40 protein-coding genes and 2 CRISPR repeat arrays are annotated in these 49,750 nt (G+C 67.8%); of the genes, 12 read left to right on the forward strand and 28 right to left on the reverse strand.

Features of this window, described 5'->3' with window-relative positions; genetic code table 11:
- Position 1 precedes the first annotated feature (1 nt).
- A CRISPR array of direct repeats spans positions 2–972; the repeat unit is 29 nt; unit sequence CGGCTCACCCCCACGCGTGTGGGGACTTC.
- A gap of 314 nt (positions 973–1,286) precedes the next feature.
- The 10 genes from A3IC_RS0140505 to A3IC_RS0140550 all read right to left on the reverse strand — a co-directional run bounded on the left by A3IC_RS0140505 (position 1,287) and on the right by A3IC_RS0140550 (position 14,434).
- On the reverse strand, positions 1,287–2,198 hold the full coding sequence (locus tag A3IC_RS0140505; protein ID WP_020555775.1) for a site-specific integrase: 912 nt from the start codon (positions 2,196–2,198) through the stop codon (positions 1,287–1,289).
- Between the two features lie 765 nt (positions 2,199–2,963).
- Positions 2,964–3,908 (reverse strand): ParB/RepB/Spo0J family partition protein, encoded by a 945-nt coding sequence (locus tag A3IC_RS59425; protein WP_052174035.1) that lies wholly within the window; start codon positions 3,906–3,908, stop codon positions 2,964–2,966.
- The gene (locus A3IC_RS0140515; RefSeq protein WP_020555776.1) at positions 3,905–4,660 is read right to left on the reverse strand and encodes a ParA family protein; all 756 of its coding nucleotides are present in this window, start codon (positions 4,658–4,660) and stop codon (positions 3,905–3,907) included. The genes A3IC_RS59425 and A3IC_RS0140515 overlap by 4 nt, the downstream gene beginning before the upstream one ends.
- Positions 4,661–4,925: 265 nt before the next feature.
- Positions 4,926–6,140 carry an ArsR family transcriptional regulator gene (locus A3IC_RS0140520; RefSeq protein ID WP_158696303.1) on the reverse strand — a complete coding sequence of 405 codons (1,215 nt, stop codon included), beginning with the start codon at positions 6,138–6,140 and terminating at the stop codon, positions 4,926–4,928.
- A 1,527-nt stretch (positions 6,141–7,667) separates the two neighbouring features.
- Complete coding sequence (locus A3IC_RS0140525) at positions 7,668–8,135, reverse strand: DNA phosphorothioation-associated protein 4 (protein ID WP_020555778.1); 468 nt, start codon at positions 8,133–8,135, stop codon at positions 7,668–7,670.
- A complete protein-coding gene (locus A3IC_RS0140530; protein WP_020555779.1) occupies positions 8,135–10,195 on the reverse strand; it encodes an AAA family ATPase in 2,061 nt (686 codons plus the stop codon). The genes A3IC_RS0140525 and A3IC_RS0140530 overlap by 1 nt, the downstream gene beginning before the upstream one ends.
- Positions 10,192–10,317, reverse strand: coding sequence for a hypothetical protein (locus A3IC_RS72765; protein ID WP_281174570.1), 126 nt, complete (start codon positions 10,315–10,317; stop codon positions 10,192–10,194). Before A3IC_RS72765 ends, A3IC_RS0140530 begins: the two co-directional genes overlap by 4 nt.
- A 67-nt stretch (positions 10,318–10,384) precedes the next feature.
- Positions 10,385–12,538: a DEAD/DEAH box helicase family protein gene (locus A3IC_RS0140540; RefSeq protein ID WP_020555781.1), complete on the reverse strand. Its 2,154-nt coding sequence runs from the start codon at positions 12,536–12,538 to the stop codon at positions 10,385–10,387.
- Positions 12,535–13,257 carry a hypothetical protein gene (locus A3IC_RS0140545; protein ID WP_026219299.1) on the reverse strand — a complete coding sequence of 241 codons (723 nt, stop codon included), beginning with the start codon at positions 13,255–13,257 and terminating at the stop codon, positions 12,535–12,537. Before A3IC_RS0140545 ends, A3IC_RS0140540 begins: the two co-directional genes overlap by 4 nt.
- 187 nt (positions 13,258–13,444) lie before the next feature.
- Positions 13,445–14,434, reverse strand: coding sequence for a hypothetical protein (locus tag A3IC_RS0140550; RefSeq protein ID WP_020555783.1), 990 nt, complete (start codon positions 14,432–14,434; stop codon positions 13,445–13,447).
- 314 nt (positions 14,435–14,748) lie between these two features.
- On the opposite strand from A3IC_RS0140550, the gene A3IC_RS0140555 reads away from it, so the two are divergent.
- On the forward strand, positions 14,749–16,353 hold the full coding sequence (locus A3IC_RS0140555; protein WP_026219300.1) for a DGQHR domain-containing protein: 1,605 nt from the start codon (positions 14,749–14,751) through the stop codon (positions 16,351–16,353).
- A 129-nt stretch (positions 16,354–16,482) separates the two neighbouring features.
- Here the strand turns inward: A3IC_RS0140555 and A3IC_RS63325 are convergent, their stop codons facing one another.
- The 5 genes from A3IC_RS63325 to dndB form a co-directional block, all read right to left on the reverse strand.
- Complete coding sequence (locus tag A3IC_RS63325; protein WP_020555785.1) at positions 16,483–17,178, reverse strand: HNH endonuclease signature motif containing protein; 696 nt, start codon at positions 17,176–17,178, stop codon at positions 16,483–16,485.
- Between the two features lie 146 nt (positions 17,179–17,324).
- Complete coding sequence (gene dndE / locus A3IC_RS0140565; protein ID WP_020555786.1) at positions 17,325–17,702, reverse strand: DNA sulfur modification protein DndE; 378 nt, start codon at positions 17,700–17,702, stop codon at positions 17,325–17,327.
- On the reverse strand, positions 17,692–19,692 hold the full coding sequence (gene dndD, locus A3IC_RS0140570) for a DNA sulfur modification protein DndD (protein WP_020555787.1): 2,001 nt from the start codon (positions 19,690–19,692) through the stop codon (positions 17,692–17,694). The genes dndE and dndD overlap by 11 nt, the downstream gene beginning before the upstream one ends.
- Positions 19,679–21,244, reverse strand: coding sequence for a DNA phosphorothioation system sulfurtransferase DndC (gene dndC, locus A3IC_RS0140575; RefSeq protein WP_020555788.1), 1,566 nt, complete (start codon positions 21,242–21,244; stop codon positions 19,679–19,681). The genes dndD and dndC overlap by 14 nt, the downstream gene beginning before the upstream one ends.
- Positions 21,241–22,374, reverse strand: coding sequence for a DNA sulfur modification protein DndB (gene dndB / locus A3IC_RS0140580; RefSeq protein WP_020555789.1), 1,134 nt, complete (start codon positions 22,372–22,374; stop codon positions 21,241–21,243). The genes dndC and dndB overlap by 4 nt, the downstream gene beginning before the upstream one ends.
- Before the next feature lie 95 nt (positions 22,375–22,469).
- Between dndB and dndA the strand changes: the two genes are divergently transcribed.
- Positions 22,470–23,603 carry a cysteine desulfurase DndA gene (dndA, locus tag A3IC_RS0140585; protein ID WP_020555790.1) on the forward strand — a complete coding sequence of 378 codons (1,134 nt, stop codon included), beginning with the start codon at positions 22,470–22,472 and terminating at the stop codon, positions 23,601–23,603.
- Positions 23,604–23,610: 7 nt separating this feature from the next.
- Here the strand turns inward: dndA and A3IC_RS0140590 are convergent, their stop codons facing one another.
- From A3IC_RS0140590 to A3IC_RS0140610, 5 genes are all read right to left on the reverse strand, one after another.
- Positions 23,611–25,062, reverse strand: a complete 1,452-nt coding sequence (locus A3IC_RS0140590; RefSeq protein ID WP_020555791.1) for a DNA phosphorothioation-associated putative methyltransferase — start codon at positions 25,060–25,062, stop codon at positions 23,611–23,613.
- A 191-nt stretch (positions 25,063–25,253) separates the two neighbouring features.
- Positions 25,254–25,724: a hypothetical protein gene (locus A3IC_RS63330; RefSeq protein WP_020555792.1), complete on the reverse strand. Its 471-nt coding sequence runs from the start codon at positions 25,722–25,724 to the stop codon at positions 25,254–25,256.
- Positions 25,721–26,965 (reverse strand): DUF6973 domain-containing protein, encoded by a 1,245-nt coding sequence (locus tag A3IC_RS63335; protein WP_020555793.1) that lies wholly within the window; start codon positions 26,963–26,965, stop codon positions 25,721–25,723. Before A3IC_RS63335 ends, A3IC_RS63330 begins: the two co-directional genes overlap by 4 nt.
- Before the next feature lie 3 nt (positions 26,966–26,968).
- Entirely contained in the window at positions 26,969–27,439 is a 471-nt protein-coding gene (locus A3IC_RS69255) for a type VII secretion target (protein ID WP_158696304.1), read from the reverse strand.
- Positions 27,440–27,901: 462 nt separating this feature from the next.
- A complete protein-coding gene (locus tag A3IC_RS0140610; protein ID WP_040877996.1) occupies positions 27,902–28,354 on the reverse strand; it encodes a DUF5959 family protein in 453 nt (150 codons plus the stop codon).
- A 318-nt stretch (positions 28,355–28,672) separates the two neighbouring features.
- Here A3IC_RS0140610 and A3IC_RS59445 point away from each other — a divergent pair, with 318 nt between their 5' ends.
- Entirely contained in the window at positions 28,673–29,287 is a 615-nt protein-coding gene (locus A3IC_RS59445; protein ID WP_063744947.1) for a GNAT family N-acetyltransferase, read from the forward strand.
- A gap of 188 nt (positions 29,288–29,475) precedes the next feature.
- Here the strand turns inward: A3IC_RS59445 and A3IC_RS0140620 are convergent, their stop codons facing one another.
- Both A3IC_RS0140620 and A3IC_RS0140625 read right to left on the reverse strand, forming a co-directional pair.
- Complete coding sequence (locus tag A3IC_RS0140620; RefSeq protein ID WP_020555797.1) at positions 29,476–30,117, reverse strand: hypothetical protein; 642 nt, start codon at positions 30,115–30,117, stop codon at positions 29,476–29,478.
- Positions 30,118–30,365: 248 nt separating this feature from the next.
- Entirely contained in the window at positions 30,366–30,833 is a 468-nt protein-coding gene (locus A3IC_RS0140625; RefSeq protein WP_020555798.1) for a hypothetical protein, read from the reverse strand.
- 960 nt (positions 30,834–31,793) lie between these two features.
- On the opposite strand from A3IC_RS0140625, the gene A3IC_RS0140630 reads away from it, so the two are divergent.
- Genes A3IC_RS0140630 through A3IC_RS0140640 form a run of 3 tightly spaced genes read left to right on the forward strand, consistent with a single transcriptional unit; the run spans position 31,794 to position 34,779 of the window.
- Positions 31,794–32,873, forward strand: a complete 1,080-nt coding sequence (locus A3IC_RS0140630) for a bifunctional DNA primase/polymerase (RefSeq protein WP_020555799.1) — start codon at positions 31,794–31,796, stop codon at positions 32,871–32,873.
- Complete coding sequence (locus A3IC_RS0140635; RefSeq protein ID WP_020555800.1) at positions 32,870–34,378, forward strand: DNA primase family protein; 1,509 nt, start codon at positions 32,870–32,872, stop codon at positions 34,376–34,378. Before A3IC_RS0140630 ends, A3IC_RS0140635 begins: the two co-directional genes overlap by 4 nt.
- Complete coding sequence (locus A3IC_RS0140640; RefSeq protein ID WP_020555801.1) at positions 34,375–34,779, forward strand: DUF6009 family protein; 405 nt, start codon at positions 34,375–34,377, stop codon at positions 34,777–34,779. The genes A3IC_RS0140635 and A3IC_RS0140640 overlap by 4 nt, the downstream gene beginning before the upstream one ends.
- A 67-nt stretch (positions 34,780–34,846) precedes the next feature.
- On the opposite strand, the gene A3IC_RS0140645 is transcribed toward A3IC_RS0140640, so the two are convergent.
- A complete protein-coding gene (locus tag A3IC_RS0140645; protein ID WP_026219304.1) occupies positions 34,847–36,043 on the reverse strand; it encodes an IS110 family RNA-guided transposase in 1,197 nt (398 codons plus the stop codon).
- Positions 36,044–37,836: 1,793 nt separating this feature from the next.
- Here A3IC_RS0140645 and A3IC_RS0140650 point away from each other — a divergent pair.
- On the forward strand, positions 37,837–38,331 hold the full coding sequence (locus A3IC_RS0140650; protein ID WP_020555803.1) for a hypothetical protein: 495 nt from the start codon (positions 37,837–37,839) through the stop codon (positions 38,329–38,331).
- An 888-nt stretch (positions 38,332–39,219) separates the two neighbouring features.
- Positions 39,220–39,564: a hypothetical protein gene (locus A3IC_RS73220; RefSeq protein ID WP_020555804.1), complete on the forward strand. Its 345-nt coding sequence runs from the start codon at positions 39,220–39,222 to the stop codon at positions 39,562–39,564.
- Positions 39,565–39,627: 63 nt separating this feature from the next.
- On the opposite strand, the gene A3IC_RS0140660 is transcribed toward A3IC_RS73220, so the two are convergent.
- Positions 39,628–39,867: a hypothetical protein gene (locus A3IC_RS0140660; RefSeq protein WP_020555805.1), complete on the reverse strand. Its 240-nt coding sequence runs from the start codon at positions 39,865–39,867 to the stop codon at positions 39,628–39,630.
- A 31-nt stretch (positions 39,868–39,898) separates the two neighbouring features.
- On the reverse strand, positions 39,899–40,030 hold the full coding sequence (locus A3IC_RS71820; RefSeq protein WP_245599802.1) for a cupin-like domain-containing protein: 132 nt from the start codon (positions 40,028–40,030) through the stop codon (positions 39,899–39,901).
- Between the two features lie 368 nt (positions 40,031–40,398).
- On the opposite strand from A3IC_RS71820, the gene A3IC_RS69260 reads away from it, so the two are divergent.
- The 4 genes from A3IC_RS69260 (at position 40,399) to A3IC_RS63340 (ending at position 44,844) form a co-directional block, all read left to right on the forward strand.
- The gene (locus A3IC_RS69260; RefSeq protein WP_158696305.1) at positions 40,399–40,614 is read left to right on the forward strand and encodes a hypothetical protein; all 216 of its coding nucleotides are present in this window, start codon (positions 40,399–40,401) and stop codon (positions 40,612–40,614) included.
- A 192-nt stretch (positions 40,615–40,806) separates the two neighbouring features.
- The gene (locus A3IC_RS0140670; RefSeq protein ID WP_106669157.1) at positions 40,807–41,340 is read left to right on the forward strand and encodes a hypothetical protein; all 534 of its coding nucleotides are present in this window, start codon (positions 40,807–40,809) and stop codon (positions 41,338–41,340) included.
- Between the two features lie 158 nt (positions 41,341–41,498).
- The gene (locus A3IC_RS0140675) at positions 41,499–43,223 is read left to right on the forward strand and encodes an ATP-binding protein (protein WP_106669158.1); all 1,725 of its coding nucleotides are present in this window, start codon (positions 41,499–41,501) and stop codon (positions 43,221–43,223) included.
- Between the two features lie 445 nt (positions 43,224–43,668).
- Positions 43,669–44,844 (forward strand): restriction endonuclease, encoded by a 1,176-nt coding sequence (locus tag A3IC_RS63340; RefSeq protein ID WP_158696306.1) that lies wholly within the window; start codon positions 43,669–43,671, stop codon positions 44,842–44,844.
- A 649-nt stretch (positions 44,845–45,493) separates the two neighbouring features.
- On the opposite strand, the gene A3IC_RS0140690 is transcribed toward A3IC_RS63340, so the two are convergent.
- From A3IC_RS0140690 to A3IC_RS0140705, 3 genes are all read right to left on the reverse strand, one after another.
- Entirely contained in the window at positions 45,494–46,000 is a 507-nt protein-coding gene (locus A3IC_RS0140690) for a hypothetical protein (protein ID WP_020555811.1), read from the reverse strand.
- A 924-nt stretch (positions 46,001–46,924) separates the two neighbouring features.
- Positions 46,925–47,197, reverse strand: coding sequence for a hypothetical protein (locus A3IC_RS0140700; protein WP_158696307.1), 273 nt, complete (start codon positions 47,195–47,197; stop codon positions 46,925–46,927).
- A gap of 18 nt (positions 47,198–47,215) precedes the next feature.
- On the reverse strand, positions 47,216–47,446 hold the full coding sequence (locus A3IC_RS0140705; protein ID WP_020555814.1) for a hypothetical protein: 231 nt from the start codon (positions 47,444–47,446) through the stop codon (positions 47,216–47,218).
- Positions 47,447–47,708: 262 nt separating this feature from the next.
- A CRISPR array of direct repeats spans positions 47,709–49,750; the repeat unit is 29 nt; unit sequence GAAGTCCCCACGCAGGTGGGGGTGAGCCG.

Raw genomic sequence — 49,750 nt, forward strand, 5'->3', positions numbered from 1 at the left:
ACGGCTCACCCCCACGCGTGTGGGGACTTCCCGGGCCCGGCGTTCGGACGCGCGGAGGACGACGGCTCACCCCCACGCGTGTGGGGACTTCCCGGCCGCCGACGCAATGCGTCTCGTAGATACCGGCTCACCCCCACGCGTGTGGGGACTTCGTCGCGTGCGTACGTGTCGGCGGCGGTGGCGCCGGCTCACCCCCACGCGTGTGGGGACTTCGCCATCGCCACAACGAGGGCGGCGTGTCCGGCCGGCTCACCCCCACGCGTGTGGGGACTTCGGCGAACAGCAACTCGGGCTCACGCCGCGCGTCGGCTCACCCCCACGCGTGTGGGGACTTCGCCGGGGTGTCGCTGTCCGGGGCTGGCATCCGCGGCTCACCCCCACGCGTGTGGGGACTTCGCCGGGGAGGACGCCGGGACGGGCCCGGGTCCCGGCTCACCCCCACGCGTGTGGGGACTTCATGTTCTCCTGCGGCACGGGAGATACGGAATCGACGGCTCACCCCCACGCGTGTGGGGACTTCTCGATCGACGACATCTCGGAACCCACACACGCCGGCTCACCCCCACGCGTGTGGGGACTTCGGACGCAGACCGCTTCAGCGTCTCGATCATCACGGCTCACCCCCACGCGTGTGGGGACTTCCTCGGCGCCGACGACATCACCAACGACGTCGACGGCTCACCCCCACGCGTGTGGGGACTTCTCTTGTGCACCGGAGACCATCGCGCCCATGACCGGCTCACCCCCACGCGTGNGTCGACGGCTCACCCCCACGCGTGTGGGGACTTCTCTTGTGCACCGGAGACCATCGCGCCCATGACCGGCTCACCCCCACGCGTGTGGGGACTTCTTCGTTGTCGTCGCTCATGCGGTCTCTCCGGTCGGCTCACCCCCACGCGTGTGGGGACTTCCGGGCTGTCAGGGGGCCGAGGAGTTTGTCCTCCGGCTCACCCCCACGCGTGTGGGGACTTCCCTTTCCGACCTGCGCGTTCTCTGGAGCTTTGCCATGTCGTAATAAAAATTGGGCAATTGAGGCCAGAGGTCTTCCTGAATGGCATCTGACCAGGCTTTTCCTGTCGACGGGAGTCGTTGCAGGCGGTTCTGAGCTTCAACTGCGGTGGCGCTGTGGGGGCAGTGTTGCTTGTACTCCTCTCGTGGTTGAGTCGAAGTCCCGTCGAACGTCGCAGACGGTCTTGCGGGCTCCGGCCGCACTCTCCACTTCCCTCAACCGGTCGCGCGTCCGTTTAGATTGCGCACCCTATCTGCGCCGGGCCGTTGGCGGTGGCCTAGTTAGGCGGACTGGGGCGCCAGTCGGTGAGTAGGTCCGGGGGAGGGGATGGGTCCGGGTGGCCGGCTCGGGCTTCGGTCAGGGCGGCACGGAGGCGTTCCCAGGCGCCTTCGAGAGCTCGAGCACCGATGGGGAGTCCTGCCGGGCGCAGGGGACCACCGGCGCGGTGGGGGACGGTGGTGACCCACAGGGCGTGGACGGGTCCGCCTTCGAGGGCGGTCGTCAGGCGGGTGCGTTCACGGGTCCAGGCGCGGAGGGCGCGGGCGGTGCGGGCGTCCAGGGGTGTGGTGCGGGGTGGTTCGGGGGTGCCCGTGCCGGGGGGTCTGGGGGTGACGCGGGCTCGTGGTGGGTGGTCGGCGAGGTCGTGGACGGTCATGGCGGCGATCTCACCGACGCGGGCTCCGGTGTCGATGACGACGCGGACGAGGGCATGCGTTCGGATCCACAGGGCGGAGGTGACGCGGTGGGGGCGTGGGCCTTCGAACAGGTTCGTGCACCGGTGGTGCAGGTGGTTCGCGTCGAGGTGGGGACGGGCGGGTTGGCGGGGGTGGGGTGTCGTCTCCAGGGGGACGTTCGCCCATCCGGCCAGGGCGCGGAGGGACGCGGCGGCGGCCCGGATGGTGGCGGTGGATCCGTGGCGATTCCCGGAGGAGGTGGCACGTCGGCGGCGATGGCCCTGGGCGACGGCTTCGAGCCAGGCCTGGCACGTCGGGGGGTCGAAGAGCGCCGGGGCGGGGGCTGCGGTACTGGTGCCGCCGTCGTGGCCGTGGGCGTGTTCGACGTAGGCGAGGAGGTCTTCGAGGAAGGCGACGCGTTGCCGCAGGGTGGCCGCGCCGATAGTCCCGTCGTCGTGTCGGCCGCGCAGATCCGCGAGGAATCCGTCGACGATGTCGCGGGCGCGAGGGCTCATGTCACAGCACTTTATGCGGCGGACTCGGCCCTATGTGATGCTGCCGCGCTGGTTCTGTGGGATGTGCGGTGAGGTCCTATGACTAGTTGCGGGAGTGTGCCACTCCCCCGACTTGCCGCCTTCTGTTATCACGGATTCGTCATCGGACGATGATAGCCAGCCGGGCGCATGGTCTCTGTGCGGGGCTGTGGCCTGCGGTTTTACCCTTTACCCAGGGCTTGCCCAAGGCCGGCCCTGCCGTCATTACGGCGTAATGAACCGGTCCGTAATGGGCTCGCATCGTCCGACCCAGGGTTCATTACGCCGTAATGAAGTCGGGGTGCACGACCACCGTCGCATTGGTCGACCGGCTCGACCGGCCGCTCCGGGGGAGGGCCATTACGCCGTAATGAAGACTCGGCCCCGAGGGGAGCGAGGCCTCGTCTGAGAGGGCGACCACTCCCCCGGGGTCGGGTCTTCATTACGGCGTAATGAGCGATGGCGGTCCCGGGGGGACTCTTCATTACGGCGTAATGACCCCGCGCGGCGCGGGGAGGCAAGTCGCATGCCGTGATGCTTCGCGGCGGTCTGCGGGTCTGCCGATTCCGATGGCCATGCCGAGGCCGCCGGCGCGGGAGGGCTCGGGAGGCGGGTCCTCTCCCCCACTCCCCTGGCCGCCCGACTTCATTACGGCGTAATGAACGCGCCGACCGGCGACCTCCACCAAGCACGAACCGGGGCCTTCTCATTACGGCGTAATGAGAAGGCCCCGGCGAGGTGGTGCGGTCAGCGGGCGACGCGGGTGAGGAGGAGTTCCACGAGCTTCTCCAAGTCCTCCGCGGACAGGTGCTGTTGGAGGGACGCCGCCAGGTCGGCGGGCGGGCCGAGCCGGATGACCCTGGAGTGGTCCGTTCGGGCCTGCGGCGTGCTCGGGGTCGCCGGCGCGGTCTCGGTCCGTTCGGGTCGAACCGCCTTGGGTTTCATTACGGCGTAATGATCCTGGGCGGTGCGAGCGGCGCCGACTTGCTGCTCCGGTGCCATCCGTCCGATCTTGCGGGCGTCCTCCACCTTGAGTTCACCGTTGCGGAGCAGGTCTTGCAGCTCCGGCAGGAGGCCGAGGAGCGCCATGCGTTGCGAGACCCATCCCTGGGATTTGGACAGCCGTTTGGCGACCTTGTCCTGGGAGCCGTGGATGTCCATGAGTTCCTGGACGGCTTTGGCCTCCTCGAGGGGGGCGAACGCCTTGCGGTGGATGTTCGCGACCAGTGCGGATTCGAGGATCTCGACCGCGCTGGTGGCGAGGGTGTCGTCCACGACGCTGTTGAGGCTGGGGAGTCCGGCCCGTTCCGCGGCGAGCAGGCGTCGGTTGCCGTCGACGACGACGTAGCGCACGTCGGTGCCGAAGGTGTGGTCCAGGTCGGGGTTGGCGGTGCGGTAGGCGTCGAGGGTGACCACGGCGGCGGCCTGGAGTTGGCCCTTCTCCAGGATGCTGTCGGCTAGGTCCGCGACGTCGCCGAGCGTCTCGCGCGGGTTGGCCGGGTTGTACGCGAGGTGGGGCAGGGGGATCGCGAACGGGGCGCCGTCGGGTGCGGCGGGTGTCGGGTCCGGGATCGGGGGGGCCGCGAGGGCCTCGGCGGCGGTGGCCGGTGTCGGCGGGTGGGGTGTGGAGCCCTCCCCCGTTTTCGGCGGCAGCAGGGTCGCCAGCGAGCGTTGGCGTTTGGACACGGTCATGCGCTCGCGGCGATCTCGTCGAGGCGTCGGGTCGCACCGCCCAGGCCGAGTTCGAGGGCGAGGCGGTAGAAATCCTCGCGGGCCTCGAGGGAGATGCGGTTGCGGGGGTACTGGGTGACGACGCGGCTCTCGGCGGCGGCCTTGGCGTGGATCTTGTAGTGGCGGACCACGGTCTGGGTACGCCACCAGCCCTGGCTGTCGACGAAGGCGCGGGTGTCCTCGAGGTCGGCGAGGCCGTCGCGGGGGTCCCAGTTGTTGACGACCACGGTGTAGGGGAGGCCGCGCGGCTTGACGATGTTCTCGATCGTGTTGGCCGTCGGGAGGAAGGACATGCCTTCCGGTTCGATCGGGACGATTACGTCGTCCGCGGCGGACAGGACCGCGCGCAGTGCGGCTCCGGCGCGTCCGTCGCCGAGCGGGTCGCCGTCCGGGCCGGGTTCGTAGTCGGTGGAGTCGGGCCCCAGCCAACCGGGGGTGTCGACGAAGATGTGCTGGTAGCCGCCGATTTCCTTGAGGCGCGCGAGCTGATGCGGTTCGCGGTGGGCCTGGACGAAGTCGAACGGCAGTTCGTCGCCGACGCGTTCGGCCCACCAGGTGGTGGATCCTTGGGGGTCGATGCTGACGGCGAGGACCGGCGGTGTCTCCATATTGGGCCGGCTCAGGACGTCGGCGGTGACGGCCGCGAGGTTGACGGTCAGGGTGGACTTGCCGACCCCGCCCTTCTGGTTCAGCAGAACATGAACTTTTGCCACGGGTACTGCCCTTTCGGTCTGATTCCCCGGTGCCCTGCACGCCTTGGGTGCAGGCGTGAGCGGGACGAACTATGCCATGTCAAAGACTCACGATGGCGGACGGCCCGGGCTTTCGGTTCGAGCCGCGTCATTACGGCGTAATAAAACGCCCGAACAGCCGCGTCCGTTGGGCCGCCGGACGGGTGATGCCATTACGGCGTAATGAAGTTGCCGTGGGAGTCGGCCCGGGCGGGTGCGCCCGGTGTCGTGGGGGCAGCGCGGTTCATTACGGCGTAATGGGGACCGGTGCCGGTTTCGCAACTCGGGCGGCGCGAGCCCGGGCAAGTGCGGCGGCGTGGACGGTCTCGCTCCTGGTCCGGCCGGGGCGTGTGGAGTCAACGGGCAGGACGGAGAGGAAGGTTGCCTCCGGCTCGCGCCAGCCGGGCTCCGCCACGACGTACTCGGGGCGTGCACTCCCCCGGCGAATTCCGTTCGCCCGGACGGCTCGTCGATCGGTACGCGACCGCGCCGCGGTCAGCCAGGCCGAGGCGTGTGCCCTGATGGTCGCCCGTACCGGTCCGAAGTCCGCCAGGCGGTCCTCGGTCGCGACGGCCGCCTCCCGGTCGGCGGCCACGCGTTCGCGGAACGCGCGTTGCTCCCTCAGCCGTGACTCGTCGCGGCGCCGACGCGCAACAGCCCTGGAGACGGAGGGGGGTTGCGGCCACACCGCGGTCGCGCCCTCGAGGCGGGCCCGCAGCCAGGCCACGGGAAACAGCACCAGCGCGGGCAGCGGGGAGACCAGCAGCCAGGCCACCACGTCCTCCGCGGTCCAGCCCTGGTCGGCCACCGGACGCAGGGCCGCGGCGAGTCGACCGACGCGTTCGCGGGCGACGAGGAGAACCTTGGAACGCACCTGACGCGCAAGTTCCCAGCGCCGCGCGCGGCGTGTCCCGGGTCGGGGCGCGGGTCGTCGCCCGGCCCGTTTTTCGGTCCGCGTCGTAACGGGTGCGCGGTTACGCGCGCTCGCGCCCGCGCGGTTGAGTTCATCGTCAACGTAGGTATCGGTACCAAGGTCCGGTGAGGGGGTTGGTGGGGTATCTGTGCACGGCTCATCGATCGGCTCGGTCGAAGCCGGAACGTCGACGGGAGGATGCGGGGGCGCGGTGACCGCGGGAGTGGGGGAGTGGTCGTCCTCGGATCCCACCAGTGCCTCGAGGCGGACCAGTTCGTGTTCGTCCCAGGCGGCGGGGAGGGTGGCTGCGTACTCGGCCGCGAGGCGCACGCCTCCGGGGCAGCGGGTCCCCCGGGCGACGTGTTCGAGCAGGCCCGCCTCGCGCAGCCATCGCAGGTGTCGGCGCACGCTGGGGAGGGACAGGTTGGTGGCGGCGGTGAGGCGGGCGTGTCCGGGGCGGATGTTGCGGCCGTCGTCGTGGTCCGCGTATCCGCACAGCGCGCGGGCCAGGATCAGGCTCGTGGCGTTCAGTCGCGGGTGGAGCCTCACACGAACGGCCCACTCGACGGCGGGCATCCATCCACGCGCACCCCCCGCAGAAGCCCGGAATTGTGGGGTATGCGGCTTTTTATAGTGCGCGACACGCGAACGAAGTCGCACCAGGGCGTGCGTGGCGCCGCGAGTATGCATAGACTCTGGCACGCAGGACCTCCTCGTGAGGGCATGCAGAAGCCCCGTAAGTGCTCTGGTGGAGAGCGGGACTTCGAGCAAAAGCTGGAAGTAATTGGGTTCACGTACGACGCCTGGCCGGCCTGGTAACCGGACAGCGACGAACGTCGGCCCTCCCGGGTAGTGCTGGGAGGCCGTACGAAAGCGACCCGCGACCCTGGCAGGTTGCGGATAGCACAAAGAGCGGACCGTCTCCGTGTGTGGGAGACTCCGCTCGAAAGAGTTAGATCACGATCGCCCCCTCCGACGAGAGGGAGCGGACACGGACCCGCAACAGCACAGCCCGCCGGACATCAAGCGCTGACAAAGCGCGGCGTGTCACTGGCGGGCTCTTGTGCACCGGGGGGTGTCTGCCGGTACTCTCACTCATGTCGACGTTTCTTTCTAAGGTGTAGTCGGCCGCGCCCCCGGGGAGTTGCACCTCCTGGCAGGGGGCTTCTTCATGTCCTGGTGAGGCTTCCGTTACTTACGGGAGTTTCAGGGGAACCCTAGTCCCTTCGGGGGGCCAGGTGCGAGAACACGGGGCAACTCGCCGCTCGGCGTGTCGCCCATCCGGGCGGGTCGGTGTCAAGGCATTGCTCGTGTGAACTTCCGCGGTCCGGTGGAGGGTTCCCGGGATCTGTCGTGGGTGCATGTTCGGGGGAGGTGACCGGGGGACGCCGGTTGTGACGTCCCGGGTGAATCTCTTTCGACGCTGTGCGGCGAACGTCCGCGTGTCCGAACCTCGTTGCGATCCGGCGGAGGGGCGGACGGACGGTGTCCGGCGGACATGTCCGATGGCCGTGGCCGGTGTCGCGTGTCCGATCCCCTGCCGCCCGGTGTCCGGATACGGCGTCGACCGGACACGCGTGTTGCCTCGTGTCCGATGGCGGTGTCGCATCGGACGACATCCGTCGAGTCGGTGTCCGGTCGGACACGACCTGTCGGACGGCGGGAACGACACGGGTGTCGGTCGGCCGAGTTGCGTGACCTGTACCGGAGTCGGTTGGGCGAGACGGTGTCGAGGAGTTCGTGTGATGCGTGCGTTCTCGCGGTGGCCGGGCCCGTGTCCGATGCCTCGTCCGGTGTCCGGCCACGAGGTGGGCTGTCCGGTCGTGGCGGTCACCGGTGTGTCCGGTCGTCCGGTCATGGTGTCCGATCGCCGTCGTCCGGTAGCGGGTGAGCGGCGGACGACCTCCCAGGGGGTTGCCCGCCGGATTCCCGAGGGCGAGTGCGGCAGAGTCGGACAGCGTGACCGGACACGCTCCGGCCGCTCGTGTCCGACGGCCGACGAGCGGGCGGGGCGTGTCCGGAGGGTGTGTGGCCGGTGTCCGATGGCAGGCTCTGCCGGTGCCGGTGAGGTGGGGGCTACTCCCAGACGAGTTTTCCGACGTCGAGGATCTCGCTCACGACGTCGGGCTTGGTGTCGGGTGTCTCGGCGAGGGCGTCCAGGACGAGGTTGTTCACCACGTCCGAGATGTCCCGGCCGCTGGCGTTGAGTTCGCCGCGGATGAAGTTGAGGCCGGTGTTGGCGTATTCCTCGAAGATCCGCACGCGGTCCTGGAGTCGGTCGTCGGCGAGGATCTTGGGGTCGTCGGTGACCCGGGCGGCGGCGAGGAGGTCGACGAGGATTTCCCCGTGGGTCCTGTTGCCGAGGCGGGAGAGGTTGATCGGTTCGTCGGTCCTGGTGAAGGGGGTGGGGACTCCCTTGCGGGCGCCGAGGGTGGCCGCGAACATCATCGCCTCGTAAAGCGTGGTGAAGGGCCCGTCCTTGGTGGTCATGGCGGTGAGCAGGTCTTCGTGGTCGGCGGGGCGCCTGAATCGGTCCTCGGCCATCAGAGGGTCACTTCTTCCAGGACGGTGTGCTCGAAGTCGCCGCGGGTGACGTAGGGGACGGCGCGGCCGGAGATGGTGACGGTCTGTTCCTTGGCGTCGGGCTTGGAGGTGACCGAGCGCAGGACGTAGACCCGGGTGGCGGCGGCTTGGAGGCGTTCCATGACCTGGCCGCGGGCCTGGGACTGGGAGAGCATCGTGACGATCTGGGTGGTGAGTCGGGGCAGCGCCTCGGCGACCTGGTTCTGGTACTCGATGTCGAGGTTCCCGAAGGGTGCGTCCATGACGACCGGGTAGATGCCGCCGCCTTCGAAGGTGTCGCCGCCGGGGGACTGGCGGCGGTTGTGGATCTCGAAGGCCATGTCCGCGACGGCGCCGACGAAGGACAGGCCGAGGATCTGGTTCTCGCCGGTGCTGCGGATCGCGGCGGGACCGGTGGTGTCGGCGTGGATCTGCAGGTCGAAGGAGGCGGTGAGTTCGGGGGTGAAGGGCTTGATGCAGATGCGTGAGAAGACGTTCTTGACCTTGGTGTCGAGTTCCGTGCGGATTTCCTCGGTCTTGAGGTTGAGGATCCTCTCGAACGCTTCGAGGACCTCGTCCACGAGGGAGACTTGTCGTTGCACCCGCTGTGCCTCGTTGTCGCGCAGTTCGGCGGCGTGGAAGGCCCGGCGCTGCTTCACGATCTCCTCGTCGAGTCGCTCGATCTCCTTGGTGGTCTCCTGCAGGTTGTCGGACGCCGCGTAGCGTTTGCCCTCGTACTCGCTGCGGCGTTGTTCCAGGCGTTGGACGTCCGATACGTCGACGTCCTTGAGTTTCCGGTCGATGTCGCTGCTTTCGGCGTCGATGCGGTCGATGCGCTCCTCCGCGTCCCGGATGTCGGCGGCGATGCCGCGGAGGTCGGCGCGCAGTGTCTCGCGGGCGTCGGTCAGTCGTGCGGCGTCGCCGCGGAGGTTCATCCAGCGCACCTGGACGTCGACGAGGCCGGCTCCGTGGCGGCGTTCGCTGAGTGCGGCGTGCCCGGCCGATCCCGGGGGGACGGGGGTGTCGCACATGCATTTGCCGTCTTCGATCAGGCCGTCGATGAAGTCTCGTTGCACGCCGGCTGGGAGTTGGTGTCGGCTGCGCATGTCGTCGGCGAGGGTGATGACGGCGCGGTCGATGCCCGCGGTGAAGGCGATGAAGCCTCTCTCGCCGAGGATGCGTTGTTTGCGTTCGCGCAGGTCCTTGCGGCGGATCTTCTCGGCGCGGCGCTCCTGGTCGAGTTGCACGCGTCGTTCCTGCAGGGGTGCGGCGTGCTTGTTCTCCATGAGGGCGCGCCCGGCTTCCTCCGCCTCGTGCTGGTAGCTGGCGATGTCCCGGGACAGTTGTTGTGCGCGGAATTCGGCGTCGGCCTTGAGTTTTTCGAGCTTTTCCCGTTTCTCGGCCAGGGGCCCGAGGCGGCTGTCGCCGAGTTTGCGGGCCTCGTTGGTGAGTCGGCGGGAGGCCTCGGGGAGGTGATCGGTGATGGCGCGCTCGATGATCTCCAGACCGAGGAGGGTCTTGATGGCGCCTCGGACGTCGCTGTTGCCGTCGCCGGCGAACATCTGTTCCACGCGTTCGCCGTTGAAGAAGAAGAATTGACGCAGGCCTGCGGGGAGGATCTTCTCGATGCGGTCCTGTCCGTTCTCGATCTTCTTGCTCTCGCCGTGCTGGTTCTCGGTGACCAGGACGGGCCAGGGTCCGGTGAGGTTCTGTTCGGGGGCGTCCTTGGTGACGGCGGCTTGACGGTGGACGGTGAAGACGGCGCCGTCGTGTTCGAACTCGAGCTTCACCGACGCGGCGACGGGCAGGTCGAGTTGGGTCTCGTTCCAGACGCGGTCGTTGATGATCCGTTCCTGGCGTTCGACGTCCTTGGTGAAGGTGCCGTACAGGGCCCAGGCGAAGGCGCTGAGGAGGGTCGTCTTGCCCGCGCCGTTCATGCCCAGGATCAGGACGACGGGTTTGTCGTCGCGCACGTCGAGGTCGAGGACGTGCCTGCCGTGGAAGACGCGGAAGTTCTCGACGGTGAGTTTGAGGAGTTTCAACGGGTGAGCTCCTTGGCGGCTTCCATGATCTTGGGGGTGAGGAGTGAGGGGCTCTTCACGTGGAGGTATTCCTTCTCGAGTTGGAGTACACGTTTGGCCAGTTGCTGGGCTTCGGGGGACATGGCTTCGAGGATCTGGACGGGGGTTTCCCGGGCGGTCACGGAGCTCTCCTGGTGGTCGGTGGGTGTTCTAGACGTCGTGCAGGCCGAAGCGGGTGCGCAGAGGGCGCAGGGTGTCGAGGGTGGTGGTCTCGTTGTCGGAGAAGCGCGCGAATTCGGTGACGCGGGTCAGCTCGCGGGCGACCATGCGGCGTTCCGTCTCGCGTCGGAGGCCGCCTTCGTCGTCGGGGGGGATGACGACGAAGTCGACGATGTCGGCGTGGGTCTTGCCGGGGGCGCGTCTGAGGACGCGGCCCCGGCGTTGGATGAACTGTCGGGGGTTGGAGGAGCTGGCGAGGAGGTAGGCGGTACGGGCGGCGGGGATGTCGACGCCTTCGTCCAGGCAGCGCATGGAGGCCAGGACTTGGAGGTCGTCGCCGGAGGCGAAGCGGTGGAGGAGTTCGAGGCGTTGGGGGCGGGGGGTCTGGGCGGTGTAGGAGGCGGTGGGCATGCGGAGTTCCCTGCCGACGAGGTCCATGGCGCGGTGGAGTTGGGTGGGTTCGTCGGTGGTGCGGATGTCGGTGGCCAGGGGGTGCCGGCCTTCGGCGCAGTACAGGAGTTGGTGGCGGTGGTCGCGGCGGAGGAGGACCTGCTCGCGCAGGGCGGGGATCTTGGCGCGGGCGTGCCCGAGGATGTTGGCGCGTTTGCGCAGGAGCATGCCCAGGGGGCTGTCGGCGTCGGCTTCGTCGGCGTTGCCGTGGGTGGCGAGTGCCTTGGCGATGGCTTCGGTGACGCGGCCGTACAGTTCGCTCTCCTCGTCGTCGAGTTCGACGAGGACGGGCGTGTAGGTGTAGCGGCACAGGGCGCCGGCCTGGATGGCGTCGCCGATGCCCATTTCGAAGACGATGTCGCCGAAGTATTGCCGGAGGGCGGCGGTTCCGGTGTCGTCGAACCAGCGTTCGGGGGTGGCGGAGAGGCCGAGGCGGTAGGCGGCGGTGTGGGGGAGGCGGTCGCGCAGTCGGTGGGCGCCGAGGTTGTGGACCTCGTCGGCGATCATCAGGAGGTGGCCGCGGTGGCGGGCGAGGAGCGTCTGGAAGGTGTCGCCGGCGAAGGTCGCGTTGGTGGTGACGATCAGGCCGCCTGAGGTGGCGCGCAGGGCCAGGGCGTCGATGAGGGCCGAGGCCCGGTTGTGCCAGGTGTCGACGGATTCGTAGGCGCGGATGGGGGTGACGCCGAAGCGTTCGACGTCGGTGGCCCATTGGTCGACGAGGTGTTGGTAGGGGGCGACGACGACGGTGAGCAGGGGGCCCGCGTCGTGGTGGGCGAGTTGTTTGGCGAGTTGGGCGCCGCCAGTGAGGGCGGTGACGGTCTTGCCGGTTCCGGTGGCCATGCGCAGGATGCCGCGGCATCCGTGGGCGAACCATGCCTCGACGGCGTGTTTCTGGTAGTCGCGGACGGTGAGGCCGGGGGGAATGGCGAGGGTGCCGTCGGGGTGGGGGCGGGGCAGGGTGATCAGGGTGCCGTCGGGAAGAGGTGCGTGACGGGGGGTGCGTGGTGCGGTGCGGGTGGCGTATTCGTCTAGGAGGGGTCGGGCTGCGTCGGTGAAGGTGAAGACCCGCAGGAATTGGGTGCGGTCGTGCCAGAGGTCGTCGAAGTCGCGGGTGATGCGTTGGGCGCGTTCGCGGTCGGGGGTGAGCCAGCTGCGGAAGACCTCGATGGATTCGAAGTTGCCGACGAGTCCGGGGAGGGTCTCGTTGGCGCTGCCCTTGAAGGCGACGGTGTCGTGGGTGTCGTGGAAGACGCCGATCTTCTCGTGGTAGATGCCGACGCGGTCGCGGTCGAGGATGTAGGCGAGTTTGATGTCGAGGCGGCCGTGGGCGACGAGGCGGCCGAGTTGGCCGATGCCGGCGGCGGCCTGGGGGTCCTCCGCCGCTTGGTGGAGGTCGCGGAGGGCTGCGTGCTCCAGGACGGCGCGCAGGGCGTATCCGGCGCGGAGTTGGTCGATGTCCTCGGTGCGGAGCTGGGGTGAGGCGACGATGCGCATGTAGCCGCTGCGGTGGGCGAATTCTTCGAGTCCGTGTCCGAGGACGGCCAGGACGGAGGCGTTGAAGTATCCGACGGCGCGGTCGTAGCGGGTGGAGGCGGCCAGGGCGGGGAGGTAGAAGTCCTCGACGAGGTGGGTGCGGTCGCTGCGGTAGTCGCCGTGTATGGGGGTGGTGCGCAGGGTGGCGGGGTCGCGGGTCATGCGAGTCCCATCAGGTCGAGGATTTCGCGGGTGAGTGTGCCGGGTGGCGGGGGGTCTCGGGGTGGTGGTGTGCGGGGTTGGGGTGGGTCGGTGGGGGGATCGAGGTGGTGGACGAGGCCGTTGCGGGTGGTGAGCGGTGGTGTGGCGGCGGCGGTGCGGATGGTGGCGGGTTGGAGGGAGAAGTCGCGGGTGAGGACGCGTTCGAGGTCGTGGAGGGGCATGGGGCCGCCTGCCTTGTCGAGTTCTTCGACGATGAGGTCGTGGGCGCTGGTGTAGGGGCGTAGCCCCCATTCGGTCAGGGCCCAGGTGTCGATGTCGCTGCGGGTGAAGCGGTCGTCCCTGGCGAGTCGGGTGTTGAGGATGCGGGGGAGGAGTCCGCCTCCGATGCGGGTGGCCAGGGTGGGGGTGGAGAGGGGGTGGTCGGCGGATTGCAGGTGCTTCAGGGCCTGTTCGGCGACGATGTCGCGCCGGCGTGCGGTGGGATCGGGGGTGATGTCGAACAGGGTGTCGGCGACGGGTGCGTCGGCGGTGGGGCGGGGCGTCGGCGGGGCGTCGGCGGCCGGTGGGGGTGGTTCCTTGGTGGGTGGGCGTCGGTCGTTGTCGCGAGTCGCGTCGTGTGCGGTGGCCGGCGTGGGGTTCGGGACGAAGGCCTCGGACGTGGGGAACTCGCGGGCTGTCGCGTGGGGTTCGGCCTGCGTTGGTCGAGGCTGTGACGTCATGGTGGCCACACTGTCGTATCGGGGAGACGACTTCACCCGGACAGGGATCGTGGTGGGGTGTGGGGCGGGGCCGCGTGGTGGATCGGGAGAGTTGGTGGTCGGGGGCCGGCGGCATCGACTGATCGGGCTGGGACTCGGTGAGGGCCGACCGTGGCCCCCGGGGCGGGCACGGTCGGCCGTCGGTGGGTCAGGAGACGGGGGCGCGGCGGTAGGTGTGGCTGCGATGCCAGGCGAAGTAGGGCTCGCGTTTGGGGGTCCACCAGGTGGTGGTGCGGTTCGCGAGATAGGTCCGGACGTGTTCGGCGACGTGGGGGGAGTCGTCGACCTCCGGGCTGATGCGGATGTGGCCGCCGGGGTCGACGGTGATGTGTCCGCTCTCGTAGAGGCTGTCGCAGCCGAGGACGCAGGCGAGCATGCCAACGTGCCCGAGGTCGCGGCGCTCGTTCTCGTCGCAGTGGGCGCGCTTTTTGATGTGTGCGGCGATGAGGAAGCCCTGGGGGAGGACGCGGCCGCACAGGGCGCAGGCGTCGGACCGGCCGAGCAGGTACTGCTTGAGGTGGCGCTGTTCGCCGCGGCGCTTGAGGGTGGCTTCGATCTCGAGCGGACCGTCGAAGGAGACGGGTTCGTGGTCGAGGTGGGTGAGCGAGTCGGAGGGTTTCAGGGGGAGGACGTCGTCGAGGCCGAGGAGTTCGAGGAGGAGGTTGCCCTCGAGGTCGCTGAGGTGGGTGAGGTTCTGGATGTTGCGATTGGGGTTCCAGCCCAGGAGTCGGCGGATCTCGTCGATGGCGATGTCGTGCCCGCGGACGGAGTCGATGGCGTACATGTACTCCCAGGTCTGGCCTTGGTCGTTGGTGCTCCACAGGCGCTTGGCGAGGGCGGGGTTGTGGAAGGTGGTGACGACGATGCCGCTGAGGTATGTGCGTTTGTCGCCGGAGAAGAAGACGCGGTCACCGGGGGAGATCTTGTGGGCCTTGGTGACGTTGGCACCGTTCTTGCCCGGTGTCACTCCCCAGAGGCGGGCAGTGCCGTCGGCAAAGCGGGTCTCGAGGGTGTTTCGGGTGGCCGGGTCGAGGAGGTCGCGGTGGGTGGCGAGCACGACGGGCGAGGCGATGGTGTCGAGGTAGTGCCGGTGCACCTCTTTGTCGGAGAGGCGGGCGGGTTGGAAGAAGACGTGCACGTGGTTCCCCCGAGGGTGTCGTGTGTCGGCGCGTGAGTGATTGCGTCACAAGCCGGCGGCTTCTTTTGCTGAGAGCCTGGCTCTGTGTTCAGGGAAGATACCCGAATGTCTCGAGACATGAAAGAGTGTCTTGGAGACTTGATCGAAGTTACGCAGACATGGAATCATCCTGTCGTGACTCCATCCCTCTATCTCAAGACGGGTGGACGGTCCGCACCGGGCAGGGAGCCTTGTCGGGTCGGGTCGGGGAGCGCCGCCGCCTCCGTCGCCCCGTGCGCCACGCCGTGGCCGTCGAACGAACCATCGGAGAAACCATGGACAACCAGATCTCGGCCGAGCTCGCCGCCGCGATGGATCAGATCAACGGGCACTGGGACCGGGCGAAGGCCGTGCTGGCGCTGTTGCTGGACGACCGGATCAAGCACGAGGACGCGTTGTTCGTGGAGGCGGCCCGAATGGGCGGCAGCCCCTCCTACATCGCGTCCACGTCGTTGGAGTGGATCCGCAACCACGTGCGTTTGGCGAACACGATGCCGCTGCTGAAGCGGAGCCTCGACCCGGAGACCGGCAAGCTGCGGATCGACGAGGAGAGCATCGAGATCATCTCCCAGCGCGCGATCGACTGGTCACGCGAGGCCGTCCTGGCGAAGTACCTGATCGAGCGGGACAACCACAAGTTCCCGCCGATCCTCGTGGTGCTGGGACAGCCGTGGGTGGACGACCCCACCAGCGACATGTGGGACGAGGACGGCGCCGCCCGGGAGACGTCCACCACGTTCGAGGCCCTCGACGGTCAGGGACGGGTGGGGATGCTGGAGCTGGGTCCGACCAGCTCGCTGTACGTCTTCGACGGCCAACACCGCCTCATCGGCATCGCCGCCGCCCTGCACCTGATCACCTACGGCCGGCTGGACGTGCGCGACCGCGAGGGGAACGTCAAGCGCGACGAAGCGCTGGTACTGGACGACCTCGTCGAGGAGCACGGCCTCGACGAGACGCGGCTGCAGCAGTTGGGCGCGGAGCGCATGGGTGTGGAGATCATCCCCGCCGTTATCCGGGGCGAGACCCGCGCGGACGCCCAGCGGCGGGTGCGGAGCATCTTCACCCACGTGAACAAGCAGGCCTCGCCACTCACCAAGGGCGAGGTGGCACAGCTGGACGAGGACAACGGCTTCGCGATCGTGGCCCGTCGCATCGCGGTCGAGCACCCGCTGTTCAAGACCGGCAGGAACGCGGTGAACTTCAAGAACAGCACCATCACCAAGCGGTCCGCGCATCTGACCACGCTGCAGACGCTCACCGAGATGGCCAAGCGGTATCTCACGGCGGACGAGAGTTACGCGGGGTGGAACGCGAAGGGTCGCGAGCTGGCCCGTCGGCCCGTCGACGAGGAACTCGTGCGCGGGCGTGCCGATTTCAAGGAGCTCTGGGACCACATCGCGGATCTGCCGACGTTCCGCGGCATCGCGTCGGGGCAGTCGCCGTCCCGGTATCGACGATTCGAGCACGAGGTCGAGAAGGGCAGCGGCGGCGGGCGGGGGTACATGCTGTTGCGCCCGATCGGCCAGCAGGCGCTGGGGCAGGCGGTCGGCGTGATGCGGGCCGAGGGGGTGTCGTGGGACGACATCTTCGCGAAGGTGGCCGCGATGGACGGTGCGGACGGTCTGCGGCTGGATTTCGTGGGGGGGCCCTGGTGGGGGGTCCTGTACGACTTCAACGGTCAGCGGATCAACACCAAGGGCCTCGAAACGGCCGTGAAGCTGCTGTGTCACCTGATTGCCGGTCTGCCCACGGACAGGGACCGCCGCGCGCTGCGCGAACTGGTCGCGGATGCGCGCTCCGTCGGGGAGGACGAATTCCGCGACTACAACGGGGAGATCGTGCCCCGCAGCAAGATTGCGCTGCCCGCGCCCTGGTGACCGGGGCGCCGATCCGTTGACGACCGCAGACGTCGTCCCGACCGTCTTGCGTCGGCCGCGGTTCGGTCTCCTCCGGGTTCGGACGGTGCAGGTGGATGCCTTCGCGGCAGCGGGCGTGCGGCCACGACGTCAGGTGGATCCTCCGATGGCCGTGCGGTGGGCCTCCTCGGCCACCTTCCGGAGGCGTTTGCGCATCTCCTCCTGCTGTCTGCCACGTGTTTTCATTGCATGACAGTTGGGGCACAGAGCGATCATGTTCTCGGGGTAGTCCCGACCGCCCAGGGCAAGGTCCTCGATGTGGTCGACCTCGAGTATCGGCAGGCCTTGTAGCGTGAGGTCATCGGGCATCCCCCGGCATTGCGGGTTCTCGCACCTGCCTCCGCATCGGTCCAGCACGGCCTCTATCGCCTTCGGATCGCGGTACGGCTCGGTTACGGTGCGCTCGACAACCCGCCTGCCCTTCTCGAGCTCGGCGGCCTTCACCTCTGCGCACAATCGGCGGTAGCGGTCCGCCACGGCCTCGGCCGCAGGCGTCACCGTGACCTCGGACCCGATACCGGAGTCCCTGGCACAGTCCTGGCACCACTTCTCGCGGGGACCGCGACGCAATACGCGTTCATCGATGATGCTCGAGCCGACCCGATGGTGCGTCTTGTGGCGCCTGCACGCGAGTGCGTACTCCGCGGGCACCTGCCCGCGCAGTCGAATCACGTCGGCGTCGTCGACGGGCTTGGGGTACACCACGTCCCAACCCTCGATGTACGACGGGCCTTCCGGGCGCTTGCGCCGTATGCCGTCGCTTTCTCGTTCCGTGATCTCGGCCATGTCTGTGGAACATACGCCCGAGGGAAGGGCGGTGACAGGGGTCTACGAAACGAAATCCGGTGCCGTGACGGGGAGATGACCTCGGTGGGCTCGTGTTCTGCCTGCTCTCGGGGCCGGGTGGCATCGGGCCACCCGGCCGTCCGCGGTCATCCTGCGGCGCTCATCACCAAGCCCTGGATGGTGTGCAGGTCGTTGCGGCCGGCCATGTAGCCGATGCCGCGGTGGAGGTGGATGGTCAGGGTGCGGGAAACCGCCTCGTCGGTGGGCTCCTCACCGTCACGCAGACAGCGTTCCTTGAGCAGGGCGAGGTAGATGTCGCCGTATTGACCGGCGAAGGTCTTCCAGCTCATCTCGACGTTGGAGTCGGTGGTGATGTCCCGGACCAGGGGTGTGGAGCCTTCCTGGAGGGAGTAGGCCAGTGCCCAGCGGCACAGGACGTTCCAGTGTTTGATGCCGGTCACGCGCTTGAGGCGGATGAGTTGGTCCCGGGCCGGCTGGGACAGGCGGATCGTCTCAAGCGACATGGGTTTCTCCGGTCGGCCACAGGTAGCCCTGGCGGACGCTGGTGGTGAAGGTCTCGTTGTCGTGGGTGAGGGTGTACGAACGGGCGATGGACGATTCGAGCTTGTGGAACAGGCGCTCGTCGATCTCCTCGTCCGTGGACAGCAGCAGTACCTGGTCGCCGGCGTGCGGGAAGTAGCGCTCGACGAGTTGTTCGCGGTGTTTGCTGTCGAGCCGGCCCAGGGGGGTGTCGATGACGCTGGGCAGGCGGTTGCCGGCGACGCGGGCCACGCCCCAGAGCAGGGACAGGGCGAGGAGTTGGCGTTCGCCGGCGCTCAGCCTTCCCGACTCCAGGGGTTGTCCGTCGGATCCGGTGAGGGCGAGCGAGAAGTCCTTGGTGTCGATGTGGAGGTCGGCGACCAGGTTCTTCTTGCGCATCAGCTTGCTGAAGCTGTCCAGGACGGCGACTTCGAGGCGGCCGATGTGGCGGGTCAGCAGGGCGGCTGCGTAGCGTTCGAGGATGCCTCGGGTGGATGCCGAGTACTCCTTGACGCGGGCCTCCATCTTGTCGACCTTGTCGTGGAGTTTCTGCTTGCGCAGTTCCCGCTCGAGTTCCGCGTCCTGGCCTCTGTGTCGTGCCCTGAGTTCCTCCAGGTCCGTTTCGATGCGGGCCTGTTCCGCGCGCAGGACGGAGACCGCGTCGAGGGCGGCGCTCTGGGCGTCCATCAGGGAGCGGATCTCGTCCTCGTCCTCGGGCTTGGAGGCGAGAAGGCGGTCGGTGGCGTCGAAGCGGGCCTGCTCCTTGATGGCGCGTTCGACCAGTTCCACGGCGAGGGTCCGGTCCCGGCTCAGGGTGTCGTCGAGCGCGGACAACTGGGCGAGCATGTCGTGCGGGACGTTGAGTTCGCGGGGAGCCCTGGCCTGGGCGTCGCGTTCTTCCCGGTCCGCACTCAGTTCCTTCTCGATGCGGGCGATCTGGTCGGGTCCGGTGGCGTCGCGGAACAGGTCGGTTAGCCACGAGTCGCGTTCCCGCAGGACGCTCAGGACCTCTGCCGCCTGGTCGGCACGGTGTTCGCGTTGTGCGTGTTCGCGAACGGTGTCGAGTTGTTCGCGGAGAAGCAGCAGGGGGAGCGGCCCGGCGGCGACGGTGTTGACGAGAGTGTCGTTGGTCGCCTTGAGGGTGGCGGCGACACCGTCGTTCTCGGCCTTGAGGGTGGCGAATCGGCGGAAGACCTCTCCGCCTTCCTTCGCGAAGCGCACGCGTGCCTGCTCCGCGCGGTACATGGCGGCCTTGAGGCGGTTGTTCAGGGAGCCGCGTCGTTGGACGGCGTCGCCGATGGCGGAGGCAAGCTCCTCGAGCTCCGCGCCGAGGGCTGCGATCTTGGCCTGGCTGCCTTCGTCGGCAGCGCTGGTCTGGATCCGGCGTTCGAGGACGAGGAGGTCGGTGCGCAGACGTTCGACACCGCTGACGCCCAGGAGGGAGTGCACGGCGGAGCGAATGATGTTGGAGGCCTGGTCGGGGTCGGCCAGTTCCTCGAGTTTTTCGCCGTCGAAGAAGAAGAGGGAGGCGACTTCGAGGGGCAGCAGACCTTCGATGTGGTCGACCCAGCCTTCGCTGAGGCCCCATTCGGGTTTGCCGTTGACGGTGATCTCGAGGCTCTCGTCGAGCTTCTTGCCTGCGGGGATTCGCCAGCTGCGGCTGACGTGGTACCGATGTTCCTCGCCCTCGAGCAGTATGGAGAACTCGACGGCCACGCGTGCGCCGTCCTCGGGGTCGGCGAGGCGGTTGATGCTCTCGCGCAGGTAGGTGTCGTAGGAGGAGTTGCCGCGGCCGCTGCAGCGGGCGCGGTTGCCGTAGAGGGCGAGTTGGATCGCGTCCAGCAATGTGGTCTTGCCGCAACCGTTGAGGCCGCCGATCAGGACGATCGGGCGGCCCTTCTCGGTGGTGAGATCCAGCGACTGTTCACCCCGGTAGGCGCCGAAGTCGTGCAGGGTGATGTTACGCAGAAGCATTGCTGGTCTCTTCGTCCTCTGCTGGGGTGTGGTCGGTCCGGGAGGCGATGCCTTCCAGGTCCAGGGACTCTTGGACGTCGGCGTCGGAGGGGGTGGGGTCCGCCTCGGTGCGGGGGACTATCCCTTCGAGTTCCTTCTTGAAGGCGAGGGCGTCCTCCTCGTCGGTGTAGTAGCCCTTGACGATGGTCTTCTGCAATTCGTCGTACAGGCCGGTGCGGCGGGTCCTGGTGCGGAACCGGCGTTCGACGGCGAGGAGATCGCGGGTCATGGAGTAGCGCAGTTCGTCGCCGTCGCAGATCTCGCGGAGGATGTCCATCTCGTCGGATCCCTGGGCGAGGTGGGCGTCGACGGGCAGGCCCGGGAACGTCTCGCCGTAGACCTTTTCGTAGATCTTGGGGAGTGCGTCCTGGACCTCGTGCTTCTCGAAGATCCAGATGCGGCGGATCTCGTGGAGTTCCTCCATCGTGATCAGCTCGATGCCGCGCACGTGTTCGGGGGCGTTGTCGCGAACGTGCTTTTGGGCCTGGAAGAGTTTCGTCAGCCACTCGTGGCGGGACTTCTCGGTGTAGGGCCCGGGGATGACGCGTTCGTCGGCGATGAGCTGGACTTGGCCGTTCATGCGGCGGAAGTCGCGCAGGTGCTTGTCGTCGGGGACGTCGAGGTCGTTGCGCAGGTCGAGGAGGGGCTGCATCCAGTCCTTCTCCTCGTCGTTTTGGATCATGGCGGACATGGACTTGTCCTTCTCGACCAGGGTGCACGTCCAGCAGCCGAAGCGGCTGTCCCCGCACGAGGGCGTGGTGTTGTCCACGACCAGGGGGCATTCGCCGTCGGCGGACGCGCCCTGGTACATCGAGAGCAAATCCTTGTTGTTGTGTCCCCAGGGGTTGGCCTGCTGCATGAGGAAGAGCCACACGTCGTCGGTGGTCCATTCCTCGACGGGGCTGTAGACCAGCGAGTTGGGCAGGTTGCCGTTGGGGGAGAGGCGGTCGCGGACGCGGCGCTTCTCGTGTTTGGCCATGGACTTGGAGCGGGCCTGGCTCTCGCTCTTGCGGATGCCCAGGACCAGGATCGCCTCGCCGTGGCGGCGGACGACGCGGCGGATGAACGCGTTGGAGGGTCGGATCTTGAGGCGTTCGGTGCACCAGCGGAACTTGGGGCGGGGGGCGGGGTAGCCGCGGCCGATGAGGCCGACCCAGAAGGTGTCCTTGACCTCGGGGGTGAGGCGGTGGGGCTCGATGGGCAGTTGTTGCTCGGCGGCCGCGGCGCGCATCGTCTCCAGGGACTGGGTGACCCAGCTGGCGACGATGGGGTTCTCGACGAGGGTGTCGGTGCTGATGACGTGGACGGGTTTGGTGCGTTGTTCCGCGGTGAGGCCCTGCAGGGCCAGCCACACGAGCTGGAGGACTGCGGTGGAGTCCTTGCCGCCGCTGTAGCCGACCACCCAGGGGACCTCGTCGGCGAGATAGAGCTCGCGGATCTCCTCGGTGAGCTCGTTCACGACCTCGGACATGGTCCGGCCCTGGAACGGGGCTGTGTGCGTCGGGGTGCTCATGCGTCTCCTCGCTGGCGAAACGCGTCTTCGATCTGCTGTTCTTCCGGGCTGAGCGGCAGGTCCAGGCGCAAGCGCAAATAGTTGGTGGTCAGGCTGAGGTTGCGGTGTGACTTGGACACGCGACCGGCCAGGATGGCACGGCCGTCCCAGTCGGGGTTGCTCCGGGTCCAGTCCACGCCCTTGAGGCGTTCCACCCGGGGGAGCCAGTGGGTGGGGTCGGTCGATTCCCGCAGGAGCGTGTTGCCCACGCGTCCCAGGGCGTGCAGGGCGAGGCTGTGGCTGTGGATGTACTCGCGCCGTACGTCCGGGGCGGGCAGTGTGCGTTCGCGCACCATGGCCCATTCCGGAACGGTGGTGTCGATCGCCTCCCAGAATCCCTGGGCCAGGGCCGGCGCCGCGGCGGATTCGATCTCCACGTTCTGGAGCAGGGCCTGGTTGCCCGAGTGGATCGCGCTGAGGGTGAACAACCTACGAGACCGGGCCGACAGCGTGGATGCTTCCATCTCGACGTGCCCCTTGAACACGGGGGATTTGAGCGCGATCAGGCGGGTGAGGGCGGCGAGGTCGTCGCGGTGGTCGTAGAGCACGCCGATGGAGCGCGCCGGCCGGACGGCGTGGCGGTTGAGGTCGGCGAACATCTGCTGGCAGCGGGAGAGTCCGGAGTCGTGGAAGAAGACGACGGCGATGGTCTCGTCGCCCAGGTCGGGGTTCTCCCGCAGGGCCACCTCGATGGCGGCGCGGCGGTGCTGGCCGTCGTTGATCAGGAAGCGGGCGGCCATGGGGATGCGGATCTGGCCGATTCTCATGCCCGGGCCGGCGGGTGCGGCGCCTTCGAAGCGCAGGTCGCCGTCGACGGAGGCGGTGAGCGCGCTGAAGACGTAGTCGTCGGGGTTGTCCAGGATGTAGCGGGTCAGCGCGGGCAGGCGCCCCTTGTTGAGTATGCGCTGGGCGCGCACCTCGGGCGCGAGTTCTTCCTCGTCGAAGACGAAGATCTTCGGGATGAGGCGGAGGGGACACATCGAGACGTAGAACTCGCGTCCCGCCTGGATGCCCCTGATCGCCGGAAACGTGTACTCGTAATCGGTGAAGATCGGAGTCTCTGCGGTTCCGGGCTGCGTACGTGATCCCACACGCGTAACGCTATCTTAGGTACGTCTCAATTTTCACGTTCGTGTTGGCTTGAAGCATGTGTTGTCGACAACGTCGAAGGGGTGCGTGACGGTCGATGGTGGCCTACCTGGATGCCGCGGCCACGACTCGGGTGGACTCCCGGGTCGCGGACGTCGTCCTGCATTGGATGACCGAGGATTTCGGCAATGCCGGGAGTCGCACGCACGAGTACGGTGCGCGGGCCAAGGCTGCCGTCCAACGCGCCCGGGAGCAACTCGCCGCCGCCTTCGATGCCCGTCCGGAAGAATTGATCTTCACCAGCGGTGCGACGGAGAGCAACAACATCGCCCTGTTGGGGCTGGCTTCGCACGGCGAGGAGTCCGGCCGTCGGCACATCATCACGTCGGCGAGTGAGCACAAGGCGGTCATCGAGCCGTTGGAGCATCTGCGCTCGCGCGGGTTCGAGGTCGATTTCCTGTCGCCGGGGACGAACGGCCGCGTCGAGGTGGAGGCGATCCGCGAGCGGCTGCGGCCGGACACGTTGTTGGTGTCGTTGATGCATGTGAACAACGAGACCGGGACGGTGCAGCCGGTTGCGGAGTTGGCCCGGGTCCTGCGGGAGACGCCCACGTTCCTGCACGTCGACGCGGCGCAGGGATTCGGGAAGCTCCCGGAGGATCTGACCGCGCCGATCGATTTGATCAGTGTCAGCGGTCACAAGATCGGCGCCCCCAAGGGGGTGGGCGCGTTGGTGATGCGCCGACGCGGCTGGGATCGGATCCCGCTGACGCCGTTGATGTTCGGTGGGGGCCAGGAGCGCAAGCTGCGTCCGGGGACGCTGCCCGTGCCGTTGATCATGGGGCTGGCGAAGGCCGAGGAGGTCTTCCGGAGCGGGCACGCGGTGTGGCGGGAGCAGGCGCTGGCGTATCGGGAGGAGCTTTTGGAGGCGCTCGCGGCGACGCGTTTTCGCCTCAACGGGGATCCCGTGCACACGGTGCCGCACATCGTGAACGTGTCGTTCGAGGGTGTGGACGCGGAGGCGTTGATCGTGCGGGTCAAGCACCTGGTGGCGCTCTCGACGGGTTCGGCGTGCACGAGTGCGTCCTATACGCCCAGTCACGTGTTGATCGGGATGGGGCTGGATCCGCAGGTGGCGGCGAACGGGTTGCGTCTGTCGTGGGATCCGCGTCAGGCGCGCGACCTGGACCCCAAGGAGTTCGCCGTGTTGGTGGGCGAGCTGCAGCCGTAGTCGGCTTTCAGTGCGGGGCGGCGTCGCGGCGGATCAGGCGGTGGCCGCGCAGGGTGCGCGCGCAGCGGGCAAGTTCGGCCTCCCAGCCGGTCTCGGTGGCGATCAGGTGCGGGCGGGCGTACAGGCCGGCGCGGGCCTCGGCGGCGGTCAGGCGCCGGTATTTGGGGGCGTCGGGATCGTCGGGCGCGAGGAATTCGTGTTTGCGGTGCAGCACGGGCCGATCGGCGTCGTCGGTGTGGGAGCGGAACGCGGCCTCGAGGGTCTTGAGGTCGACTGTGTAGGAGCCAGCCAGGCGCGGGTGGGCGTCGGTGTCGAAGTCGGGGTAGTCCAGCCATGCCACGGAGCGTCCGCGGTGGGCGAGTTTGGCGATGGTCCACGTCTGGGGGCGTCCGGCGGCGATGGCGGCGCAGTGTTCGTACAGGCGCAGCACGATGGGCAGGCGGTCGACGGCGCGGCGGTGGACGTACAGCGCGGTGGGGCTGACCGTGCCGGCGGTGGAGGCGTGCATGGCGCCGTGGAGGTAGGTGTCGTCGCGGAGTTTGAGCAGGAGTCGGTCGGCGCGTCTGCAGGCTTCCTTGTAGGAGGCGAAGAACGCGCGGACGTCGAGTTGCACGGCCAGGGGGAGGCTGCCGAAGGGGCCTCGTCCGTTGAAGAGTTCGACGGCGAGGAAGAGCAGGGTGTCCAGGGTCGTGCGGCGGGCGCCCGCGGCGGTCTTGTCGGGGTCGGCGGTGGTGCGGACCAGGCGGTGGACCTCGGTGGGTCGCAGGTGCTCGAGGAGGGCGGCGGTGGTGGCGGGCATCTCCTCGGGGCGGGGGGTGCGGCCGCGGCGTTCGGTGTGGTCGACGGCGGCGGCGATGGCGGCGGTGGTGTCGCCGGTGGCGGGCCACGGGACGTGGGGGATGATCCGGCGGGCCAGGAACGCGACGCGTTCGCGGTCGTCCTTGAACGCGTAGACGATGCCGGGGGCGGCGGCGACGCAGCGGGTGCCGGTGGTGTCGCGGACGAAGTCGCGGAGTTCGCGGGCGCCGAACAGGTGCTGGAAGGTGCCGCGGCCAGTGAGGATGCCGTCGGTGTATTCGTCGCCCCTGACGCGGGAGCGGTCCCAGGTCAGGCGGGCGGAGGCGATCAGGACGCCGTCGGCCAGTTCCCAGGCGCGGCGCAGGGTGTCGCGGCGTTCGGCGGGGTCCTCGATGACGTTGAGGACGTAGGTGAGCAGGACGACGTCGGCGGGGGCGAGGGGGGTGTCGGGGCGGTAGTGGGGGTCCCAGCCGTCGGCGGTGATCTGCATGTGGCGCAGGGCGCGCAGGTCGCCGCCGCGTCCGCAGCCGTAGTCCAGGACGCTGGTGTGTGGGGTGATCTGTTGGTCGGCGACGGCTTGGCGGGCGGGGACCGACAGTGCGGTGCGTCCGATGGCGGTAAGTCGGCGGTCGCTGCCCCACGTTCGTGCCACGGGCACCATCCTGGCCCATGTGTGGCGTCGGGTGTTCCGGCGGGGAGGGCGTGGACGCCGGGGCCGGCGTCGCGTCGGTTTACCGCCGGTGGGGGCGGTCGTGGTCGGTGCCCGGGGGAGGCGACCTCGCCCCATGGTCGGTCGCCGGGTCGGTGGGGGCGTCGGCCGGCGGTGCGGTTTTGGTGGTGGTGGCCGGGCGGTCAGCCGCGCAGGGTCAGGGTCCCCGGTGTGCCGGGGCTGCCCGGGATCAGGCGGGTGGTGATGGGCCAGGGGCCCCCGCCTTCGGTGATGCCGCCGTAGGGGACGGCGATGGCGCGGGTGGCGTGTTTCTTGTGGGTGAAGACGAGGAGGGCTCCGACGCCGGAGTAGTAGTCGGAGCCGCTGGCGGTGCCGTCGGAGAGGTCGACGCGGTCGCCGGTGGCGGTTTCGATGTCCTTGCGGGAGGCGCCTTCGAAGAAGACGTAGACGTTGTCCCAGGGGAAGGTGGTGAGGTCGCGGAGGGCGCCTTCGCGGCCGTGTTCGCCCAGGTCCTTGACGCCGGCGGCGAGTCGGTCGTGGGCCTTGCCGTCGATCTCGACGCCGACGCGGCCGGAGGAGTCGGCGCACGCGGTCAGGAGCAGGGCGAGGATCAGCGCGAGGGTCGCTGCCGGGAAGGTCCGGTGTCGTGTCAACTGACCGTCGATCCGTTGTCGACGCCGTTGCCGGGGTCGTAGCCGTTCTTCTCGGGTTGGTCGCGCGGAGGGCCCTGCGGTGGGGCTCCGTGGGCGGGCAAGGGCGGATCGGGCTTGGGGATGACGGTGTGCCGGCCGATCTCCTCCTGGTCGCTGTAGACGAGTTCGTGGTTGCGGTCCACCACGACGGCTTGTCCCTCGCGGACGGCCCGGTCCACGTAGTCGGCGAGTTCGCCGGGGGAGGCGTTGGGGTGTTCCTGGGCGATGCGGCGGCCGAGGTCGTTGTTGTACAGGTCCATGGCCTCTCGGTGGCCGGGGTTGCCCGGTAGTCCTTCGTGGGCGGTGGTGTACTTGGCGGTCCAGTCTGCCCCGAATCGCTGGGTGAGTAGGGCGTTCCAGTAGGTGTGGCGGAAGGCGTCCTGGTGGTCGTCGTTCTTGTCGTCGGAGGTGAACCGTTTCTGGGCCTCGGCGAATGCTTCGTCCTTGATGTCGGAGAAGTCTTTCTGGGCGAGCCATCCCAGGCGGTCCAGGAGTTCGGCCTCGGTGCGGGTGACCTGTTGTTGGCCGGTGAAGAAGCCGATGATCCCGCCCGGCCACTTGGTGGTGCCGTGGGGGTCGTCCATGGCCTGGAAGTCGGTGAGGATGTCGGCGCCGTTGCCGTCGCGTCCGAGGGTGGCGTGCGGGTTGAACGAGTCGTCGCGGGCGCTGACGTCCTGGTAGATATCCCATTGGGCGTCGTTGTCGGCCTGGGTGGCCTGGGCGAGGGCCTGGCCGACACGCCAGGCGAAGTCGCGGGCGCGGTTGGTGTAGTCGGTGTTGAGTTGGGCGGCGGCGAGGCCGTCGCCGCTGACGGACAGGGCTTGGGCGACCTCGTCGGGGATGCGCCAGTCGACGCCGCCGTCCTCGCGGACGGTGAACTCGGGAAAGCGGGCGATCTCCTCCAGCACGGTGCGCAGGGAGGTCTGGGCGCTCGTGAAGGCGGTGTGGGCGTCGGAGATCGCGCGGGACAGGGCTGCGGCCTGGGCGGCGGCGAGGCCGAGTTGGCGCTGGGTCTCGGCCAGGCGGGCGCGTGCGGTGTCGGCGACGGTGCCGCTCCAGCCGTTGAGGCCGGGGGAGTTGACGACTTCGCCTCGGTGGCGTTCGGACAGGCCCTGGATTTTGGCCCGGACGGTCTCCCAGGCGGTGGCGGCTTCGGCGAGGGGGGCGATGTTCGCGTCCCGGAGCTGGGTGAGCGTGAGCACGGCTCAACCGCCCATCGTGCGGGTGACGTGGACTTCGGTGCGGGCGTACTCGTCGGCGGTCAAGCGCAGTCCGGTGGCGGATTCGCCGAGTTTGCGCTCCAGTGCGGCGGCTTGGCGGTCCCAGGTGGAGGCCAGTTCGGTGAGTCGGCCCGCGGTGCGCCAGCCGGGGAGTCCCGCGGCGGCGGCTTGGGTGGCGGGGACGGCGGTGCGGGCACCGGGGCGGAAGTCGCCGAGGATGCGGTCCTGGGCGGTGGCCGCGGCGCGCAGGTGTTCGGGTGCCACGCGGAAGTCCGGTGCCGCTTGCCCGGGAGTCGAGGGTGGTGTGGGCGGTGTCCCGGGTTGGGGCTTGGGTAATCCGGGGTCCGCCTGCCGGCCGCCGGGAGGCGGCGGCCCGGTGGGGCCGGGTTTGGGCGGGTCGTCGTTCGCGGCCTGGGTGTGGGCGGTCGGATGGAGTGCGCGTTCTATCTTGCTCATACCCTCCCCCGGGGGTTGATGCGGTGGCACCGGGCGTGAGGCTAACAGGGTGACGGGCCGCGTTGGGGTTCGTTTCGCGAGTGGATCATCGTGGGGCGATCGGTGCGGGGCTGCGAGGCGGACCCGGCGGCGGGTGTCGCAGGGTGGGCCGGGGCCGGGATCTGGTCCGAGATTGTGTGGCGGGGCAGTGAGTGCGTCTTGTCGGGGCGGTGTTCGTTCCCTCGGGCCGGGCGTCGTGGGCGGGTGGCGTCGCGTGCGGCGGTCGACGGTGGTGTGCCGGGCTGGGAACAGCCGGCAGCGACCGAAGCGACCGGACATCGCAAGTGGGCCGAGGCCCGTCCGCCACCTTGTCGGAGCACGGGATCCGCCTGTGACTGATTCCCCGTCGTCGTTGTCGACAGTCGGTGTGGGGTGGAGGCGGCTGTCGGCAAGCTCTCCACCGGGTACGCACACTCGCCACAATTACTCACCGAGAACGGCTCGCACTGCCGCGAGACGCTCACTGGACTCGGCTATCCACTCCTCGCCCATGTCCAGAGGCACGGAGACGACGATCTGGGTGCTGGGGCCGTCGTGCACCTCGACCACGTACGGATCCTCGGTAATGAACCGGAGATAGGCCGAGCTGCCCGCGCGGGGCCAGTCGGCTCTCACGGGTTCGACCGGTCCACCCTCCTGCTCGGCCCCCGCAATGGCTTCCAGGAGTCGGCTCCAGTCCGTGAGGTCCTCGGAGTCGAACCCGAGATGGACCGTGCCGTTCACGAAGCCGCTCGTGACGACGGCCTCCGCGTCGTAGTACCGCACGCCCAGGCTTTCCGCGGTGGGCGTGGTCGAACGCAGACGGACGCTGACGCTCTGGACGGAGTCGGCCAGCCGGATCAGCTCCATCGCATCGGGCTGTGTGTTCGTGTCCATCACCGGGAACCTACGGCACACATTCGGGCGTCACCCCGACGGGTCCACCGGACGCCGTCAGAAGCTCGATGTGCGCGGTCGAGCGCCGTGATCGCCGTGCGGCGGCCGGCTCCGGTCGGGGTTGCCGGGCCGTGTAGTGGCGCTGGTCCCGAATGAGGGTCCACGGGATGTCGAGCGGATGTGGTCGCTTGATGGTGGTCCTTGGGCGGCCGGGGCGGCCCGGCTGAGCGTCGTGGTCGGCCCGGAAGGGCTGTCATTCTTACCTTCGGGGTTCACGAGCCGCCGAAGGTGTACAAGCAGGCTGCATAGGATCCCCGGATGTCAGTCACCAGTTACCTCCGGCAGGGACCGCGAGTGGCCATACGCCGCGTCTGTCGTCAGGACTACGACGAGCTCACAGCGCTGGCCCGGGAGAGCGCGGAGATGCTTCGCCGCTGGGTGGGCGCTCGCGAGAACACGGTGGAGGGGTTCGAGAGCTACCTCGGGCGGATCCAGCAGCCGACCCACGAGGGCTTCGTGATCTGCCTGCGCGACGCCGGCACGATCGTGGGCGGAGTCAACATCAACAACATCGTCAGGGGCGCCCTCCAGAGCGGAACCCTGGGCTATACCTCCTACGCCTCCACGACCGGCCGGGGCTATATGACCGAAGGACTGGGGCTCGTGGTACAGCTCGCCTTCGGCCCGCTGGAACTGCACCGGCTCGAGGCGAACATCCAGCCGGACAACACGCCATCGCTGAACCTCGTCAAACGCCTGGGCTTCCGGCGCGAGGGCTACTCGACCGCCTTCCAATACATCGACGGCGAGTGGAGGGACCACGAGCGATGGGCCATCACCGCCGAGATGACACGAACGGCAGCACAGCTCACGAACGTCCCCCACCGCCCCTCAGGAGAGAAGGGGAGCCGGCCTCCTGCGGGCCGGCCCTGATGCTCATCCGGGCCAACTCGACCGCTCGGGAACCAACTCAAAGCGCCGACCACAGCGGGGGCTGGGTGCTTCACTCGGTGGATGAGCACCTGGAATGGCGGGGCTGAGTTTTTCGGTTGGCGAAGCGTCCGGCTCGGCGAACGAGACGTGAATGCCTGGGCCTCGCCGCTCCTACTCCGACATGACTGTCAACCGGTGGTGCGGTCGGCGGGGTTGTCCCGCCGCAGGTACGCAGCAGCCGCGTAGGCCGCCCAGTCGTGGGGTGCGTTGGTGTTCCAGGCACCCGCGTGTTGACTCTGCACCGGAGCGACGGTGTCGCCGAGGTGGATCCCGAGGCGGATGGCGATCCTTTCGGAGGCTTCCAGCAGGGCTTTCGGGTTCTGTCGGCACTTCTCGATCCAGTGCCGGATGATCTCCGCTCCGTCTTCGTGGACCAGTTCCGGAAGCCACGAAAGGTCGGTCTCCTGGGCGTCCACGGCACCGACAACGGCGCCGGCTCGGCGCGCGTGCATGGTGATGCCGTGTGCGTGTCCCGCGTCGGGGCCTATCCACGCATGCTCATGCAGCAGACGTCCACGAACGCCGAGAACACCCTGGCCGATGCCGTGGTAAAGGACTGCGCGGTCGAGCGGGTCGGCGGCCAACTTCATGGCTCCGGAGGCGGATCGAGCCCCGATCCCGTCCACCCACGCGTACAGGCCTTCCTCGTCCATCAGCGGACACTGCTCCCACGGCACCGGATTCCAGCGGATGCCGAGAACTCCCAGACCGGCGCTGATACCTCGGGGAGTGATGATGTCGAGCGCAATCCGAGCGGTGTACCGATTCATAGGTTCGTCCTATGTTCACTACGGCAGTGGCAGGACGTTCTAGCAAAGGTGACCGACAGCCGGTCACATCGGTGCCCAAGGTCTGGCGGATCGGCTGCATCCCCGGCTTTGAAGGCTTCGCCGACTCGGGGGCTCGCCTGCCGGCTCGAGCGCTCGGTCGCACCGGCGAATGCCGTGTTGCGTTGCGGTGATCGGTGAGGAATGGGTGTCGACGAAACGTCGGAGTCGACGGATGGTGTGCCGACGTTCTAGAGGTTGCCAAGGTCGCTCATCGCGGCGAATCGGAGCACGGAGCGACGAAGGAGTTCGAGGAACTGCGGAAAGTCGTCGGCGACCCTATCGAACTCGCCTTCGTGCACGGAAGCCGTTCGGGACTTGTGGACAACACCGCCCCAGTCGGCGACGAACTGGTGCCTCCCGCCATCCGAGCCGATCACCATGCCGCCGGGGTCGTCCGCCAACGGGATGAAGACCGCGCCCTCGTCCGTCAGTCGCCGCAGGACCTCGCTCACGGAGTACAGGAAGTAGCCGTTGCCCACGTCTTCCAGCACGACGTTGCCGATGCACTCGTAGTACGTCTCGCTGTCGGGGAAGCACAGCGGTTCACGGCCGAAGTCCACCGCCGCGCGGCGGTCTTCCTCGTCGGGGGCGTGAATCGCGTTGGTTCCCGGGGGATAGCCGTACGTTTGCTCGAACGTGGCGGTCATCGCGTTCACGGCATTCGTGATGTCCGCGCGCCACGACGATAGCCACGCCGCGGAAAAAGGGATCTGATCCATGCCCTCGGATCATGCCGGGCACCGCCACCGGCATCCGTGCCCGGGAAGGATTGCTCGGCGGCTTCGCGGGTGACGGTGTGCCCGGCCTGTATCCGTGCATGAGGTGATGCGACCGGTGGCGGGGCGAAGGAGTCGACCGCCTCAAGGGCTGTGCAGGGTTCGATGGCCCCATCTGGTGTTCGGGTTGTCGACCCATTCGAAGCCGGGGGCGTTCGAGGGAGTCGGCGAGGCCTGCCCCGCGGTCGAGATCGGTGGAGGCGGACCTGTCACGGGGTATCAGTGTTCGGCGACCCGGTGTGAGGGAGCGCAAGCGACCGACAGTCTTCGGTCGCTGCTTCGGTCGCTCCGTGAAAGTGCAGGTCAGAGCGCTACCGGCGCCAGATCAGCGACCGAAGCGACTGAACTTTTGCATTATGACGACATTGGCGCGTGTGCGTGTGCGTGTCATAGATACCGACCTTCAGTCGCTTCAGTCGCTGTTTTCCTTAGTGTTCAGGCCCTGACCTGCGGTTTCCCTTCAGCGACCGAAGCAGCGACCGAAGCGACTCAGTCGCTGGGTCGCTGTTCTCCCGGTCGCTGACACGCGGGGAAGCCGACGTGAGGTCGAGGAGGGGGCCGTCCGCTAGCCTGTCGTGTCGCAGCAATATCGGGACGTGAGTCGCTTCAGTCGCTTTCGGTCTCGGTTGTTGCTCTGACCTGCACTTTCGTACAGCGACTGAAGGACGGATGTCGATCGACAGGCGTAGTCCGCGGCGGGGAACGGGTGGGTGCTCGACGTCCTCTCGCCGGATGTCGGCAGGCGCGGGCGGGTCGGCGGCGGGTCCGGTCGGTCGCTGCGCGGGTTCTCGGGCGGGGGCTTCGGTCGCTGTGCCGGTTCCGTCGGAGGGTGGTGGGAGTGTGACGGCCGAGCAGGGCGCCGCCGAGTCGGCGGCGCCGGACGCGTTGACCGTGGCGCGCTGGTGCGCGCGTTCGGGCTGGCCGGTGCATCCCCTGGCGCCGCGGCGCAAGACACCGCCGGCGAACTGCGAGGCGTGCCACGCGCCGGGGCACTCCCACGTGGACTGCCCGTGTATCCCGGCCGGTCGGTGGTGTCACGGCTTCCACGCGGCCACGCTGGATCCCGAGCGCATCCGCGCGTGGTGGGGGCGTGGCTCGCGTTTGGGTGTGGCGGTGGCATGCGGGCCGGCGGACCTGGTGGTGATCGACGTCGACGCGCACGGCCCGCCGGTGCCGGAGCGCGATCGGCTCCTGCCCGGTATCGCGATCGGCGAGGACGTGGACCTGGCGGGCCTGTCCACGGGCTTCCACACTTTGGCGTTGCTTGCGGCCCTGCGGGGGGCACCCGATCCCGCGACCGACGAGGGGACGTTGCGGGTGCGGACGCCGTCCGGGGGCCTGCACGTGTGGTATCGCACGCCGCCGCGGCGGTGGTTGTGCTCGACCGGTTCGAGTACGGGACGTGCGCTGGCGTGGCAGGTGGACGTGCGTGCCAGCGGCGGGTACATCGTCGCGCCCGGTACGGTCACCCACGCCGGGACCTACGTGCCGGTGGGGTCGTGTCGTGTTCCGGCGCCGCTGCCGACGTGGCTGGTCCGGGAGTTGGAGCGCACCGGCCACGCGGATCGCCCCGCAGTGCCGGTGCGGGTGGGTGTTCCCGCCCGGGCTCGGGCGGCGGTCGCCGCTGCGGGGGGTCATCGCGATGCCGCGGCGCGGGTGTTGGCGAACGCGGTGCAGGAGGTGGCGGATTGCGCCGCGACCGCGTTCGGCGCCGGGTTCAATGCCAAGCTCAACCGGGCCGCGTTCATCGTGGGCGGTCTGGTCGCGGCGGGTCATCTCGGGGTGGGCGAGGGCGAGCGGATGTTGCTGGAGGTTGCGGGACACGCGCGTCCCGGGCACGAACAGCGGTCCCTGGCCACGATCCGCGGCGGCATGGCCGCCGGTGCCGCGCGGCCGCTGTACCCGGGGGGTCGCCCGTGAACGGTGTTCCGCAGGGGGGTTTCGACGCGGCGGCGGTCGCCGCGCAGATCCTCGCCCAGCAGTCCACGTCCGTGCCCGCCCAGGGGAGCCCGATGCAGGGGGTGCTGCCCGGCACGGTGACGGCGCGCGGTCTGGTGCCCGACTCGCTCAGCGACCGTGGGAACGCGAAGTCGTTCGTCGCGTTGTACGGGCGCGACTTCCGGCACGTGCCGGGGCTGGGCTGGTATCGGTGGGAGGGGCACCGGTGGCAGCTGGACGAGGACGACGGGGTGCTGTGGGCGGCCGGCGACATGGCCGAGACGCTGGCGGTCACCGACGCCGAGGGCAGGTATTCGGACACGGACCTGCGGCGGCATCGGCGGCGGTCGCTGTCCACGTCCGGGCTCAAGGCGCTGCTCATGCAGGCGCAGGCGGCGCCGGGCATGGTGCTCAAGGCCGAGCATCTGGACTCCGATCCGTACGCGTTGTGCACGCCCGGCGGCATCGTGGACCTGCACACCGGGGCGGTGGTGGCGCCGGATCCGGAGAAGCACCCTCACTCGCGGTCGTGCGCGGTCGCCCCGCGGGCGATGCCCACGCCGCGGTGGATGCGGTTCCTCACCGATACCTTCGGCGACGACGCCGAGGGCGCGGAAATGATTGACTTCCTGCATCTGTTGCTGGGGTACTCGGTCACCGGCGACGTCGGCGGGCAGATCATGCCGTTCCTGTACGGGCTGGGCAAGAACGGCAAGAGTGTCCTGCTCGACGTCCTGGTCACGCTGTTGGGCGACTACGCGGACGCGGCGCCGCCGGGTTTCTTGATGGCGAAGCCGTTCGAGGGGCATCCCACCGACCTGGCGGAGTTGCACGGGCGGCGGGTGATCGTGTGTTCCGAGCTCAAGCCCGGGGATCGGTTCGACGAGGCGCGGTTCAAGCTGTTGACCGGTGGCGACCGGTTGAAGGCGCGGCGGATGCGGCAGGACTTCTTCAGTTTCGAACCCACGCACAAGCTCTGGTTGTTGGGCAACCACCGGCCGGAGGTCGGCACGGGCGGTTTCGCGTTCTGGCGGCGGATGCGGCTGATCCCGTTCGAGAGGGTGGTCGCGGACGAGCAGCGGGTCGACAACCTGGCGCAGGTGCTGGTGTCGGAGGAGGGGCCGGGGATCCTGGCCTGGTTGGTGGACGGCGCCCGCCGGTATCTGGGGGGCGACCGGGACCTGACCGGGCCGCCTCGGGTGCGGGTGGCCACGCACGCGTACGCCGAGACGGAGGACCACATCGGTCGGTTCGTCGCGGAGCGGTGTCGGATGGGGTCCACGATGCGGGCGGAGCAGACGGGGTTGTACGCGGCGTACAGGACGTGGTGCGGCTTCGAGGACGCGACGCCGGTTTCCGCGCGGGCGTTCGCGGTGAGGATCCGGGAAGCGGTCGGTCTTTCGTCGCCGCGGCAGATGATGACGTCCAACCAGCGCAAGTATTACCCGGGCATCGGGTTGCTCGGCGAGCACGAGGAGACGTCGTGAGTGCCCTGATCACGGCCAAGCAGATCGCCCACGAGATCGACATCGTGTGGTTGGAGGATCCTTCCGGGCTGGACTACGTGCGCCAGGTGCTGGATCGGCTGCCGCGGCGTACCGGGGTGCCGGCGTTCCATCGGGACGGGCGGATGGTGGGGTACGCGTTGCTGGGGCCGGGGGCGCGGAGTTCGCCGGCGTCGGGGACGTATCGGCGGCGGGTGTTCTGGTTGGCGCCGCACGATCGGGACCGGGTGCCGGACGGGGCGTACGTGTCGGGGGCGCCGTCGGAGGCGGTGGACCCGCGCACGCTGGAGCCGCGGGTGCCGGGCTACAAGACGGAGCGGTCGGAGGGCGGCCCGCCGTCGGAGGCGATGCGCGAGTTGGGGATAACGCTGCCGAAGGGGTAGGAGGTGGGCCGTCGGGCGTGTCGGTAGCGACTCTCAATGAGGAAGAGCGGCCGTCGTGAGGTCCGTGTCATGCGTTGCTGCGTCGCTCCGGAGGCTCGAGCTGGTACTTCCTGTCCTCCCGCAGGAGCGTCCAGAGCATCCTGATCTGGCGCCGCGCAACGCAGATGACAGCAGCCGAATGCCGCATTCCCTGGGCGCGTTTCCGGTTGTAGTAGTCGCGATCCCGTTGATGATGGAAACAGGCGGCCTGGGCGGTAAGGAAGAGGGCCCTCTGCAAGGGACGGCTGTATCTCTTCGGCCTAACGTTGACGCCCGTCCTTGTCCCGGAATCGCGCGAGACGGGCACCATTCCGGCGGCCGAAGCGAAATGCCCCTCCGTGGCGTAGGCCGAGAAGTCGCCGGCCGCGACGAGGAGTTCAGCGGCCAGGATGTGTCCCATGCCGGGCATCGACAGCAGGATGGGCCCCTGGGGATGCTCGTTGAGCATCTTTTCCATCTGCTTCTCGGCCCTGGCAATCCGCTCGGTGAGGTTCAGGATGCTGTTTGCCAAGTCTTCGATGATCTGGGCGGCGGCATCCTCGCCAGGCAGCGAGGTCTGCTGAGCTTTCGCCGCCTCGATGGCCAACTCCGCGACGCCGTGGGGCAGTCGAACGCCTCGCTTGGCGAGCCATGCCGTCAGCCGGCTGTGTCCCATTCTGCGAAGTGCGGCCGGCGTCTGGAACCCGGTCAGCAGCACCATGGCGCCCTTGTGTGCGGAGAAGTTGAACGCGCGCTCCAGGGCGGGGAAGACCCCGGTGAGGGTGTCTCGCATCCGGTTGTAGGCGCGGGTGCGGTCCCGCACCAGGTCGGTGCGGTGCGATGTGAGCAAGGTGAGGTCGGACATGATCTGAGCTGGGATCTTGAGGTCCGAGAGCCGGTCTGCGGCGAAGACGGACGTCCTGGCGATGACGTGCGCGTCGTTGGCGTCGGTCTTGTTCTCGCTCCCGAGGGCCCTCGACATCTGCTTGACCAGGGTGCCGCTGATGTACCGCGGGTTCTGGCCGTGGGCAATAAGGAGTGCCACCAGCAGAGAGGAAGGGCTGCTGGAGATGTCGATGGCCCAGTTCACCTTCGGTGCCAGGCCGAGGATTTCACCAAGGCCGGCCAGGATCTCGTCTTCGCCGTTGATGATCTTCTTCGACAACAGCGTCTTTCCGGTCGCGTCCACGGCGCAGGCCCAGTGGTGGCCCTTTCCTGCGTCGATTCCGACCCAAACTTCGTTCATCCCCACCCTGCGGCCCCTCCCGGATTTCGGTCTTCTGGCCGGCAGGGCGCTCACTCGCTGAGTCCGTACAGAGCGGCTCAACCGCATCTCTCAATAAGCAAGTACGAGCGACCCGGAGGCCAGCCGGACCAGTCGCTGCGAGCCCCCGAAGGGCAGACCGAAGCTAGCCGCATCTGGCCTCCCGGCCACGAATCAGAACGATTGGATAGCCCTGAAGATGTGGTCGTGTGATCAACGCCACAGCGAAGTCGCGGTGAATGTCGAGAACAGTGTTTCGGTGACTCGAGAAGAACCCGGGCGGTTGCCCACCTGTCTCGTCCATAAGAAAGCGGCCGAGCCGCAGCTCTCAATCAGCAGCGAAGGCGAGCCACCGGAGATTCCGGCCGCCCATCGCCGCCCGGGTCGCGAGACACCATAGGACAGCGAGGACGGCCCCGGGGCGCAGTTCAGGCAGCTTCACTGGTACGGACCGAAGCGATCGGGTTTTCGGGGTCGGGACTCGGTAGCGTGGTGTCTCACGGTGGAATCATTCCGGTTGGTCTGGGAGTGGTTGCCCTACCAAGGTGGTTCGGCAGGTGACCAACCTCTTCGCGGACAGGACGCGAGGAAAGAACTTGCTGGTCAGGCAGCATTCAGGAAGGCTTTTTGCCTCAATAGCCGAATTAACATTACGAAATGGCATTGCTCCCAGAAACGTGTAGGTCGGGAAGGGAAGTCCCCACGCGGGTGGGGGTGAGCCGTTCTTCCTCGACCTGGTCGAGCGCACGCTGTTGAAGTCCCCACGCGGGTGGGGGTGAGCCGCCTGGGCCGGATGCCCCAACTACACCGAGCCCGAAGTCCCCACGCGGGTGGGGGTGAGCCGACCGGCGGGCGGGCGTCGAGGACCGCGTTCACGAAGTCCCTACGCAGATCTCGAAAGGGCCTTTGCCGCCCACACGCGCACGCGACACCTCAACTCATAGGTAGACATAGCAGATTAGATGCTTACAAAATTCTTGATAAGCATGAAGTAATCAGTATGGGATTTTCCGGCCAGTCGGTCTGGCGACGGACATGATCGCCATGCGGGAGCGCGGATTTTGAGGTGCCAACTACCTCGCCCCTCTGCGCCCGCGGCGGACCCCACGAGTCGTCGTTCGCGCCATCGACCGGTCACGTCCTGCTGTTCAGCTACTGCCTTGACCGACGGGTACCTGACGCGGGGGAAGGTAAATTTCACCACGTACCGGGCGATATTTCTTGTACTCGTTACGGTGAAGAGCCAACCGTACCGGCCACGCGTTCTGCCCCTTCAGCGGCTTAGACGGCTTGTGCAAGGCTGGCCCTGCTTATCCCAGTACGCCACAGTAGGCAGGGGCCCGGTACTTGCAAGTGACCTCTATGGGATCGGTGCCTGCATCGTCCGGAACCGGATCGGAGTGCGCACCCGCCGCACCGTCACTCACGGTGCGGAACCGCCGGGCGAGACACACGCTCATCGGCGCGGCCCTGGACTGATACCAACGTCGGGCTGGGAATGGCTCCCGACGAGCTTCCTACCACCGAGATGGCGAGCCCGATCTTCATCGCAGCGACTTTTGTCTCACCGCGCTCAAGCCTCGCGGATTGGTTCGCAGGACCGCGGAGTGTCAACACCGCCCAGGTCCGAGGGGCTTCGGGGCGTCCGGCGATCCACGTGGACGGTGCCACGGGCCGGTTGCTGATGGCAATCCGACTGGTCAGGCCAATCCACGTCGGACGCTCGATCTAGACTGCTGAAATTCCGCCGTCGTCGAGAGGTATCCATGCGTCCCATGCGATTCGAGCCGTGGTTGGCCGAACTGCTCAAACAGTCCGGTGCAGTTACCGACGTTGCCGTTCGTACCGAGGCCGAGGAGCAGCAGACCCCTCGACCGGGGCCGTACGGGGTCTCGCTCCGTCTGCGCAACGGCGCCACGGTCGATCTGGGCATCACTGCGGAATCAGCTCCGGGGGATCGGTACTCGGAGCCGGAACAGATCATCGAGGGACCGCCACCGGCACGCATCGAATCTGTGCCGGCGATTGATGGAGCCAAGGTGAAGGTCTCCGACATCGAAGCCTGGCTGGGCGCTCTGACAGTCAACAGCGGAAGCTCCGAGCTGCGAACGCTGAGCACGCGCTATTCGCAGGAGGAGCCGATCGGGACGATCCCTTATGGTCTCGAACTTCGCTGGCACAGCGGAGCGAAAATTCGCGTGAACTTCCAGCACGCCTACAGCTCTGGCAGTCGCCCTGGCGCGGCGTATCAGTGTCCCGACACCATCTGAATCATCGAGGAACAGCGCGCCCTCGCACGTACCTCCGTCAGGAAGGCAAGCGATGGCATCGGAGTGGCAATGCACGACGTGTAAACAAAGAGTTGGCGTGGACCAGAATGGAAAAGCCAATAAGCACACGATTCCGGGCAATCCGAATAAATGGTGCTCCGGTAGCACTGTTGAGCCCGCTCCGTAGCGGCGCCGTCGGAAGCCCCACTCGGACTGCGGCGCCACACTGTCGGCATGGGCGTGGCCCGAGCCATTACCCGATCGGGTAATGGCTCGGGCCACGCCCCATCCGGCCGCGGTGCGTCGAAGGTACGCGGAAGATGTACTGAAGGCGCACGCTGGCACCCCGCCATCCCGACTGCGAAACGACTCCGGACGCGACGCGGCCCGCACCGCCGCCACGTTCCGCATCACACATTCAGCTGGATCGTGCACGTTTGTCTCGAACCGATCCTGCACCTGCTCCACCGTAGGCGACCGCGACGAGCACCACGGGCCGAGTTGTCACCTCCGCCACTCCAGCACATCTTGGCAGGGCGCCGTCTCCGATCCGACACACGGATCTTCGCCGATCCCAACGTGTCCACCACGCCACGTTCGCGCGCTTGGGCGAACGTGACGAAGCCCGCACTCAAACCGGCGGGCCCCTGGAACGCGTCGCCCTGTGCGCCAAAGTCCCCACGCGGGTGACGACGAGCACAGTCGCGGTCGTCGTTGAGTGTGGCGCGCGGCAGGTGGATCGTGGTGGCGCGATCCGGCGGTGGGTCCCGGCGTGAGGCCAATCGGAATCCTCGGCGGGGAGGGTTCGGATCCGGCACGCGTACGTACTGTGGCCATGTCGGCGCGGTATCGTGGCCACGATGTTTCCGTGGCCCTGGGAACCTGGGAGTGGCACATCCGTGGCCACTACCCGGGAAGCCGACCCCGTCGGCCCTGTTCGTCAAGCGCCTGGGGAAGTGGAACTCCCAGAGCCGGGAGGAGTGTCCGGAAATCCGGCAGCTCGGCAATGGCGACATCGCCGTGATCAGCCGGGATCTGACCGCAGTTTACGGTTCGCGGTTGCCGGAAGGTGTGACGCTCGGGGTCGGCGAACGGCTCGTCGTCCTACCCGGCGCCAAGCTCAGCGCGGCGAAGCCGGACATCCGGTCGGCAGACGATGTCGGGTTCGCCGGCCCGTATCGGCGCGCCGATCGGCGTCTTCCCTCCGGCCATGGGCTCCGGAGCGGCACGTGAGGAACGGATCGGCGTGCGATTGCCGCCGACTCATGGGCCCGTTGATCGGGGGCTTCCGGGGGATCAACCAGTGTTTGCTGCCGCTGCGGTGTCGGTCCGGGGCCGGTGGCCGGCGGGCTTGAGGCCGGACATCTCGATGACGTGCCCTGCTGCTCGGCGCGGGTCTCCAACGAACGTCTTGTTCAACTCGTTCCACAGCTCCGGAAGAAGCTCGGCGAGGGTGTCGAGCGCTGCGTCCTGCCTGCTGTCCGTCGCGAAGATGTCGACGGCGTAGGTACGCCACTCGGGACGCTCCAGGAGCATGTTGCGGATGGCGCGGGTCAGTATTTGTCAGTCACATGAAGCGTTTGACCACGAAGTTGACCTGGAGGCATTCGCCGCGGGACTCGGTCTCGTGCCACCAGCCGCGTGGCACGAAGACCAGGCCGCCAGCCGCGATGTCCACGATGTGGGCGTCTTTGGGCATGGAGGTGGGGAACGGTCGCTGATCGGCCAGCCGCGTGCCGATGCTGTCGGGCTTCTCGTACGGAGCGGGGAAGCACTGATTCACCTGGTTGCGGATGTGACGGTTGGGGGCCAGCCGCCACTCGCGAGTGGGGGTGAGTCGTTCTCCAGCGCGTACACGATGCCGTTGCCCGGGAAGTCCCCACGTGGGTGGGGGTGAGCCGGGCGTCATTGAAACGTTCGTACAGGAGTCGCTGGCAGGTGGGGGTGAGCCGCCCCGCCCGGTGACACGGCCGAGGTCTCGGCCGAAGTGCCCATGCGGGTGAGGGTGAGCCGCCGTACCAGCCTGTCCCGAAGTCGATCGCCGGCGAACTCCCCACGCGGGTTGGGGTGACCAAGGCCCTTGCAGCCTGGCGGTGTCGTCGTAGCCGCAGGAGTGTCGCGGCGAACGCCGATCCGTTTGGCGAGGTTGATGCCGAACCGGTCGGCGATCGCAAGAAGCTGCCCGATCCGATCGATCTGTCGGCGCCCGACCTCTGCCGACTTCGGTTCCTGGCCTCGGTCGTCGGCAGCGGTGGAATGCGGATCCGTGTGGATGTTGCATGAGGGAAAGGTGCGCTCTCCTGTCCCCTTATAGGAGTAGGGAACGCGACGGACTCATCCATCAAGTCCCTTACACTCCAGTGGACTTGCCGATGTCGGCGTCGACCGTATGGCGACACCGTCCAAAGGTACGGCAGGTTCGAACACAGTGGGGCCCGACGTACAGCCGTCAGGTACCCAGAGAGGCAGCATCCCTTGCTGAAGCTCGACGACGTGCGCGTTGCGACGCTCACTGATTTGTATGAACTGGTTGGGCGTGGAAGCGCCGATCTGGATCGGCTCGACACGATCGACACGGCGTTGTGTCTGACGCTCGGTGAGAAGCGGGCGGCCGAATCGCCCGACGTCCTCATGCGCAACGTGCTGAGTGACGCCCGACGTACGATCTCGCGTTCCCGGGCAAGCGCCCGGAAGGCCGCAGCGAAACACCCCCTGAGCGACCACGCCCGCAAGCGCGTGCGCCAAGTCGGCAACGACGGCGCCGAAGTGGTGGAACTCATCACCCACGAGACGCCCGAGTCGCATGCTCTCGTTGCCGAGACCCTCGACGAGCTCGCCGTGTTCGCGGCGGGGCTCGGGGAGCACGGACCGGCTTGTCTTCGCGGCTTGTTGAGCGACCGGACACTGGCGCAGACGGCCCATGAGGCCTGCGTGTCCGTGGCCACCGTCGAGCGCACCAGGAAGGCGCTTCGGGCCCACACGAAACATCTTCTCGACACCACCCCCTGACCGGACGGAGCCGGGGTCGGCGGTTACGTCGCGCCGCCTCGATCGGGTCCGACGCGCCGCGCGGACTCGATCGGGAGCCACCGCGACACCTTCGGCCGTCGCCCCGGCCTCTGCCCTGCCGATACCTCGCATCATCCTCCACGGGAGAACGAACAACGATGTCCATGGACCAGAAACCGATTCCGGTGATGCTTTCCGGACAGGCTCTTACGAGCCTGCGCGAATCCGGCTTCAGCTTTCCCACCGCAGTCAGCGAGATCGTCGACAACAGCATTGAGGCGCGGGCAAACAACATCCATATCGTCATCGCGGAGTCGTATCGCGGCCGAAAGAAGGTCGTCGACGAGGTCGTTGTCGTCGACGACGGCGACGGCATGGATGACGAGACGCTGCAGCACTACATGCAGTTCGGCTTTTCGACGCGCTTCATGTCCACCAAGACCATCGGCAAGTTTGGGGTCGGTGCCAAACTGGCCGGACTCAGTGTCGGTACTCGCATCGAGGCGTGGACTCGGCACAAGGGCTCGGATGCCGTCCGGCACGTGATCTTCGACCTCCATGCAGTTACCAAAGCTGAGGAGAACGGCGAGGACCCGACCATCAAGCCCCCCGACAGCGAGGTACTTCCGGATCGCCTCCTGCCGTACTTTCCCGAGGGTTCCGGCACGCTGGTTTTGTGGTCTCAGATCGACAACGTGTCCGATGCACAGGGCCGCTGCACCCCTGACCATGTCCGCACCGAGCTCTCCAAGGAGATCTCGCGGGTGTTTCGCGATTTCCTTTGTGGTGGCATCCGAATCACGATCGATGGCACCACGCTGTTGCCGCACGACCCCACCTTTCAGCGTTCGGGCACCTGGGCGGACCATGTCCTCGTCGAGGAAGCGACCCGGGTCGCCGGTGGACCGGACTCCGCAGAGACGCATTTCGAGGGGATGAAGTTCGTCGATAAGGTTTTCTCCGTCCCCGGAACGGACCACGAGATTCGTGTGGTCATCACGGTGGCTCCCCGTCAGGTCGTCCGCCCGCGGGGAAGGGGTGGTGACGAGTTGGCCAAGAAGCTTCGAGTCCCGGAGAACCAAGGTGCCATCAGCTTCATGCGTCTCGATCGAGAGATCAGCTACACCAATGTTCCCAGACTGTTCCCCGATGGGGTTCTCGATCTCGATCGTTACATCGGCTTCGAGGTCTACTTCACGCCCGAGTTGGATCGCTCGATGGGTGTGCGCAACGTCAAGCGAGGTGCGGAACCGACTGACCAGATGCGCAAGACCCTGAGGAAAATCGCCCATGACTGGATTCCTTCGGCTCGCGAGGAAGTCGAGCGCATCTGGGGGGAGAAGGATCGAACGTTGAAACAGCGGACCGGCGAGCACGAGACGTTGGTCAAGGCCATCAATGACGCGGAACGCACGATGCCCAAGAGCCGCGTGCAGGAGGTGCTCACACCGGCTGAAGAACTGATGGTGCTCGCTGATCTGGCGCACGACATCGGCAAGGAGAGCAAGGAGGAGCAGGAGGCCTACATCAAGCAGGTGAAGGGTCTCCCATTCCTCGTCGAGACGGTGAACGTTGCGGGCGATCAGTTGATTCTGCTGACCCACACAGCCGACCAGACGATCGTCCGCTTGAACTCACGGCATCGTTTCTATCGAGAGATGTACGAACCGCTGAAGACGATGGCCCTTGAGGCCGGCTCGGCGGGCAATCCCCAGAATGCGGCGACGGCCAGGCGCGCCGTCGAGGCGATTCTGTTGCTGCTGGTGGCATACGCCAAGGCCGAGGCGCAACACCCCACCCCCACCGAGGAATTCAAACCACTGCGTACGCTGTGGGGCATGTTTACCGAACTCTACATGTCTAAGATCAAGGACATTTTCTAGTCGTCACCGCGCGGACTCACGGCGGAGAATCGGGTCCGCGATGGCGGATCGATCGAGGGAACCGGCGGGCGGGGGCGGTTCTGCGACTTTGGAACAGCCTGCGCGACGACCGGGTTTCCGGCGAGGCGCGAGGGGTGAGGACGGACGGCCGTCGAGGGCGTCGGCGTTCCACCATGCCCAACCAAGATGTTCATGTGCGGAGCTGTGCATGTGAAGGGCGAACCCCGTTGTCAACGCGGGGAGTCGACGGTTGCGCACGCAAGGGACGTGTCGGTGACGGCCGATACGTTGCAAGGTCAGGTGATGTCCGACGTCTCGGTTGTGTTCGGGACATCGACGGTGACGAGCGGCAAGGGAAGAACACGCAGGCATGGCGAGTCCCGTACAGACGAGCGCACGGATTCCGGATCTTGTGGTGGGCGTCCTGGAGGCGCATCGAGGGCCGATGTCGGTGGCCGAGTTGGTTGCCGCGTTGGGGATGGGGTCGACGGCCGACAAGAGTGTGCTGGGGCCGGAGTTTCAGCTCGTCAAGGCTCTGAAGGACGATCAGCGTCGCCGGGCGGCGCGTGGGCTGCGGGTGCGGTTCGGTCTGGTCGGCCGTTCGGTGAGTCTGCGTCCACCGGGGAACGAGGTGGAGACGGCGATCGAGAAGTGGAACAGCGAGGTGAAGCTGGACCTTCTCGAACAGTTGCACGCTTGTGACCCCTTCATCTTCGAGCAGATCGTGGCGAAATTGCTGGTCTCCATCGGGTACGAGGACGTGCAGGTCACATCGCCTTCCCGGGATGGCGGTATCGATGTGGAGGCGGTTCATACCGGGGGAGTGGTGCGCGTCAAGACAGCGGTCCAGGTGAAGCGGTGGCGCAAAAAGAAGGTCGGACGTCCGGAGGTCCAGCAGTTGCGGGGTGCCATGTCCGTTGCCGGCCTGGGGGTGCTCGTCACGACGGGTGGATTCACCACCGACGCCATCGAGGACGCTCGGCGTGAGGGTGCGATTCCGGTCGAACTCATCGATGGGACCAAGCTGGTCGATCTGATGGTCGAACACGGCCTGGGCGTGAGTACGACCACGACCGTGTTGTTCGCGGTGGACGAGAAGCTGCTGGCCGGAAGTACGGACGTCTCGTCAGCACCGGTGGCGGTGGCCGACGGTCGGCCGTCGGCGGTGCAGGGGGAGTTCAATCTCGCGCAGCTTCCCGAGGGCCGCAACGGGGACTATTGCGACACGTTGTTCACCATGGTCCAGCTGGCGGAGTCCCAGCCCAGTCTGCGTGACTACATCGCGGCCTTCCAGGGGCGGTTCGCGAAGATCACCCGCGTGGACGAGGCGCGTCGGCGGATGCGGGTCCTGGTGGCGCTCGGGCTCGCGGAGATCGAGAGCGATCACGTCTCGCTCACCCTTGTGGGGCGCCGCTTCCTCGACGGGTGTGATGTGCGGCTGCTGCAGGAAGCATTCATGGGCAGGATTGCCGGTGCCGAGGAGATCCGGGCGCTGGTCGAGGGCATCCCGTCCAAGGCCGCTCGGCAACGTCGCGTCGAGGAGCGCAGACCAGAAGGGATGACTTCCACCCAGGCGCGATTGGTGCTGCGGTGGCTCACCCAGCTGGAGCTGATCCGATAGGACGTTGCCGCTGGCGACGCAGTGGATGTGCCGGTGCCCCGGAGCGTCGATGTTCTTCGTGGTCCTCCGCGGGGTCCGCACGGATGCCGGTCGGGTGAAGTCCCGTCGTGAGCGGAGGTGAGCCGCTGGTCTCGCCTGGTATGTCGAGAGCACACGCTCCTTGCCGGGTCGGTGGCGTAGGCCTGGTCGTTGCGTGGTACCGGGGGAGCCTCCGGTGCTGCGTGGTCGAGTTTCTTCTCGACGGGGTGTTCGCGTGCGGTGAGGGCTTCTCCGCGCGAGAGGATCCTGGTGTGAGCGGTGCCCGGGTCGACGCGTAGGAACGCGGTGTGCACGCGTGCCTCGGGGAAGCGGGTTCGCATCGCGTGGACGGCGGCGCGGTGTCGTATCCCGTCGACCACGAGGGTGTGGGTGGTCGACGGGTCGAGGTCTTCCAGGAGGGCGTCGACGAACGCGGGCCACCCGCCAGCGACGAGTCGCATGCCCGTGTTCTGGAGTTCGTCGCGGGTGGCGGGTCTGCCGTGGTCGGGGGTGTGGCGGCGGACCACGTCGCCGAAGGAGCGGTAGGCGATGTCGGGTCCGCCGGCCTGGAGTTGCCTGCCGACGGTGGACTTTCCGCTGGCCATGGGGCCGGATAGGCAGAGTATGCGTCTCACAGCAGGCTCAGTTGTCGGCTGTCGTGTGCGGCCTCGCGTAAGACGAGCCAGCGTCGGCGGTCGTTCTTGGAGATCCTGATCGGTGTCAGATGGCGTACTTCGGAGATGCCGATCAGGGTGGCGTACTGCTTGTTCTCGCGGGCCTGCCAGAAGGCTTCGTCGGCGCAGATGGCGTCGCTGCTGTCGCGGGCCAGGCGGGCGCGTTCGGTGTCGTCGAGTTCGAGGAACTCCACGCTGGACGCGCGGAAGGAGGCGCGTACAGGGCCTGCTTTGAGCAGTACGACGTCTCCTTCGGCGATCCGTTGGTGGGGGGCGATCAGTGGTTTGCTGAATCGGGATTCGATGGTCTTGCGGCCCTTGAGGATGTAGCCGAGGAACGGCTCGACCATGACGGCGACGTGGACGCCGCAGGGTTCGTCGTCGTCTATGAGGCCCAACGAGCCCCAGTCGTCCCATTTCTCGGTGGCCTGGAGGATCTCGGTGAGGATGCGGGTTTCGATCACGTGTTCTCGTCCTTGAGGTGTTCGAGGAGTTCGGTCAGCAGGACGTCGAAGAGGCGCATGGCCACGACGTCGGGTACGTGGGCTCTGCGGGCGTGGGCCAGGGTCGACGTACGGCCGAACCGCGCGTTGAGGTAGTCGGCGTGGCAGTCGCGGATCAGGCAGGCGATGCGTTCGGGGGAAGGAGAGGGCGAACACGCGGTTTCCGCTCGTCCACAGACCTATGCGTTCGCGGCGCGGGTCGCGGCGGCTGACGTTGTGCAGGACGTCGCCGCGGACCAGTTCGCCGAGGTCGGGTCCGCCGGCGGCGCGCAGTTTGATGCGGACCGGTCCGAAGGCGATTTCGTCGAAGGCGGGGTCGGTGGTGGTGAGGATCGGTCGCGGCGGTGGGGCGGTGGGGCGGTGGGGCGGTGTCGCGGCGTTCGAGGACGAGGAGGTCGCCGGTGCGCCAGTCGACGGGTACGGCCACCGCCGGGGCCGTGCGGGCGAGGGAGACGGCCTCGAAGTGGGGCATGCGGTAGCGCACGGCGGAGGGTTCGACGGCGACGAGTCGGAAGCCGAGGCCCGGCAGTGTCCGGGTGAGCAGGGCGCGTTCCTCGGGGACTCCGGGTCGGGTGGTGGCGGTGGGTTGGCACAGCAGGGTCCGGGCGCCGGGTAGGCACATGGTGGCCGCGGCGATCAGGAAGTGTGTGGTGTCGGCCGGGTACCAGGAAGGGTCGACGATGGCTGCTGCGCATTCCAGGGCGGGAAGCGGGTCGGTGGCGCTGTCGAGACGGACGACGGTGTGCCCGTCGTGGACGCGACTGTTCAACGAGTCGACGACGGAGTCGTTTCGCTCGAGCAGGACGTGATGGTGGATCGAGGTGGCGTCCGCGGCCGAAAGGAACGTCTTCGGCGTGCCCAGGTGGAGCACGGTGCTGTCGTGGTTCAGGTGGTGTGTGGCTCGTCGGACGAGTCGGCGGGCGGTGTCGGTGGTGAAGCGCCATTCGAAGTCCCCCGGATGGCAGAAGGGCAGGGGGTCGGCGCGGTGGGGGCGAGGCGCAGGCCGCGGCGTGCCATCTCCTCGGGCCAGAACGCGAGGATGGTGGTGGGGTAGAAGCCGGGGGAGTTGCGTACGACGGCCTGGGGGTCGCCCAGGGTGGAGTCGTCGAGGCCACGTAGCCAGGTGACGAGGCGGTCGGTGAACTTGGAGTCGGACACGTCGAATTCCACGGCCGATCACGCTTTCGGCGGCACGTCCGGCATGGCCAGGGCGCGCGTGGGCGCGTCGAATCGTCGTTCGATCTCGTGGTTCCAGGCTCGTATGGCCCGATCCTGGATTTCGAGGGCATGTCGGTGTTCGGGGCGCAGCCGGGGCCGTACGACCCCGAATGCCTCGATGCGCAGGGGTACCGTGCGCAGGGGGAGGGTGGGGTGGATCTCCTGGAGGCGGTCGACGAAGTCCGTCATGTCGCGGTCCAGGTTCGTGTCGTCCGGCGCGGTGAAGGTCGCGTAGGCGTAGAGGTCGATGCCTGTGGCGAGTAGTTGCGCGAAGAGTTCGAAAGGGTTTGTGTGACTAAATGGGCGTATGGATCGGGATGGGTGGTGCAGGAGGGGAGTGACGAGTGCGGAAACCTGGTGATCAGGTGCTATTCAGGAACGTTTCTTGCCTCAATGGCCCATCTTAGATCACGACATGGCAAAGCCTGTGAGAATGTGCAGGTCAGCAAGGGAAGTCCCCACGCAGGTGGGGGTGAGCCTGCACGCATGCATGTGACGGGCCTCGGCGCGTCGAAGTCCCCACGCAGGTGGGGGTGAGCCGTCGTGGTCTCTGCGCCCGTTGATGGCACACGCGAAGTCCCCACGCAGGTGGGGGTGAGCCGGCCGGCCCGTACACGGACTGGAAGATCAGCAGGAAGTCCCCACGCAGGTGGGGGTGAGCCATCGATACCGTCGCGATCCTGGACCCCAAAGGCGAAGTCCCCACGCAGGTGGGGGTGAGCCGTGACGACCCTCGCGAGCGAGATGCGCACCGGCGAAGTCCCCACGCAGGTGGGGGTGAGCCGCCACACGCGACGCCCGGGGCGCCGGCCTGCTGGAAGTCCCCACGCAGGTGGGGGTGAGCCGTCCCGCACGACGGTCCGGCGCCGGATCACGGAGAAGTCCCCACGCAGGTGGGGGTGAGCCGCCCGGTCTCCCGTGTGTCGTCCCCCGTTGCCAGAAGTCCCCACGCAGGTGGGGGTGAGCCGAACCGACTTGTATTCCTCGTACACCCGCATACGAAGTCCCCACGCAGGTGGGGGTGAGCCGCATCGCGGGCGCGGTGAACAGGGCGATCAGCAGAAGTCCCCACGCAGGTGGGGGTGAGCCGTAGGTCAGCGTCACCGCAGCGCCCATCGGCGTGAAGTCCCCACGCAGGTGGGGGTGAGCCGGTTCTCGATCGCGTCGGCGGCTTTGTGGAACAGAAGTCCCCACGCAGGTGGGGGTGAGCCATGTACATGCCCTTCTTCGGGCTGCTGTACCCCGAAGTCCCCACGCAGGTGGGGGTGAGCCGATGCCCAAGGTGATGGGCGCGATGGTGTCCGGGAAGTCCCCACGCAGGTGGGGGTGAGCCGCCCCGACCGGGATTCCGGTCGGGGCTTCGTCGGAAGTCCCCACGCAGGTGGGGGTGAGCCGGGCCGTGTCAAGCTTTTCGAGGCGGGCCCGCTGAAGTCCCCACGCAGGTGGGGGTGAGCCGGCTCGTTCAACCGTTGAGCCGTTTGCGGCACCGAAGTCCCCACGCAGGTGGGGGTGAGCCGCGCGTGCCGCTCGACGAGGCGACCCTGGAGCGGAAGTCCCCACGCAGGTGGGGGTGAGCCGCTGCACGATGGCGCCCTTTCGGGGGTGATCGGGAAGTCCCCACGCAGGTGGGGGTGAGCCGTCGGTCCGGGGTCCAGCCCCGGGCCCGCATCCGAAGTCCCCACGCAGGTGGGGGTGAGCCGGGGCTGCCGGACAGGCCCTACGGCCTGGAGGAGAAGTCCCCACGCAGGTGGGGGTGAGCCACGAGACAGAGTGCCTCCTGCCCATGTCCGTCCGAAGTCCCCACGCAGGTGGGGGTGAGCCGTGACCGCCACGCTCGCCGACCTGCGGCCCCTCGAAGTCCCCACGCAGGTGGGGGTGAGCCGGACCTTTACGGCGGTTGACCGAGAGATCCCCCGAAGTCCCCACGCAGGTGGGGGTGAGCCGGACTGGACCAGCAACGCCGTCCGGACCGCGCGGAAGTCCCCACGCAGGTGGGGGTGAGCCGTCGTCAACGGATGTGCATGGTCTGGGCATGGCGAAGTCCCCACGCAGGTGGGGGTGAGCCGCAGCGTGTTCCCGGGATCCTCGCCGTCAACCCGAAGTCCCCACGCAGGTGGGGGTGAGCCGCCCATCCCGTTCACCTCCGAGTTGATCGTCTCGAAGTCCCCACGCAGGTGGGGGTGAGCCGGTTGAGCGCGTACGCCACGTCGAGCACACCATGAAGTCCCCACGCAGGTGGGGGTGAGCCGTCGACCTGCCCGATGCCCTCGGACGCGTACAGGAAGTCCCCACGCAGGTGGGGGTGAGCCGTTGATCCTGGTCTCGCCCGTATCGGTGATGATGAAGTCCCCACGCAGGTGGGGGTGAGCCGCGTCCGAGTACCACGAGCTGTACGTCCGCAAGGAAGTCCCCACGCAGGTGGGGGTGAGCCAGCAGTAGTTCCGCTCCTCGACGTGCTCCACGAGAAGTCCCCACGCAGGTGGGGGTGAGCCG

Origin of the sequence: Embleya scabrispora DSM 41855, assembly GCF_000372745.1 — a bacterium.
Classification (GTDB): Bacteria; Actinomycetota; Actinomycetes; order Streptomycetales; family Streptomycetaceae; genus Embleya; species Embleya scabrispora.

Excerpts from the sequence above, each read along its gene's own strand:
- A3IC_RS0140590 (WP_020555791.1), bottom strand. The coding sequence starts at position 25,062 with ATGGTGCCCGTGGCACGAACGTGGGGCAGCGACCGCCGACTTACCGCC.
- A3IC_RS0140705 (WP_020555814.1), bottom strand. The coding sequence starts at position 47,446 with ATGACGGACTTCGTCGACCGCCTCCAGGAGATCCACCCCACCCTCCCC.
- A3IC_RS0140610 (WP_040877996.1), bottom strand. The coding sequence starts at position 28,354 with ATGGACACGAACACACAGCCCGATGCGATGGAGCTGATCCGGCTGGCC.
- A3IC_RS0140645 (WP_026219304.1), bottom strand. The coding sequence starts at position 36,043 with ATGAACGAAGTTTGGGTCGGAATCGACGCAGGAAAGGGCCACCACTGG.
- dndE (WP_020555786.1), bottom strand. The coding sequence starts at position 17,702 with ATGTCGCTTGAGACGATCCGCCTGTCCCAGCCGGCCCGGGACCAACTC.
- A3IC_RS0140555 (WP_026219300.1), top strand. The coding sequence starts at position 14,749 with ATGGACAACCAGATCTCGGCCGAGCTCGCCGCCGCGATGGATCAGATC.
- A3IC_RS0140650 (WP_020555803.1), top strand. The coding sequence starts at position 37,837 with ATGCGATTCGAGCCGTGGTTGGCCGAACTGCTCAAACAGTCCGGTGCA.
- A3IC_RS63340 (WP_158696306.1), top strand. The coding sequence starts at position 43,669 with ATGTCGGTGGCCGAGTTGGTTGCCGCGTTGGGGATGGGGTCGACGGCC.
- A3IC_RS59425 (WP_052174035.1), bottom strand. The coding sequence starts at position 3,908 with ATGACCGTGTCCAAACGCCAACGCTCGCTGGCGACCCTGCTGCCGCCG.
- A3IC_RS69255 (WP_158696304.1), bottom strand. The coding sequence starts at position 27,439 with ATGAGCAAGATAGAACGCGCACTCCATCCGACCGCCCACACCCAGGCC.
- A3IC_RS0140505 (WP_020555775.1), bottom strand. The coding sequence starts at position 2,198 with ATGAGCCCTCGCGCCCGCGACATCGTCGACGGATTCCTCGCGGATCTG.
- A3IC_RS0140525 (WP_020555778.1), bottom strand. The coding sequence starts at position 8,135 with ATGGCCGAGGACCGATTCAGGCGCCCCGCCGACCACGAAGACCTGCTC.
- dndA (WP_020555790.1), top strand. The coding sequence starts at position 22,470 with ATGGTGGCCTACCTGGATGCCGCGGCCACGACTCGGGTGGACTCCCGG.
- A3IC_RS0140545 (WP_026219299.1), bottom strand. The coding sequence starts at position 13,257 with ATGACGTCACAGCCTCGACCAACGCAGGCCGAACCCCACGCGACAGCC.
- A3IC_RS71820 (WP_245599802.1), bottom strand. The coding sequence starts at position 40,030 with ATGCCCAAAGACGCCCACATCGTGGACATCGCGGCTGGCGGCCTGGTC.
- A3IC_RS72765 (WP_281174570.1), bottom strand. The coding sequence starts at position 10,317 with ATGTCCCCCGAAGCCCAGCAACTGGCCAAACGTGTACTCCAACTCGAG.
- A3IC_RS63325 (WP_020555785.1), bottom strand. The coding sequence starts at position 17,178 with ATGGCCGAGATCACGGAACGAGAAAGCGACGGCATACGGCGCAAGCGC.
- dndC (WP_020555788.1), bottom strand. The coding sequence starts at position 21,244 with ATGAGCACCCCGACGCACACAGCCCCGTTCCAGGGCCGGACCATGTCC.
- A3IC_RS0140675 (WP_106669158.1), top strand. The coding sequence starts at position 41,499 with ATGTCCATGGACCAGAAACCGATTCCGGTGATGCTTTCCGGACAGGCT.
- A3IC_RS0140660 (WP_020555805.1), bottom strand. The coding sequence starts at position 39,867 with ATGCTCCTGGAGCGTCCCGAGTGGCGTACCTACGCCGTCGACATCTTC.
- dndD (WP_020555787.1), bottom strand. The coding sequence starts at position 19,692 with ATGCTTCTGCGTAACATCACCCTGCACGACTTCGGCGCCTACCGGGGT.
- A3IC_RS59445 (WP_063744947.1), top strand. The coding sequence starts at position 28,673 with ATGTCAGTCACCAGTTACCTCCGGCAGGGACCGCGAGTGGCCATACGC.
- A3IC_RS0140620 (WP_020555797.1), bottom strand. The coding sequence starts at position 30,117 with ATGAATCGGTACACCGCTCGGATTGCGCTCGACATCATCACTCCCCGA.
- A3IC_RS0140540 (WP_020555781.1), bottom strand. The coding sequence starts at position 12,538 with ATGACCCGCGACCCCGCCACCCTGCGCACCACCCCCATACACGGCGAC.